At 46.9% G+C, this 57,671-nt stretch carries 51 protein-coding genes and 1 tRNA gene (1 of these 52 running past the window's edge); 30 read left to right on the top strand and 22 right to left on the bottom strand.

Translation table 11 applies throughout. From position 1 onward, the window contains the following. Positions 1 to 1,786, top strand: the 3' portion of a protein-coding gene (locus BGP75_RS27435) for a response regulator (RefSeq protein ID WP_233152936.1). Its footprint begins 3,329 nt before the window's first position; only the last 1,786 of its 5,115 coding nucleotides appear in the window; its start codon lies beyond the left edge, outside the window; its stop codon occupies positions 1,784 to 1,786. A 70-nt stretch (positions 1,787 to 1,856) separates the two neighbouring features. On the opposite strand, the gene BGP75_RS15125 is transcribed toward BGP75_RS27435, so the two are convergent. Beyond that, entirely contained in the window at positions 1,857 to 2,465 is a 609-nt protein-coding gene (locus BGP75_RS15125; protein ID WP_076719672.1) for a glutathione S-transferase family protein, read from the bottom strand. A 542-nt stretch (positions 2,466 to 3,007) separates the two neighbouring features. Further along, the gene (locus tag BGP75_RS15120; protein WP_076719671.1) at positions 3,008 to 5,074 is read right to left on the bottom strand and encodes a bifunctional diguanylate cyclase/phosphodiesterase; all 2,067 of its coding nucleotides are present in this window, start codon (positions 5,072 to 5,074) and stop codon (positions 3,008 to 3,010) included. 519 nt (positions 5,075 to 5,593) lie between these two features. On the opposite strand from BGP75_RS15120, the gene BGP75_RS15115 reads away from it, so the two are divergent. Next, positions 5,594 to 5,670, top strand: a tRNA-Ile gene (locus tag BGP75_RS15115). A gap of 203 nt (positions 5,671 to 5,873) precedes the next feature. Here BGP75_RS15115 and BGP75_RS15110 read toward each other — a convergent pair. Next, entirely contained in the window at positions 5,874 to 6,467 is a 594-nt protein-coding gene (locus tag BGP75_RS15110) for a LysE family translocator (RefSeq protein WP_076719670.1), read from the bottom strand. A 98-nt stretch (positions 6,468 to 6,565) separates the two neighbouring features. On the opposite strand from BGP75_RS15110, the gene BGP75_RS15105 reads away from it, so the two are divergent. After that, positions 6,566 to 7,018: an Lrp/AsnC family transcriptional regulator gene (locus BGP75_RS15105; RefSeq protein WP_369832130.1), complete on the top strand. Its 453-nt coding sequence runs from the start codon at positions 6,566 to 6,568 to the stop codon at positions 7,016 to 7,018. A gap of 68 nt (positions 7,019 to 7,086) precedes the next feature. Here BGP75_RS15105 and BGP75_RS15100 read toward each other — a convergent pair whose 3' ends face one another. Together BGP75_RS15100 and BGP75_RS15095 are read right to left on the bottom strand one after the other, a co-directional pair. After that, entirely contained in the window at positions 7,087 to 7,419 is a 333-nt protein-coding gene (locus BGP75_RS15100) for a hypothetical protein (RefSeq protein ID WP_198939372.1), read from the bottom strand. Positions 7,420 to 7,653: 234 nt separating this feature from the next. Continuing rightward, on the bottom strand, positions 7,654 to 7,992 hold the full coding sequence (locus BGP75_RS15095; RefSeq protein ID WP_198939371.1) for a GNAT family N-acetyltransferase: 339 nt from the start codon (positions 7,990 to 7,992) through the stop codon (positions 7,654 to 7,656). 273 nt (positions 7,993 to 8,265) lie between these two features. Here BGP75_RS15095 and BGP75_RS15090 point away from each other — a divergent pair, with 273 nt between their 5' ends. After that, positions 8,266 to 9,120, top strand: coding sequence for a TerB family tellurite resistance protein (locus BGP75_RS15090; protein WP_076719669.1), 855 nt, complete (start codon positions 8,266 to 8,268; stop codon positions 9,118 to 9,120). Between the two features lie 467 nt (positions 9,121 to 9,587). On the opposite strand, the gene BGP75_RS15080 is transcribed toward BGP75_RS15090, so the two are convergent. The 6 genes from BGP75_RS15080 to BGP75_RS15055 all read right to left on the bottom strand — a co-directional run bounded on the left by BGP75_RS15080 (position 9,588) and on the right by BGP75_RS15055 (position 15,984). After that, positions 9,588 to 9,920, bottom strand: a complete 333-nt coding sequence (locus BGP75_RS15080) for a hypothetical protein (RefSeq protein WP_076719667.1) — start codon at positions 9,918 to 9,920, stop codon at positions 9,588 to 9,590. Between the two features lie 102 nt (positions 9,921 to 10,022). Then, positions 10,023 to 10,400 carry a hypothetical protein gene (locus BGP75_RS15075; RefSeq protein ID WP_076719666.1) on the bottom strand — a complete coding sequence of 126 codons (378 nt, stop codon included), beginning with the start codon at positions 10,398 to 10,400 and terminating at the stop codon, positions 10,023 to 10,025. Further along, on the bottom strand, positions 10,391 to 11,488 hold the full coding sequence (locus BGP75_RS15070; RefSeq protein WP_083704847.1) for a LysM peptidoglycan-binding domain-containing protein: 1,098 nt from the start codon (positions 11,486 to 11,488) through the stop codon (positions 10,391 to 10,393). The genes BGP75_RS15075 and BGP75_RS15070 overlap by 10 nt, the downstream gene beginning before the upstream one ends. A 371-nt stretch (positions 11,489 to 11,859) precedes the next feature. Further along, a complete protein-coding gene (locus BGP75_RS15065; protein WP_076719665.1) occupies positions 11,860 to 13,248 on the bottom strand; it encodes a tryptophanase in 1,389 nt (462 codons plus the stop codon). Positions 13,249 to 13,612: 364 nt separating this feature from the next. Beyond that, a complete protein-coding gene (locus BGP75_RS15060) occupies positions 13,613 to 15,151 on the bottom strand; it encodes a DUF5666 domain-containing protein (protein ID WP_076719664.1) in 1,539 nt (512 codons plus the stop codon). Next, positions 15,151 to 15,984, bottom strand: a complete 834-nt coding sequence (locus BGP75_RS15055) for a DUF6502 family protein (RefSeq protein WP_255395940.1) — start codon at positions 15,982 to 15,984, stop codon at positions 15,151 to 15,153. Before BGP75_RS15055 ends, BGP75_RS15060 begins: the two co-directional genes overlap by 1 nt. Before the next feature lie 301 nt (positions 15,985 to 16,285). On the opposite strand from BGP75_RS15055, the gene BGP75_RS15050 reads away from it, so the two are divergent. After that, positions 16,286 to 17,218 (top strand): hypothetical protein, encoded by a 933-nt coding sequence (locus tag BGP75_RS15050; protein ID WP_076719663.1) that lies wholly within the window; start codon positions 16,286 to 16,288, stop codon positions 17,216 to 17,218. Between the two features lie 81 nt (positions 17,219 to 17,299). Here the strand turns inward: BGP75_RS15050 and BGP75_RS15045 are convergent, their stop codons facing one another. Beyond that, positions 17,300 to 17,551, bottom strand: a complete 252-nt coding sequence (locus tag BGP75_RS15045; protein ID WP_076719662.1) for a hypothetical protein — start codon at positions 17,549 to 17,551, stop codon at positions 17,300 to 17,302. A 360-nt stretch (positions 17,552 to 17,911) separates the two neighbouring features. Here BGP75_RS15045 and BGP75_RS15040 point away from each other — a divergent pair, with 360 nt between their 5' ends. Further along, on the top strand, positions 17,912 to 20,338 hold the full coding sequence (locus tag BGP75_RS15040) for a bifunctional diguanylate cyclase/phosphodiesterase (RefSeq protein ID WP_076719661.1): 2,427 nt from the start codon (positions 17,912 to 17,914) through the stop codon (positions 20,336 to 20,338). 29 nt (positions 20,339 to 20,367) lie between these two features. Here the strand turns inward: BGP75_RS15040 and BGP75_RS15035 are convergent, their stop codons facing one another. Further along, on the bottom strand, positions 20,368 to 20,955 hold the full coding sequence (locus tag BGP75_RS15035; protein WP_076719789.1) for a YiiX/YebB-like N1pC/P60 family cysteine hydrolase: 588 nt from the start codon (positions 20,953 to 20,955) through the stop codon (positions 20,368 to 20,370). 165 nt (positions 20,956 to 21,120) lie between these two features. Further along, entirely contained in the window at positions 21,121 to 21,801 is a 681-nt protein-coding gene (hybE, locus tag BGP75_RS15030; RefSeq protein WP_076719660.1) for a [NiFe]-hydrogenase assembly chaperone HybE, read from the bottom strand. A 302-nt stretch (positions 21,802 to 22,103) separates the two neighbouring features. On the opposite strand from hybE, the gene BGP75_RS15025 reads away from it, so the two are divergent. Continuing rightward, positions 22,104 to 24,092 (top strand): methyl-accepting chemotaxis protein, encoded by a 1,989-nt coding sequence (locus BGP75_RS15025; RefSeq protein WP_076719659.1) that lies wholly within the window; start codon positions 22,104 to 22,106, stop codon positions 24,090 to 24,092. 364 nt (positions 24,093 to 24,456) lie between these two features. Next, complete coding sequence (locus BGP75_RS15020; protein ID WP_076719658.1) at positions 24,457 to 24,837, top strand: YbaN family protein; 381 nt, start codon at positions 24,457 to 24,459, stop codon at positions 24,835 to 24,837. A gap of 24 nt (positions 24,838 to 24,861) precedes the next feature. On the opposite strand, the gene BGP75_RS15015 is transcribed toward BGP75_RS15020, so the two are convergent. After that, entirely contained in the window at positions 24,862 to 26,661 is a 1,800-nt protein-coding gene (locus BGP75_RS15015; protein WP_233152934.1) for an ABC transporter ATP-binding protein/permease, read from the bottom strand. 306 nt (positions 26,662 to 26,967) lie between these two features. On the opposite strand from BGP75_RS15015, the gene BGP75_RS15010 reads away from it, so the two are divergent. The 10 genes from BGP75_RS15010 (at position 26,968) to BGP75_RS14960 (ending at position 37,675) form a co-directional block, all read left to right on the top strand. Next, on the top strand, positions 26,968 to 27,405 hold the full coding sequence (locus BGP75_RS15010; protein WP_076719656.1) for a hypothetical protein: 438 nt from the start codon (positions 26,968 to 26,970) through the stop codon (positions 27,403 to 27,405). 205 nt (positions 27,406 to 27,610) lie between these two features. Then, positions 27,611 to 28,156, top strand: a complete 546-nt coding sequence (locus BGP75_RS15005) for an SCP2 domain-containing protein (protein WP_076719655.1) — start codon at positions 27,611 to 27,613, stop codon at positions 28,154 to 28,156. A gap of 367 nt (positions 28,157 to 28,523) precedes the next feature. Further along, a complete protein-coding gene (locus BGP75_RS15000; RefSeq protein WP_076719654.1) occupies positions 28,524 to 30,431 on the top strand; it encodes an ATP-binding protein in 1,908 nt (635 codons plus the stop codon). Further along, positions 30,432 to 31,802, top strand: a complete 1,371-nt coding sequence (locus tag BGP75_RS14995; protein ID WP_076719653.1) for a sigma-54 dependent transcriptional regulator — start codon at positions 30,432 to 30,434, stop codon at positions 31,800 to 31,802. It begins immediately after the preceding gene. 228 nt (positions 31,803 to 32,030) lie between these two features. Then, positions 32,031 to 33,083 carry a phosphate/phosphite/phosphonate ABC transporter substrate-binding protein gene (gene phnD, locus BGP75_RS14985; RefSeq protein ID WP_076719651.1) on the top strand — a complete coding sequence of 351 codons (1,053 nt, stop codon included), beginning with the start codon at positions 32,031 to 32,033 and terminating at the stop codon, positions 33,081 to 33,083. 192 nt (positions 33,084 to 33,275) lie between these two features. Further along, positions 33,276 to 34,523, top strand: a complete 1,248-nt coding sequence (locus BGP75_RS14980) for a glycerophosphodiester phosphodiesterase family protein (RefSeq protein ID WP_076719650.1) — start codon at positions 33,276 to 33,278, stop codon at positions 34,521 to 34,523. Between the two features lie 111 nt (positions 34,524 to 34,634). Then, complete coding sequence (gene phnC, locus BGP75_RS14975) at positions 34,635 to 35,402, top strand: phosphonate ABC transporter ATP-binding protein (protein WP_076719649.1); 768 nt, start codon at positions 34,635 to 34,637, stop codon at positions 35,400 to 35,402. Continuing rightward, entirely contained in the window at positions 35,390 to 36,205 is an 816-nt protein-coding gene (phnE, locus tag BGP75_RS14970) for a phosphonate ABC transporter, permease protein PhnE (RefSeq protein ID WP_076719648.1), read from the top strand. The genes phnC and phnE (BGP75_RS14970) overlap by 13 nt, the downstream gene beginning before the upstream one ends. A gap of 23 nt (positions 36,206 to 36,228) precedes the next feature. Beyond that, positions 36,229 to 37,026, top strand: a complete 798-nt coding sequence (gene phnE, locus BGP75_RS14965) for a phosphonate ABC transporter, permease protein PhnE (protein WP_076719647.1) — start codon at positions 36,229 to 36,231, stop codon at positions 37,024 to 37,026. A 43-nt stretch (positions 37,027 to 37,069) separates the two neighbouring features. After that, positions 37,070 to 37,675: a histidine phosphatase family protein gene (locus BGP75_RS14960; RefSeq protein WP_076719646.1), complete on the top strand. Its 606-nt coding sequence runs from the start codon at positions 37,070 to 37,072 to the stop codon at positions 37,673 to 37,675. Between the two features lie 118 nt (positions 37,676 to 37,793). Here BGP75_RS14960 and BGP75_RS14955 read toward each other — a convergent pair whose 3' ends face one another. Both BGP75_RS14955 and BGP75_RS14950 read right to left on the bottom strand, forming a co-directional pair. Then, positions 37,794 to 38,699 carry a U32 family peptidase gene (locus BGP75_RS14955; RefSeq protein ID WP_076719645.1) on the bottom strand — a complete coding sequence of 302 codons (906 nt, stop codon included), beginning with the start codon at positions 38,697 to 38,699 and terminating at the stop codon, positions 37,794 to 37,796. Between the two features lie 20 nt (positions 38,700 to 38,719). Further along, a complete protein-coding gene (locus BGP75_RS14950) occupies positions 38,720 to 39,718 on the bottom strand; it encodes a peptidase U32 family protein (RefSeq protein ID WP_076719644.1) in 999 nt (332 codons plus the stop codon). Positions 39,719 to 40,041: 323 nt separating this feature from the next. Here BGP75_RS14950 and mobA point away from each other — a divergent pair, with 323 nt between their 5' ends. Continuing rightward, a complete protein-coding gene (gene mobA / locus BGP75_RS14945) occupies positions 40,042 to 40,692 on the top strand; it encodes a molybdenum cofactor guanylyltransferase MobA (RefSeq protein WP_083704843.1) in 651 nt (216 codons plus the stop codon). Between the two features lie 67 nt (positions 40,693 to 40,759). On the opposite strand, the gene glp is transcribed toward mobA, so the two are convergent. After that, positions 40,760 to 42,040 carry a gephyrin-like molybdotransferase Glp gene (gene glp / locus BGP75_RS14940; protein WP_076719643.1) on the bottom strand — a complete coding sequence of 427 codons (1,281 nt, stop codon included), beginning with the start codon at positions 42,038 to 42,040 and terminating at the stop codon, positions 40,760 to 40,762. Beyond that, complete coding sequence (gene moaB, locus BGP75_RS14935; protein ID WP_076719642.1) at positions 42,037 to 42,585, bottom strand: molybdenum cofactor biosynthesis protein B; 549 nt, start codon at positions 42,583 to 42,585, stop codon at positions 42,037 to 42,039. The genes glp and moaB overlap by 4 nt, the downstream gene beginning before the upstream one ends. Before the next feature lie 109 nt (positions 42,586 to 42,694). Here moaB and BGP75_RS14930 point away from each other — a divergent pair, with 109 nt between their 5' ends. After that, a complete protein-coding gene (locus BGP75_RS14930; protein WP_076719641.1) occupies positions 42,695 to 43,057 on the top strand; it encodes a Rieske 2Fe-2S domain-containing protein in 363 nt (120 codons plus the stop codon). Here BGP75_RS14930 and sfsA read toward each other — a convergent pair. After that, positions 43,023 to 43,727 carry a DNA/RNA nuclease SfsA gene (gene sfsA / locus BGP75_RS14925; RefSeq protein ID WP_076719640.1) on the bottom strand — a complete coding sequence of 235 codons (705 nt, stop codon included), beginning with the start codon at positions 43,725 to 43,727 and terminating at the stop codon, positions 43,023 to 43,025. The genes BGP75_RS14930 and sfsA overlap by 35 nt on opposite strands. Before the next feature lie 305 nt (positions 43,728 to 44,032). Here sfsA and dksA point away from each other — a divergent pair, with 305 nt between their 5' ends. The 10 genes from dksA to BGP75_RS14880 all read left to right on the top strand — a co-directional run bounded on the left by dksA (position 44,033) and on the right by BGP75_RS14880 (position 55,644). Next, positions 44,033 to 44,464 carry an RNA polymerase-binding protein DksA gene (gene dksA, locus BGP75_RS14920; protein ID WP_076719639.1) on the top strand — a complete coding sequence of 144 codons (432 nt, stop codon included), beginning with the start codon at positions 44,033 to 44,035 and terminating at the stop codon, positions 44,462 to 44,464. A gap of 153 nt (positions 44,465 to 44,617) precedes the next feature. Continuing rightward, on the top strand, positions 44,618 to 45,553 hold the full coding sequence (gluQRS, locus tag BGP75_RS14915) for a tRNA glutamyl-Q(34) synthetase GluQRS (RefSeq protein ID WP_083704842.1): 936 nt from the start codon (positions 44,618 to 44,620) through the stop codon (positions 45,551 to 45,553). Positions 45,554 to 45,558: 5 nt separating this feature from the next. After that, complete coding sequence (locus tag BGP75_RS27225; RefSeq protein ID WP_198939370.1) at positions 45,559 to 45,735, top strand: hypothetical protein; 177 nt, start codon at positions 45,559 to 45,561, stop codon at positions 45,733 to 45,735. Continuing rightward, positions 45,725 to 48,634 carry an ATP-binding protein gene (locus BGP75_RS14910; protein ID WP_076719638.1) on the top strand — a complete coding sequence of 970 codons (2,910 nt, stop codon included), beginning with the start codon at positions 45,725 to 45,727 and terminating at the stop codon, positions 48,632 to 48,634. The genes BGP75_RS27225 and BGP75_RS14910 overlap by 11 nt, the downstream gene beginning before the upstream one ends. Before the next feature lie 23 nt (positions 48,635 to 48,657). Beyond that, complete coding sequence (locus BGP75_RS14905; RefSeq protein WP_076719637.1) at positions 48,658 to 50,118, top strand: sigma-54 dependent transcriptional regulator; 1,461 nt, start codon at positions 48,658 to 48,660, stop codon at positions 50,116 to 50,118. Positions 50,119 to 50,642: 524 nt separating this feature from the next. Then, positions 50,643 to 52,127, top strand: coding sequence for a polynucleotide adenylyltransferase PcnB (locus BGP75_RS14900; protein ID WP_076719636.1), 1,485 nt, complete (start codon positions 50,643 to 50,645; stop codon positions 52,125 to 52,127). Further along, positions 52,124 to 52,657: a 2-amino-4-hydroxy-6-hydroxymethyldihydropteridine diphosphokinase gene (folK, locus tag BGP75_RS14895; RefSeq protein WP_076719635.1), complete on the top strand. Its 534-nt coding sequence runs from the start codon at positions 52,124 to 52,126 to the stop codon at positions 52,655 to 52,657. Before BGP75_RS14900 ends, folK begins: the two co-directional genes overlap by 4 nt. An 11-nt stretch (positions 52,658 to 52,668) precedes the next feature. Next, a complete protein-coding gene (panB, locus tag BGP75_RS14890) occupies positions 52,669 to 53,463 on the top strand; it encodes a 3-methyl-2-oxobutanoate hydroxymethyltransferase (protein ID WP_076719634.1) in 795 nt (264 codons plus the stop codon). Next, positions 53,463 to 54,314, top strand: a complete 852-nt coding sequence (gene panC, locus BGP75_RS14885) for a pantoate--beta-alanine ligase (RefSeq protein ID WP_076719633.1) — start codon at positions 53,463 to 53,465, stop codon at positions 54,312 to 54,314. The genes panB and panC overlap by 1 nt, the downstream gene beginning before the upstream one ends. 151 nt (positions 54,315 to 54,465) lie before the next feature. After that, entirely contained in the window at positions 54,466 to 55,644 is a 1,179-nt protein-coding gene (locus BGP75_RS14880) for an acetyl-CoA C-acetyltransferase (RefSeq protein ID WP_076719632.1), read from the top strand. Between the two features lie 129 nt (positions 55,645 to 55,773). Here the strand turns inward: BGP75_RS14880 and BGP75_RS14875 are convergent, their stop codons facing one another. Together BGP75_RS14875 and BGP75_RS14870 are read right to left on the bottom strand one after the other, a co-directional pair. Then, positions 55,774 to 57,135 (bottom strand): hypothetical protein, encoded by a 1,362-nt coding sequence (locus BGP75_RS14875; RefSeq protein ID WP_076719631.1) that lies wholly within the window; start codon positions 57,133 to 57,135, stop codon positions 55,774 to 55,776. 337 nt (positions 57,136 to 57,472) lie between these two features. Further along, positions 57,473 to 57,671, bottom strand: a 199-nt coding sequence (locus tag BGP75_RS14870) for a transposase (RefSeq protein ID WP_198939369.1), incomplete at its 5' end; no start/stop codon positions are given.

The following is a 57,671-nucleotide window of genomic DNA, read 5'->3' as shown; positions in this document are numbered from 1 at the left end:
GTTCCGTATTGCCGGGGAAAGCACCACTCTCAGCACCCAGTTGGATGAAGAACTGACCCAGCTGCGTCGACTTACCCGAACCAGTCGTGATCGCTATCGCGCAATGGAGCGAGTAATGACAGATCTGGAACAGCGACTGCAAGAATACTCTCATCTCAACCCCTCCACGGATATCGATGACAAGGACTTCGATCCGCTTGAAATGGACCGTTTCAACGAACTGCATAGCGGTATCTCCCGTTTGCACGAAGCCGCCGCTGACGTCAGTGAAGTAAGCAGCGGTATGAACGATCATATCCACCAACTGATCGAATTACACAGTGCGCAATCCGGTCTGCAAAAAGAAGCACTGGACAATATCGTGCGTACTCGAATGGTCTCCGTAAGCACAATCAGTGCTCGAGTCCACCGAATTCTGCGTCAAGCTTGCCGCGCGACAGGCAAGAACGCAAAATTGGTGATCGAAGGTGAAGGGGTCATGATCGATAGCCAGGTCCTTGGGGAACTAACAGCCCCACTCATGCATATTATTCGCAATGCCGTTGACCACGGTCTGGAAACACCTCATACACGATTTGAACTGGATAAACCGAAGGTTGGCACAATTAAACTCAGCTTCCAGCGAGACAGTGACCAGCTACTGATATCCTGTCAGGACGATGGCGCCGGTATTGATACTCTTCGCGTTCGCCAGGAAGCAGATAGAAAAGGCCTGGTTGATCCAGATGTTCAATTATCCGAACAGGAAACCCAGCGACTGATTCTACTCCCTGGATTCTCCACCCGTGATGAAACCAGTCATCTTTCCGGGCGCGGTATCGGCATGGATGTAGTTAATCGGCAGGTTACCCAGCTACACGGATCTTTACAGCTCCAGTCCGAACCCGGAAAAGGCACACGTATCGAGCTCTCACTTCCACCCAGTTCACTGATGATTCGTGTTCTACTGGTCCGTGCAGGTCGACAAATAGTAGCCCTATCAACGCGTGGCGTTGAACAAAGCTTACTCTCCATAGATGGTACCTTTAGTGAAACTGAAGACGGTCTTGTTTTTAAAACTGATGAGCAGAACTATCCCGCTATCACGCTGGAATCATTAACCGGAAAAGCACCTCAACCAGCCCAGCAGAAAGACCGTATCCACCCGGTACTGATTGTAAACCTTGGACAAAATCAGCTGGTAGCAGTGATGGTCAGGGAGATTCTGGCTCATCGTGAACTGATATTTAAAGATATGGGTGAGCTTATTCCGACACTACCAGGTATTCCTGGACTGACCATCCTGGCCAACGGTGAAGTTGCTCCGGTTATCGACTTGCCCGCACGAGTGCAATACGAAAGCAGTAATAAGAAGCTCAATACTGAGTTGGTAGCCGTGGAAGAAGAACACAGGCTGGCCAAGGTGATGGTGGTTGATGACTCAATCAGTGCACGAAAATCACTCATCACCCTATTCCGTGACATTGGTTATGAGGTCCACTCGGCCATTGACGGGCTGGACGCAATGAATAAAATTCGTCGTGATCCCCCTGACCTGATTCTGACGGACTATGAAATGCCGAGAATGAATGGTGTGGAGTTGACTACATCTTTAAGGGGACTCGAAGAAACCCGGAATATTCCAATCATTATGATTACCTCCCGCTCGACCTCCAAACACAGGTTGGAAGCTGATAATGCAGGAGTGAATTGTTATATCACCAAACCTTGGACTGAAACTCAGCTGTTAAGCTCGGTAGAAGACCTACTGGAACCAACAAGCGTTGAATTGGCAGAACAACACTGACGACAGCGCAGACAAAGCAAAGCGGTCAATCATAGCCGCTTTGCACTTTAATAAAACTTCAGTTAACAATTCAAGGCTGGGGAAGGGATTTCTGAAACCCTGGCAGCGCACAGATTCGCTTAAACCAGCTTTCAATCTCGGCTAACTGAGGTACTGCATCAGCATAACTCAGCTGAAAGATATTGGATGCTAAAGAAAGGTCTGCAATCGTTGGCTGATCACCCGCTATATAATTTTTCTTCTCCAGCTCTTGATTAAGAACACTTGCAAGCTCTGGAAGTTTTTTCTCTGCCAGCGCAGCCGCTTGCAGATCACCCTTATCCCCCATAAAGACTTTGTTTAAAACAATATCGACCACAACCGGCCCAAGACGGCACTGGTTCCAATCCAGCCACTGTTCGACTAAAGCCCTTCTGGGCAGATCATCCGGGTACCAGTTCACCAGCCGATGCTTGTAACAGAGATAGCGTAGAATCCCATTGGACTCATGAATTTTAACTCCGTCATCAAGCAGTGTGGGAACCTGGTGATTAGGATTAATAGCCAGATATTCTGGCGAAAGGTACTCCCCCTTATCCATGGCAACATGTTTCAACTGGTATTCAAGTTGTGCCTCTTCCAGTAAAGAAACTACCCGTCGAGCGTGCTGAGAGTGGGGGAAATGATAAAGTGTGTACATGATATGTTGTCCTAAAATTCATGAGTATCAGCTGTAACAGGATATAAAGGGGTAACGAAGCCTCCAATGGTTCAAGTATCTTTCATTATTTGCGTACACCCGGGATTTACTTACCTGCCGAGATTTACTTACCTACTAGCTTAAAGAGTAGCAGGGACTCCTGACAACGGTTGTCAGGAGCCTTTACCCAAAGAACCTTCCATGAATTTTGTGTATTAACAAGTGTACAGACAGGGTCTAGCGGCTGGACGAACCACTCAGATAAACAAAGTCTGTCAGATGATCCTCATTGAACTGACCAATTTTTAGAATATAGGCTCTCCCCTTCCCATTTGATGACAAACCGAACATCCCTATGTCAGCTGTTAGTGTAGAAGTAGATATGGTCTATAAACGTAAACATGCCTTGGGCTGCATTCATCAGGCATTTGCAGAGTTTCTCCTGGAAAACAAACAAAGCTGGATGCATAACTAAGAAACCCATGAAAAGTCCGGGATATACCAGCAAGGCCAGAATTGGCCACCAAAAACGACTCCAGACACTATTTCCAAGATAGCAGTTTTTCAAACAGCTCAGCGGGAACCGGTTTGGAAAATAAATACCCTTGCCCATAATCACAGCCAGCAGCAGCTAAAAGCTGTTTCTGCTCATCGGTTTCAACACCTTCAGCAATCACTTTAATACCCAGCTTATGAGCCATAGCAATAATCGCTTCACACAGCACATGGTCATCTGAGTCAACGGCTAGATTATTGACAAAAGATCGGTCTATTTTTATGAAGTTAATATCAAATTTCTTTAAATAAGAAAGGGAAGAATACCCTGTTCCAAAATCATCCAAGGCAACATCTATTCCGGATGCCTGAAAAGCCAATAACTTTTCCATAATTCCGGTATGAGAATCCATCAGCACTCCTTCTGTTATTTCCACAGTTAAGGCCTCTCCGGGTAACCCCAGAGATTTCAAATAGCCGATCCACTGCTCCATTCCTGTACTTCCATCCAAGTATTGAATAGGAGATGTATTGATACTGACCTGAAAATCACCCTGATTCGAATGACGCCACAAAGAGACTTGCTGGACCACCTGACGAAAAACCCAATCTCCAATTTCTGAAATCAATCCACTCTCTTCAGCAACAGGGATAAACACATCTGGTCTGATCATGCCCTTTTGAGGGTGCTGCCAGCGAATAAGCGCTTCAGCTTTGCATATACTACCTGATGCCAACTCCACTATGGGCTGATAGTGCAACAAGAACTGATTTTCAGTGAGTGCTTTGCGCAGATCACGAATCAGCTCAAGACGATCCAGTGCCTGTTGGTGCATAGAACGAGTAAAATACTGGAATCGATTCCTACCTCCGTCTTTGGCAGCATACATTGCCTGATCAGCTCCCTTGAACAGGGCTTCCGAGCTCACTCCGTCATCCGGGTAAAAACTGATACCGATACTGGTTGTAATATAAACCTGCTCAGTACCCAGCTGGAACGGTCGATCCATTTCCGCCAGAATAGTACCGGCAACGCGCTCGACATCTTCCCGATCATCCAACTCCCCCATAACAATGGTGAACTCATCTCCCCCTTTGCGCGCCAGTGTATCTGAGTCCCTTACGCACAAACTGAGCCTTTTTGCGGCCTCAATCAGCAACTCATCCCCTTTAGCATGACCAAGGCTATCATTCACTTCCTTAAACCGATCCAGATCCAGATATAAAACGGCCACTCGCTTCTCAGACCGATGAGCCTTTTTCATCGCCTGCTCAAGACGGTCAAGCAACAGTCGCCGCCCGGGAAGCTCAGTCAGAGAATCAAAATTTGCCTGCTTCCAAATCAGCGATTCATTGTGTTTGCGACGGGATATATCTCTGACAACAGCTACCAGATAAGCCTGATCTCCCTGTTCCAGATAACTGATGTTAGCCTCAACAGGAAATAATGAACCATCCTTACGAATATGTTCACGTTCCAAAAGGATACTACCTGCCTTTTTGAGCCTGGCCACATGCTCTAACCAGCCATCCCCGGATGGTAAACTTGGACTGATATCAATAACGCTCAGTTTCATCAACTCTGAGCGCGTGTAGCCTAACCGTTCATAGGCCAGGCGGTTACATTCTAAAAAGCCGCTGGTATCTGGATTAATTACGTAGATACCATCATTGGAGTTATCCAGTAATGTCTTAAACAGCAATAGTGATTTTTCTGCATGCTTACGCATCGTCAAATCGACTATTTGAGCAATAAACCGCTTAATATTACCCTTGCCATCTTCCTGCGCCACCATGGTAAGTAAACCAGGGATAGCCCTGCCTGATTTATGCAGGTATCGTTTTTCTATAACGATAGGAGTAAAAGGGTCTTGATTTAATTGCTGACGAATCTTGGTGTTGATATCCAGATTATCCGGGTGAGAGATAACCACATGGTCCTGATAGATTTCATCACAGCTGTAGCCAAGCAACCTGTTCATCGCAGGATTGACATATTCCAGACTGCCATCCAATCGTGAGAGCACCATGGCTACAGGAGTTGCGTCAAATACTCGTATTACACCTTCATCCATATCCGTCGGGTGAGAACTTGATATGTTACCTATCATCATACTCAATCCCACAAAGGCAAGGCGCAGTCGACAGGCCCTTACCGAGACTATCAGCGGATAATAGACGGGCCTTAGATTACGCCATTTTGCTAATTTAGTGAAAATAGCCTCTATGAAAGGATATACCAGGATAGAGAAACCAGCACTGATATGTGTCGTTGGATACGCAACAACCTTAACTCAGCAGCCACCTTTGCCAAGCTTCTTGCCGTATGCTTCTGATTACCCCGCTGCTCAAATGGAAATTCTAATGTGGATTTCCAGTAAGAAAATGAATCTATAGAGAAACCATCCAATTGAAGTAGCTTTTGTTTGATATTTCCTTAAAAACCCTCTTGGCTATCCACCCACTTGCCGCTATAATTCCGCCTCCTTGCTTTGAAGAGCGCTGAAATAGGCTTTTATCCTGCACTTGGCCGGTTAAGCAAGGGATATAGTAATCCGTTGACCGACTATATCAGGACTGTTTCTGAGGTTGGTATAAGAGATGGAATACTCATTGAGTAAGTTTTTGCATGTGGGCCTTTAGCTCAGTTGGTTAGAGCCCCCGACTCATAATCGGTCTGTCACTGGTTCAAGTCCAGTAAGGCCCACCACTTCCATATGCAAAAAAAACAATCAGCAACTCAGTTTTTCCTTCTGTCACCATGTTGCCCTTGCATGGTTAAGCATTTTCAGTCGTCCAACCGCCCTAAAAAATTTTCTACCACACAGCCCTTACCAGCACGACCTGTGGCTCCGGCTCATTACACTACTTTTGTGTTCTCGTTAGTGTTCTCGGTTAAAATCCTGCCCGGGATTATGAAACAGCAGGATAGAGCGAAGCGACCAGCAAAGTGGCCATGACTATATTAAAGGCTCTCAAACGTACATGACTGGTTAGCAAACGTCTTAGCTGCTGACCCAGTATTGTCCATACGCTGACGGAGGGTAAATTAATAAGTCCGAATACAATACCGACAATCGCAATCGATTCAAAACTACGGGTGGGCGAATAGACACTGATCGCCGTCAACGCCATTGTCCAGGCCTTTGGATTGACCCATTGAAACGAGGCTGCCTGAATGAAACTCAGCGGAGTCCCGGTACTAACCTGTTTACTCTCGGGTGGCGCAGCGGTTGCAATCTTGAAGGCCAGATAAAGCAAATAGATAACGCTGAACACTTTCAGCAAGTCGTAGCTTAAAGGAAAACGATCAAATATTTGCATAAGACCGATTCCAACTAAAACCAGCATAAATACGAAACCAATTCCGACACCCAGCATATGTGGAATGGTCCGCTGAAAACCAAAATTAGCCCCAGAAGACATCAACATCAGGTTATTAGGGCCGGGGGTGATTGATGACACAAAGGCAAAGGCCATCAAAGCGGTCAGGAGTTCAAAGTTCATTTCAGCGGTTCCAATGAATAAGTCATAACGCAATCATAGAAGGAACTCCGTAAAACTATCTTGCTTACTTTGTGTTGATAACAGTATATTTGCAACTTATGATGAATATGGATCGTATAAACAAAAGAATATTGCACGAGCTTAAAAAAGATGGGCGCATGAGTAATGCTCTGCTCGCGAATCGTGTCGGACTTTCACCTTCTGCCTGCCTGCGACGGGTTCAGGAACTGGAACGAACAGGGGTTATAAAGGGCTATCGAGCAGTACTCGACCAATCCCAAATGGGGGTCGGTTGTGTAGCCTATATTACAGTGGGATTGTCTGATCATTCAAAACCCTCTCAAGAAGCTTTTGAACAAGCAATGACCGCCTCTCCAGAAGTGCGTGAATGCCACAACATCACAGGTGCATCAGAGTACCTGATAAGGGTAGAAACCCGTGATTTGGTCACCTATAAGAAATTTCACAGCGACACCCTGGGTTCAATCCCCCAGGTCAATTCTATCCAGACCTATGTCGTGATGGGCTCTCCCAAAGATGAGCGAGCCTGAAATCCTGCTCAGCTTAAACAACTAGCCAGGGGCTGATTGTATTGCTGATGCCCTCGGATAAGCGAAGCCTAGACGGCGTTTGAAAAATAACTGCTGATCCAGTCATACAACTTCTGAGAGGTCAGCTCAGCAAATGGAATCGCCTGAAATTTTTTGTCGGGATCTTTATCTCTGAAGGCAAACTGAAAGCTGATTATATCAGGAGTATCATCATGTAAGATCAGAATGATTCGCTTACCACTTTTCAGGCAATCGATAGTCATGACATCCGCAGGTATTCCACTTGATCGCATGTTTTGGCTAACTCCAACAATGGGATCAATATGCTTAAAGTCCTGTTGGATACGAACGTGAGCTTCAGTGGCGATATCAGATAGAGTCATCAACAGTTGATTCGTCAAAACGGACCCTCATGAAGTTGTAGAAAAACCAAAACGGTCTCATGCATCATTTTGCGCAGCATAAACCTCACATCAAACTAAAAGCTTTTCTGTTAATCGTGCTTTCGCACCATTTTGTAGTTAATCAATTCTTGCCCTCGCAAACAATTAATCTGCTTGTTGAGTACGACAAACCCCTTCGACTCAAAAAATGGCTTTGCGGTAATACTGACATCGGCGCTCAACTCAGGGATCTCAAGCCTCGAAGCCTCGAAGCCTCGAAGCCTCTGCCATGATAAAAGAAATAAGACAGTTACCCACTCCTTTTCGCTGATGCTCATGATGACAGAAGAAATGGTCAATATAACCGGATTTCTGAAGATCAGCATAGCCTACAATTTTTCCTTCCAGCACAACAACATAAGGATCAATATCCTGAATTTTACCGGACCAGAGCTGTTGATCCAGACCAGCGGGTGCCCAGGCATTAATTTGAGCTTCAGAGTAATGACGGGCATTTATCTGATGAACAGTGTTGTAGAAAATACGCCACAATTCACCCTCCTCTCCTTTATGGTATCGACGAACCTCCATACTCTCCTCTATATCGGGTCCAAGCTTTGAATAATGCGATACATGGAATAATGTAATATAAGCATTCGGTTGTTATGGTTCAATCTGAGCACTACTAACAGATGCTGAGTCTGAGGTTCTAACAATCAGAACTCAAAAGACTATTTTTTCGCCCCATTGGCAGTAACGTAAATTGTGACTGAAAGGTTTTTCAATAACGGCTAAGTTACAATTGAACTTAATAGTCAACTATAACGAACAACCTATTCGGTACAAAAAAACCGGTTTACACAAATGACAGACTCAACGAGCTCCCAATGGTTTGATGGAATAGAGAACATTGTGACTGAGCCTCTTAAGTTTAAGGCAAAGCTCAACATTGGTGAGGATGCTTATACCTCCCTCAGGGTTAAAAACAAGGTCTTCGAAGCCTGGGATGCAGCAGGAGTGGCTGTCACGGCAGCAGCGGTGGCTAAGTCATCAACCGTTGCCAGCGCTTTTTTTGCTCCTACCGGAATGCTAGCCGCTTTAGGCATTGGCACCGCTGTCACACCGATTGGCTGGGTGATTGCTGCCGGAGTGGTCGGCGGTGGAACATGGCTGGGTATCACCCGTTATATAAAGAACTCATCTAAAGATAAAGTCACCGTCATTCCAAATTTCATCAACACCCCCTTGGATGTCTTAGCCCTGGGGCTCTTTGACCTCCTCGCGCCTCTCTCTCTGAAGGTAGCGGATATCGATGGAAAAACCGATAACGCCGAAAGAGAGGTTATATATAAGTATTTTGTAGACCAATGGGGCTATGATCCACACTTTGTCGAAATGGGCCTCGAATATACGCAAAGTAAACTATCGGAGTTCTCAATCAGGGAAGTTGCTCAAACATTGGCCAACTTCAAGAAAACAAACCCTGATTGTAATTACAAATCGATGTCTGAGGAGATAGTTACTTTTCTAACGGATGTCATGGAAGCAGACGGCATAATCGATAAAAGGGAAGAACAGGCAATCGCACGAGTCAGAAAGATCTTTGAAGAAACCGGCAAGACAAACCTGACGGCAACAACCAAGAAAACATTGGCTTCAGTTGCCAGGAATACCAATAGAATTATTAGCGAAGGGATCCTTGGCATCCTGAAAAAATAACTCCAAAACCGTCATTCCCTTGAGAAAGGTACAACGATAGTACACATAAACGGGACAGTTCATGATTGCTTCTAGTTGATATTGCTGGATTCATGCAGTCTAAAAATCAAAGAACACCAGAATAGGCAGTAACACGACTATTATAAGCAACGTTATTGTCGAACCAATGGTAAGGATATTCAGTGCTATGACATACCAGAGTGGCATGTACTTCCATGTTTCCTTTATTTGTCTTTTCTTGCCGAGCGAAGGGAGAATTAGAGACCATCCGAAAATTGCAGTGCGCATTAAAAAACCAGGCCATCCGCGCATCATATAGGTTTCGGTTAGCGTAAAATGCGGTTCTTTAAAATATTTGTCCAGCAAGGAGTTGGGGGTAAAGATGCTCAGCAGGAGCCACGTTAAAGGCATCCACAGGACACCTCCAAGCATAACCCAAAACACAAAAAGAGCTAAGTGCTCCCCTGTTATCGACATAACTTATCGACACCTGTTGTTTCGACGAAATCATATTGGCGCAAATAATTATTGTACATGGCCGCAGTACCTTTACCTGCACTATAACTGGCGATGGCCGCCCCGGTACCCAATACTAGCGCAACCCCCCAACCTACGGGGTTAGAGAACAAAAGAACACCTAGTGCATAACCTGTCACTCCCCCGACAATGGTTCCCCCCACTGTTTCAGCAAAGATTTCATTTTTCTTGTGTCGGGTGTTCGCATTGGCGATCTGGTAGCAACCCACACCAACCCCTGCGACGGCAAGCACTGTTCCACCACGACTGGCAACTTTCGCCATCCCACTCAGTCGTTCCAGGTGAGCATCTATGACTCCCGTGGCTGGCAGTGCTTTGGAGCGGGTAATACGGATAGCTTCAGCGGTTTTAGAACCCCGTGCAGTTTAAAAATCAAAGAGCAAAACAATAGGCATAAACGTGGCTATTATAAATAGAGTCATCATGGTGCCACACATAAATATTTTTAATGCGATAGCATACCAGCGAGGCATGTATTTCCATGTTTCTTTTATTTGTCTTTTCTTGCCAAACGATGGTAAAAGAAGAGACCATGAAAAAATGCCTGTCCTCAGTAAAAACCCTGGCCAACCCCTCATAATGTAGGTTTCTGTCAAAGTAAAGTGAGGCTCTTTAAAGTATTTTTCCAGCAGTGACTTCGGAGTGAAAATACTTAGCAGGAGCCATGTTATAGGCCCCCATAAAATCCATGCAAACATAGTAGCAAATAAAACGATAGCTAAGTGATGCGATGTTATCGACATAGCTTATCAACGCCTGTTGTTTTAACGAAATCATATTCGCTAAATTCACTTTTATACACGGCTGCTGTAGCTTTACCGGCTCCGTAACTGGTGATGGCCGCGGCCGTACCCAGCATCAAAGCGATCCCCCAGCCGACGGGATTGGAAAACAATAGCAGAGTAAGTGCTGCTCCAGCAACGCCGCCTACTACTGTACTTCCTACAGTCTCAGCAAAAATTTCATTTTTCTTGTGTCGGGTGTTCGCATTGGCGATCTGGTAGCAACCCACACCAACCCCTGCGACGGCAAGCACTGTTCCACCACGACTGGCAACTTTCGCCATCCCACTCAGTCGTTCCAGGTGGGCATCAATAACTCCCGTGGCTGGCAGTGCTTTGGAGCGGGTAATACGGATAGCTTCACGAGCGGTTTTTCCTTTGAATAATAGTTTTTCAAAAGGACCTAGCTTACGGGCGTAAGTTTTTAAGGCTTTTTGACGTTGGTAGTCATATTGATTCTCTGTCAGCACACCGCGTTTATAGTCATGATAGATGTGCTTAACCTCCGCAATAAAGGCATTGTGTGCCTGACTGACCAACCCTCCGAAAGAATTAAACCCGGCGGTTGCGGCGACACTGGTTACGCCATAGTTTTCATCCAGCCATGCCAGCGCCCAGAACGCTTCCTGTTCCTTGGTCGCCGTTGGCATCAAACGCTTCATTCGTGTGACGTACTCGCCGTAGGTGGTTTGCCCTGAGTGCATGAGCCAGTCCCTCAAACCACTGTCTGCAATCATAGACGGATCAAACTTTTCAGAGGTTGGTTTACCCGCAGGTGCAGGCGCGGGACACATAGCCATTGCATTATCCGGAGTAAGCGGCATCAGCCAAAGCAGTTGATTCGGATGAATGAGGTTCGGATCGGTCAGAGTGTCGTTAAAATGTAGCAATGAGGCCTGAACGTCTTGATAACGCGGGTCCTGATAGTGAATTTCGTAGTGATCAGCAATAATACGGCTGAGGGTATCCCCCGGTTTAACCCGGTAAAGCATCGGTGCTTGGTCAGTTGGAAGGATGGCTTGTTCAAAAGACTGGACTTGGCTGTTCACTCTATTTCCTTGTGGTTAGTTGCTTCCGTATTCCATTGACCGTTAAGGTCAAGTGGATGTTTGGCCGTGATTCTAGCAAAACAAGCCAGATAATCGACTATTTATTAAAATTTTTTGGCTCAGTGGGGAGAACCTAATCCTTTCGGGAAGCTACGACGTCAAGTCTTGCAGCCGAGATCCAAGGCTTCATGAAGTAATCGAGCCGACTGCCGGACCGTAACCGGCAGACATATTCATACAACCGAGGCCAATAGCAAAAACCTTAAAAGGACCCAAACTACAGCTATGCAGCAGATACCCTCTTAAGGTTAAACAAGTGTTATGGCATGGAAGGCTGTCGCTTGTAGCCAAGAAAGTGATCGGCAGGTTCCCTAAACGACTGGTTTTAATCGAGCAGTAAAATGGCGTAGCACTTCAGGTTCATAAGTAAAGGTCAGCCCTTTAATCTGCGATGCCCGATTGTTAACGGCAATAAGGCAATCAGCAACATAATCCATATGATCATTGGTATAAACCCGTCTTGGAATAGTGAGCCGCAGTAATTCCAGTGAAGTTTCTTTCTGTTTGCCTGTTGCGGGATCACGACCCAGTAGCAGAGAACCGATTTCAACCCCCCTTACACCCCCTTCGATATAGAGTTCGTTAGCCAGGGCATGAGCAGGAAATTGTTCACTGGGGATATGAGACAGCATTTTGCCTGCATCGACAAACACTGCATGCCCGCCAGTGGGATATTGAATTGGAATACCGGCATTACGCAGCCGCTCTCCTAAATATTCCACCTGACCAATACGGTATTTGAGAAAATCCTCATCCGCACATTCCCATAACCCGATACTCAAAGCCTCCATATCGCGACCGTTCAGTCCACCATAGGTGACAAAACCTTCCATAGGAACACACAGAACCTGAGTTTGGCGATAAAGTTCTCGGTCATTCTTAAAGCAACAGAGCCCCCCCATATTAACCATCGGGTCTTTCTTCGCTGACATGGTAAATACATCGGCATAATCAAACATCTCTCGAATGACATCACCTATTGGTATATCGCGGTAGCCGGACTCGCGCTGCTTTATAAACCAGGCGTTCTCGGCAAACCGTGCCGCATCGATAATCACCGTTATACCATTGGCTCTGGCAAGCTCAGATGCAGCGCGAATATTTGCCAAAGATACAGGCTGACCACCCGCGGAATTGCAGGTAATCGTGATGATGATGCCAACCACATTCTTTGCGCCATAAGTTTCTATGGTTGTGGCTAACTTCTCTAAGTCAAAATTGCCTTTGAAGTCATACCAGGTTCCAGTATCAACCGCCTCTGGAGTCAGGACATTGATAGCTTTAGCTCCGCTTATCTCAACGTGAGCCGCCGTTGTATCGAAGTGGTAATTTGAAATAAATACAGGGTTATCCGCACTTTTACGTTTTACCAATGTGGGGAAAAGAATTTGCTCCGCCCCTCGTCCCTGATGAACAGGAATAACATACTGATAACGAAATAATGTGCGTACTGACTCCTCTAAACGGATAAAACTACGACTACCTGCATAGGCTTCATCCCCTATCATTAATCCCGCCCACTGGTTAGCACTCATTGCACCTGTACCAGAGTCAGTAAGCAGATCGATATAGACATCCTCACTCTTAAGAGAAAAGGGATTATACCCGGCCTCTTCCAGTGACTTTTTTCTATCAGCCTCAGTCGTCATTTTAATAGGCTCAACCATTTTGATTCGAAATGGTTCTGGAATGCGCTTCATACTTTTCTCCAATCTAGCTGCTCTCCATTTTTGCTGCTCTCCAACTCAGCTCGGTCCAGTAACGATGGTTCTAATACGTTAATTAAAGTTTAGTTAGCCATATTGCCTAAGAACCATCTCTACGGAACTAAGTCCTGGCTGGAGCCTGAAGACTTTACCAATCAAACCTATATTGCCCACCATACGAGCCCTGGAAAAGGGTTAGTTTACGAACAACCAGTTAGTCGTCACAACGCACTCCCAGCCCATGTTATGTGTATGGGAGTCATGGATGTCATTATAGTGCAGATACCTTGGCCAATTGGTCCGAGTGGGAATAAGCTTCCAAGGGGTAAGCAGGATTACAACCTTAGCACCTTAACTCTCAACGTCCCCTGCCTCCTTCACGGCCACCGGCCCCGCGACCACCGTGATCATGACCACTTTCCCGATCATTAGAACCACCATGACTGCTATCTTGATTACTACTGTTATTACTACTGTTGTGGCCCGATCCATTGCTATGACCACTACCATGACCAGCACCGCTACTATGACCAGTTCCATTACTGTGACCGGAACCGCTACTATCATTCCTGTTGTTGCCCTCTTCTTCATTGTTATCGGAAGAAGGCCCCGAAAACCCGGGACCAATGGATGGCGACCCAGAATCTTCGGGCATTACAGAGTTGGCGGGAGATCTCGGTGCTTCTGGTCCTGCTGGGCTGCCGGGCAAACGACTAGAAGGCTGCGGTTGGAAGCCAGTATCCTGAATATTACGAAGCTGATTCATTCGATTTTGCAGGTTCGTCTTTTCCTTTGTTGTCGGAGTTCGTGTAGCTCCAGCCAGTCGTCCAGGTAACACATCAGATGCAATAACTGACCTAACAGTATTGACGGTACCGGCCAATACCCCCAAATCCACAACAACTCTCTGATTGGAATTGACAGTTTCCCTTATCAGGTTATCAGGCCTCACTTCACCAAAAGCAGCGATTTGACCTTTAGAATCAGAAAATATCTCCACAGACAGTTGTTCAACCGCTTCCCCAAACGGATTAATATTCAGTCGATTAACTGATAGGGTTTCAAATTGTAAGGCCTTGGAAAAATGGCCAATGACTTCAACGTTCATTCCCACAGGTGTCCCTTCAGGTACCGACAACCCACCAAGGCGAAGTCCTCCCTGTTGATCACGTACAACAGCTCCGCGCACTTTGGTCACTGCATCGGGTGATACTGATTCAATCAACGACGCCTGTATTTTGTTATCTGAACGACGCAGGCCATAGACAGCAACCATATTTCCAAAACGCAGATTGGAGACAGTTATGGCTGTATCGAGCAAGATCTCTTGATCGGCAACTGTCATTCGACCATTTTCAATAGAAATAGCTTGTACAGGCCCAACAACTTCAGGCCTTAAAGACAGGCGACGCGCCGTTAGTTTTCCGCTCACCCAATACGCCAATACTTCAACAACATGACCTATCTCAATTTGATCAACAGCTCGAATACCAGAAGGCGTGTTTATCTTGAGATCAGCTGTCAGCTCTACCTCCAAGCCGTTAACCCAAATACTACCGAACCCTGTGACGGTGCCAACGACCCCGGTACCACCTAACCCACGATCATCATTAAAGTCGGTGATGATTCCCGTCCCTCCAAGGCCGCGCTCTTCATCTTCCCCCCTGGCAATTAACCCAGTCCCGCCGATTCCAACATCATCATCCTGTATTCCGGTATTGGATATTTTGGCTTCACTTCCAAGGTTTGCAGACTGTTGAACAGAGACGGGATCTTCGGATGTAAGGGATGCACAAGCCGAAAGGACGACAAAGGCTATCAGCGTGCTGATTGAGCCCACTCGAGACGGCCGCAAGCGGCCAGGAATCTGTTTTATTTTTACAAGACATGCTGTCATCAGCTTGATCCTTGCTTGCCGCATGAGTCTTCATCATCTTTGGCTATTTTTTCTACAGGCGTATTGTAAAAATAAGCACCGAAGGTCATACGTTGCGTTGCCCGAGGCTGCTGTTCATCCTTCTTTGCAAGCTCAACAGCCATTCGATTAAGAGTCACGAGGGCATCATTTCCCAAGAGCTCTGCTTGACTGCGCAGTTCCTCAATAGAACCCTGGCTCAGACGATCATAAAAAACGGCTCGTTCAAGAAAGCGAGGACTGTCTCCTTGCAGGTTATGACCGGCGCAAGCGATATGATCCCGTAGATTGCGGCCGAAATAATGGGCAATTTGCCGCAAATCATCCGTAGCAACAAAAGCTTGCTGGTCCAGTTTGAGATGATTGTTATCCGTTTCCCTAACTACCCCCGTACGCAACAGCTCGTCCAGTAAAGCTCTGGGACGAACATCCTTGCTGATCGATTGAACCAGCTCCTCAAATCCTGGCCCTTCTGCCGGATCACGCTGCGCTGCGGGAAGGCGGGGAAGTAAACGCGGTTTATTGTTCTCATCTGTATATTCGGGATCACCCAGCCATAAACTGACGACATGAGAAGCTAAACTGACAGGCTGCGGTGGCTCAAGTGTTTCAGGATTTTCACGAAAACGTCTAACGTCTTTACGATGGACGCCTGTTAAAAGACTGATACGGCTATCAGTATTGTGCTTTCCATCTAACTGAAACTCCTGCTCGGCAACTTCGACATACAGACTTTTAAGCATACGAATAAAGACTGGATAAGAAATTTCAAAATGAATCATGGTACGCACCAGGGGGCGCATCAATTTTTTCACAGCAAACAGAACCAGACTCTGTGTTCCCTTCACAGATCCTGGTAGCTGATTTTGATTTGTTTCTGATTTCGCCACTCGTTACCTCTCACTAACAACCATCCTTCTGTTTGACTATTTTTTGTCATCAGAAAGCATCCAACAAACGTTTTTGCGTGGGAATTTATCCCATATTAGCAGAATATTTCTTTCTTACTGAGTAATTTTTATTGACGTGGGAATATTTCCCATTTATAAATATGTGGGACATATTCCCACGCATGAAAAATATTTGATAACTACTTTAGATATCGGAGATAAAAAAATGCCTCAACATTTCGGAAACAACGGACCTGCCCCAGGACGAAACAGAACAGAGACTGAAGCGCCGGAAAGACAAGCACCGGTTGGAGGAGACAGAATAGATAGAGATGCAGAAAGTCCGGTTGAGTTGACTGAAGAGCAACTCACTCACCTGGAAGAACTAAATACCCGGCTGGAAGCAGTTATCTCTGCCGGTGGTATTGAATTGGATGAGCAACAGTTAGAACGGTTGGACGCTGTAAACACTCTGCTTGATGAGGTCATTGCAGCACAGGGAACATCATTAACACCCCGAGCTGAGGGCGCTCTCTCTTCAATGGTTCAAGTATTGGAGAATATCTCAAGTCTTGAAGCTGATGCTGAAACCGATCGGGCGCTGAACGGATTAACCCACCTTGATGACAAGCTTGATCACCTGCTGGAAGCCTTGGCAGATTCAGCAACAGATGAGTTGTTAACCTTGTTAAACACAGCTGCCTCTACACTTGAAGCGGTCATTGCCGACGATGTTTACGATATTGAATCGGAGCAACAACAGGTTCAATCTGCCCTCGATGCGCTGGAGAGCGCTCTAAATGATGACTTTTCCAAACTCAACGAAGATGCACTTGCAGATTTAGAAGCACGAAATTCAGCGATTGAGGAAGCACTGGATAGTGGCAGCTTCACTCTCAGCGATGATCAACTTCTATCCTTTAGCGATGCAAGCTCTCTATTGGAGAGCGAGATGGATACTGGCACGATTGAAGACGTAGAACTGCACTTTGAGACTCTCGATGCTGTAAAGGATATTTTCCATGAGTTTGGTCTCGGTCGGCCCCAAGGCCCCCACCATGGACCAGAAGGTGAAGAAGGGCACCACTCTCCAGGAGGTGAAGAAGGCGTGGAACTACAGGGAAATATCACTCCGGTTGATGATATGCTAATTATCTAACCCATCTAATGAACCTGGCTGCAGACCAGTCCGGATTATTTCAGCAGAAGCCTCCAATTCTTCACGAACCTGGAGGCTTATTCAGTGACAGCCTACTTTACCCCCAATCATTTTGTAGGCAGGCGTTCCTCTCACCAGCGTGTCCCGTGCAAAAACAGCATCACATTCAGGGCATTGACAGGGAGTGGTTGTAAAATCTTCAACAATACGCTCCTTAAAGCACTTTACCAGAGCCCCTTTCCCACCCTTTCGGTACTTGAATAATTTTGTTTTACATTGAGAACAATAGACTTCAACCGTTCTAGTCGGTCCTTTTTTATTGGGTTTAGCCATAAATATCCATAAAAAGTAGAAATCAGAACAGCGCTAAATGCACATCAACACCTGGAAAAGAGCATTTGTTCAGCCTGTAACAATTGTCGATCATCACCGTCTACTATTACTGACAGAGCTTTATTAGCGCTTCTTCTCAGTTTACTGACTCACTCTGTTTATCGTGATGCTGATTGATCCAAAGGATAAGGGCTGATTCGTAACCAATAGCAGATAAATATCTATATTAAAATGAGTAAATTAACATTACCTGGCTATTCAGACTAAATCATGGACCATTCAAGGAACGATCTAAACGTGCTTCAGCCAATATCCGAACAACAGGGTAACAGGAGCTCATCTGGCTACTGGCGCGAAACAATGAAGTGTAAACTCTGTTGGCGAGTAACTATCGCTGTTTTCCTGACGATTTTGGCGGTTGAAATTCTTATCCTGTTCTTTTCTGCCCGCAAATTTGAACAAGACAAACTTGATGAACTTGCCGCCAACGGGCAGGCCACAATCACAGCATTAGTTGAGCTCAGCCCAGTGGAGCCCTCTGCTAAGGACCTCCAGATAGCAGGCCAACGACTCAGCCGGTTAGAATTTCTTCGAGGAGCGTCGATCTATCGAAATAACGGAGACTTAATTGCCCAGTTTGGAGAGCCGACTGCGCTGGAGTGGAAAGGGGGCCTTCCCCTGCTACCTCAGCATTATGTCGAGAAAAACCGATTTGAAATATTCTGGCAAAGCCCATCCATCACTTCACCGTTTTCCGCCGTACTACGTCTGGATAGTTCAGCAATACCAGGCAAAGTACAAAGCTTCATTTTCCGCGTAACGGGATTGGTATTACTTATCACCCTTTGTACAACCCTTGCTGCCATGCTGGTTCTATCTCGTTCAGTGCTAAATCCACTGCTAAGACTTCGACAGCAACTTCTGCGTGAGAAAGGACGGCTGCTGGAGCCAGAGGCTCACCTGATAGCCACAACTCGTAGCGATGAACTGGGAGACGTAACCGAAGCGATTAATGATCTGTTACGTCGGCTGGCAACCGGAGTCAACGAGTTGAAAGACAGGGAAAACGCACTGCAACGAGCCCATGAAAATCTGGAAGAAAAAGTTCAGGATCGTACCCGTAAACTAACCCGCTTAGCGCAGGACCTAAGACGAGAGATGAGTCGCCGTCAACAGGCTCAATTAGAGTTTGAGCAGGCGTCACAGTTTTCTGAAGATAATCCCAATCCGGTGTTGCGAGTGTCCAAAGAAGGCGAGTTACTCTACGCCAATCAAGCCAGCGACCTGATATTAAAGCACTGGCAAATTAATATCGGTGATCAGCTGCCTTCTCCATGGCGAGCCATGACAGGGGACGTGTTTGACTCCGGAAAATCCAGCCAGTTTGAACTGTCCCTGGACCATCAAACTTATGAACTGACATTCTACCCCGCCAACGGCAAAGCCTATGTTCATTTGTTCGGACTGGATATATCCCGAGGTAAAGATGCCGAACAACGGCTACGGCATCTGGCATACCATGATGCCTTAACAGGATTACCGAATCGTTCACTGTTCCTAGATCGCCTGAATCAAGATCTGACCCGGAATCGTACCGGCCGCACAACCGCAGTCCTTCTGGTCGATCTGGATCACTTCAAGGATATTAATGATGCGTTAGGGCATCTGACGGGCAACATGCTCTTACAGCAGGTAGCAGAGCGCCTGCAAGGCTGTCTGACGACAACTGATACATTGGCACGGATAGGGGGTGACGAATTCGGAATCATCCAGGCCAATCCTTTAGATGCAAACGATGCTGCTACTTTCGCCCAAAAACTATTGGAAACCCTGAGCCGCCCTCTGCATATAGATGGGCATGATCATCATATCAACGCAAGTATCGGCATATCCGTCTTTCCAGGAGATGCTGACCAGGCAGAGCAACTGCTGCTAAATGCCGAAATGGCAATGTACAGAGCTAAGAAACAAAGAGGGGACTACCGGTTTTTTGTTGGCGAAATGCAAGATAATGTTCAGCGCTATAAAACACTGGAACGAGATATACGTCTCGCGATAGACAATGATCAGTTTGAACTTTACTACCAACCAAAACTAAACCTGAAACAGAATCAAGTACTGGGTCTTGAGGCACTGGTACGCTGGAATCATCCGGTGCATGGTTTTCTATCACCTGCAGAGTTTATCCCTGTAGCCGAACAGAGCAAGCTAATCATTCCGATGGGAGAACAATTACTACAAAAGGCCTGCCGGCAAATAGCTTTATGGAGCAAACAAGGTCTTCCACCCAGGAAAGTTGCGGTTAATCTATCTGCGGTTCAATTCAGCCATTCGGACCTTCCTTCACTTATTAAAAAAGTGCTCTGGGAGTCAGCAATAGCACCTGAATGCCTGGAACTCGAAATAACAGAAAGTGTTGCGATGGAAGGCGCGGACAACGCCGTTAGAACGTTTAATGAGCTGGCGGCTATTGGAGTTTCATTAGCAATAGATGATTTTGGTACCGGCTATTCAAGCCTCGCCTATCTTCGCGACTTTCCCGTACATCGGGTGAAAATTGATAAAGCCTTCGTTGATGATTTGGGAACTGACCTGAACCAGGGTGCCATTGCTCAGGCTGTGACGATGATGAGTCACAGCTTTGGCATGGAAGTTACCGCAGAAGGTGTTGAATCGACAGCACAGTTGAACTACCTGAAGAAACTCGGCTGCGATGAAATCCAAGGGTATTATTTTAGTAAACCTTTGCCTGCTGAACAGGTTACGGCCTTTCTGAAAGAGCACTGACATCCAGGGGCAGAACGGAAGAAATCTCTCTAAACATTTGCAAATACCGTTTCCAGTTGTGAATCCACTAGCTGACTGGCAGGCGTTACGGTACGACGCTTCCAAGGGATCAGGCCAAAATACCAGATTCTCCAAAAACCGACACTGGCCTGTGGATTTTGTTCAAGCAGCTGCTCCAGCGTCTCCAGCTTTCCAAGCCTGACCCCTAACGCATCGCTAAAAACCTGATACACGAACTTGGAGCAGAATTGACGGGGCGAATCATAGTCGAAGCCCAGATGGTACCACTTTCCCATTCGCTTGTTAGCAGCGAGCCTTAACTGGTCAATATCGCTATCTAGCAGCCCGGATTTAAGCCTTCTGATCACAACTTCATTGTTGCAAGTACGACTTAGAAAATCTCTTAAGGGGGTTTTCTTCACTACAGGAACTTTACTTTCCAATACATACCAGTCCCCTTCTTCCTGAATGGCAAAACCGACATGAGAACACCAGCTACCGGTCCCTTTGGCAACCTGCTTATAAAGGAAAGCATTGATTGAGATAAACAGAATATCCCCTTCACGAATCTGCTGGCGGACATCATTTTCCAAAGTGCTTAAAAGGTGCTGGCCCATGGTCGCATGCTCCATAACAATGCTGCTCTTCAATCTAGAAGCTTAATATCACAGCTTCGCTGCTGTTAACTGCCAACAAGTATCTCTGAGCACTTCCTGTCATTAAACTTTTACAAAAAAAGTATTATTTAATAATACCTAAGGAATATTATAAAAATATCCGATCTATTTGCGCCCGAATAAAGCCCCTGTAAATAACCCTCGTCGTCTCATATCAACAGACTCTTCATTACGCCCCTTAGAATGATCACCCGGTAAACTGTCTGGTGAACGAGAGCCCACCGCAGCGGGACCTGTCTTATCCGCACTGACTTGCCTGCTCTTCTGCCCTATTTTCCCAGCAATATCTTTTGTACTTACATCAATCTCATTAGCATCAGGCGTTTTATCCACTATGCCTTGACTGGCCTCTTTTTGCTGATTCTTTTTTTCAACCTTTTGACTGGCAGCAGCCTTCTCTGACGAGGGCTCTTTAAAGAGCTGCTCCATCGCTCGCTCAGCCATCTGAATTGCTGTGGCCTGATCAGGAAACTCATCCATCGGACTGAAAAGAGGACAGCTTCCATAGGCTCCGAAGCCCGGATCCCAACCATGTACAAACTCAAACTCTCCTGCCGGAAGCCTTTCTGTGTGGGAATCCCCTGTCTGATGGTCGCGCCACCCTTCTAACTCTAATGGCAGCAGTATAAGCCCCATAAACCAAGGCGTGATAATCACTCCAAGCACCTGTCCCTGGTAATCTTGAAACTGAACGGCGGCAACTTCGAGAGCTGGATTAATTGATCCCTCCGCCTTTGCTGCCAGGGATTGCTTATAGCTTTTTTCAAGTAACGAAATACGACGCATTTAGTACTCCTCAGACCCAGAAATATCTGATTTACTGCAATTCCAACATATCATGAGGTCCATGGGTTAAGTCCAGTCTTCGTTTGTCGTAGGCTCCCTGATCAATAGACCACAGAGCGGTGGCCCTGTCATTACCTCTTTAATGGCGCCAGTTTGGAAAACCTTTGGTGCCAACTCCTCGTTTTATATGGATTTTATTGAAACCCAATAAGAAACTCCCTATTTTTAGCCCTAATAATAAAACCAATATGCTCTGTTCTTCCTACGGACGATCATTGCCTTTCTGTTCCAGGGGATCCCTAATGCCGCTGAAAGTCACCCATCGAATCGCTATAGGGTTTGCCCTCCTTGTTTTCTTTATTATGGTCGTCGGAGGCGGCGGGCTTTGGGGAACAGACAATATTAATCGTAAACTTCATGATATTGCCGATCGTTCACTTCCCACGGCTGTTGGCAGTTTCAATCAGTTGATAGCGTTACAAAAAGCAAATATAGACCTGCTCAGCGCCTTGGCGAATGACGATGCAAACCCTGCACTCCGTCTAAAACGTCAGGAATCTTTTCAACAGCAAATCGAAATATTCGCAGCACAGCAACAGGCTCTGGCACCATTACTTGTAGGAGATGATGAATTACAACTCTTACTGAAAGAGACAGGAGAAACACAAAGTGAGTTTGCTATTGCCGCAGCAAAAGTCATGGATCTGCATAACGAGCAATTAAAGATAGACGCTCGCAGCCGCCAAAAAGAAAGTCGCTTTCAACGTCAGATTGACTCGCTAACGACCTGGGGCCAACAGTATATTTCCAAAAACAGTGGCGCGGAGTCGCTGGCGCAAGCCCGTAACTTTATGCGCAGTGCAAACACTCACAAAAATCAGTTAATTAATTTTAAACAGAATAATGATTTCTCTGCGCTGGAAGTCGCTCTGAAGGAAAGTGAGGATGACCTGCGCGGCAGCCTGGATGAGTTAGTCAAAGCCGATGCCAAGGCAAATAGGATCAAGGTGCTGGTTCGAGACTTACTGGAGCAGCTCTACAGTGACAGTGGCATGGTGCAATTATACCGAGAACTACACCAGCTTAATATTCTGCAGGGACAGCAACTCTCTATCGTCGATCAACGGCTAAATCAGGCACAACATGCAGCTGAGCAGTTCAGCTCCCTGACACTGGAGCGATCCAATCAGTTACGCTCTCAAGCAGACAATACCAGCGACCTAAGCCAGAACACGATTATTATCCTATTAGTTGGCGCAACAGGAATCGCTGTTCTGATCAGCGCCCTGACCGTACGTACCATATCTTCACCGCTAAAACAGATGATGAGAAAGCTCTCCGCCCTGGCAGAAGGTGATATGCGAATAAATTTCGACCATTCCCGTCGTGATGAGTTTGGTCAGCTTGGTGAAGCACTGAACGAGGTTGTCAGCCGGCTCAGAGATACGTTGACTCGCATCGCAGCAGCATCGCAGCAGTTAACCGACGTCGCCGAACAAAATGCCGTTATCAGCAACCAGACTACCGATGCAATGTCCGAGCAGAGTCAACAGCTGGAAATGACATCATCGGCGGCATCTGAGATGGAATCCACGGTAGCAGAAGTTTCCAATCATGCTCGCGCGACTCTTCAGGCAGTACAGCAATGTGAGCAGCTAAGCTCTGATGCAGACAACTACGTTCAGCAGACCTTAACCAGCATCGAAAAACAATCGCGAGATATCGGCCAAGCCGTTGAGCAAAGCGATCAACTATCGCTCTACAGCCAGCAGATCGGCAGTATCCTGGACACGATTGGTGCAATTGCCGATCAAACTAACCTGCTTGCCCTCAATGCGGCGATAGAAGCAGCACGAGCGGGAGATCACGGACGGGGATTTGCCGTCGTGGCTGACGAAGTTCGGAGCCTTGCCAGCCGAACACAAAACTCCACTCATGAGATTCACGAAATGGTCGAGAACATGCAGCACAGTATCCAACAGGTAGTCACTGTGATGCACCAGAGTGTAGAGCAATCCAAACTTTGTGTGACTCAGGCAGGAACCTCTCAATCTGCTATTTTGGAAATGAATCAAGCCATTGCCAATATCCGTGATATGAGTACTCAAATTGCAGAAGCGGCAACTCAACAGGATGTGGCAGTGGAAGAGGTCAGCCGTACTCTGGTCAGAATTAACGAAGCGGCAACTAACACCACTCATGGCGCACAACATGTGACTGCCACCAGCACAGACCTGCTAAAAGTCGCCCAGGAACAAAAACAACTGATTGAGCAGTTTAAAACCGTTTAGGAATCGAATGCTCACTCTGGAGCTGCTTTTTTGGACACGGCTATCAGTAAATCATTAGACATTCGTCAATGTCAGCCGGCACGGGCGACATATCACAGCTAAGCTGTAAGTTCAGACTCAGAACGGTGGAACCTGTGAACCCTCGCCCTCTAATTACTCTGAAAGCCAGAGGCCGAATGGACTTGTTCATAAGTTCCCTATTAGACTTACAGAACTATTCCAAAATGACAGTTTCCAGCAAGCAGGCAGACTAAATACGCTGGTTTTTTATCTGAATAGCTTGTTGATCATAAAAAGAAGTCGCTATCATTCTCTTATGGAGTAGGAGGTAAGCCCGTCACTGAAACTTCGAGGATATCTACCAATGCGCCGATCGTTTTACCTTTGTCTGGGCTTTATCTGTCTGCTGCTAGGACTGATCGGTGTGATTCTTCCGCTGCTCCCCACCACTCCCTTTATCATTCTCGCGGCCTTTTGTTTTTCCCGCAGCTCCAAGAAGTTTCACGAGATGCTACTGAACCACCGCTTGTTCGGTTCAATGATCAGAGAATGGGAAGCCTACGGAGTTATTCCGCTCAAGGTAAAATGCCTGTCCAGCAGTATGATGATTATCATGATCAGCTACCCTGTCCTATTCAAAGAACTGGCATGGTGGATTGACGCTATCATGATTGTCACAGCTCTGATCGGCCTGGTCTATGTTTGGAGTAAACCGTCCCGGGTTTTATCAAAAAGTCCATCCTGAGGGACTGTTCTTTACCTCCCATCTTTAATCATCACTTTGTTGTAAATTCCACATACGCGCATAGCTACCATCCTGAGCCAGTAGTTGCTGATGATTGCCCTGCTCTGCAATTTTTCCATCCTGCAAAACAATTATATGATCAGCATCGACTACCGTTGACAGTCGATGAGCTATAACCAGGCTGGTATGATCCTCCGCCAGTTCGTTCAATGCTCCGACAATCGCCTGCTCAGACTCGCTGTCCAACGCAGATGTTGCCTCATCAAACAGTAATATCGGTGGATTTTTCAACATCACTCTGGCAATGGAGATACGCTGTTTCTCACCCCCTGACACTTTTAACCCGCGCTCCCCGACTTCCGTCTGATCCCCTTCGGGAAGTCCCTCGATAAAGCGCTTCAAGCGAGCCATTTCGATAACTTTATTAATTTCCTCAGGCTCTGCGTCAGGCCTTCCATAGATAACGTTGTGCCTGATAGTGTCATTAAACAACACCGTATCCTGAGGTACGACCCCGATCACCTTTCGCACGCTTAGCTGAGTGACCGAGCAAATCGGTTGATCATCAATTAAAATATCGCCACTGTCTGGGTCATAAAAACGGAATAACAATCGAGCTAACGTCGATTTTCCCGCCCCGCTGGCACCGACAATTGCCAGTTTCTGTCCCGGCTCCACGGTAAAACTCAGATTCTGGATGATTGGTCGCTCTGGTTGATAAGAAAAACATACATTGCGAAATTCAATTTTCCCCTGACTGACCTGTAACTCACCCGCTCCTGGTTTATCTTTAATTGTCGGCTCTCTTTTCAACAAAGAGAACATGTTCTCAATGTCGGTCAGGGCACGACGTACTTCCCGATAAACCATTCCAAGAAAATTGAGCGGCATAAACAGCTGCAAAACATAGGCATTTATCATGACCAGTGAACCAATCGTCATGACACCACTGGCTACGTCTTCAGCAGCCAGCCACATCATCAGCATCATCCCCGTGGCAATGATCAACGCCTGGCCACTGTTCAATGCCATCAATGTCATTCTGTTCTTTAAACGAGCAGACTCCCAACCAGCAAGATTCTGATCATATTGCAGCGCTTCATAAGCTTCATTGTTAAAGTATTTGACTGTTTCGTAGTTGAGCAAACTATCCACAGCCCTGGTGTTGGTTTTTGAATCCAACTGATTCACTTCACGCACAAAGCGATTGCGCCACTCGGTTATGGTTACTGTGAAATAAATATAAACACCAACCGAAAGTATCGTAATCAAGGCATACCAGGCACCAAAGTTAAACAACAGAATCGCAGCTACCAGAGACATTTCGATCAAAGTTGGAACAATATTGAATACCAGCATCCGCATTAAAAAACCAAATCCATTACCTCCTCGCTCTACATCGCGTGAAATTCCCCCGGTTTGTCGTGATAAATGAAATTCCAGGTCCAGTGCATGTAGATGCTCAAAAACTCGTAAGACAATCCGCCGCATAGCCCTTTCAGTAATACGACTGAATACAGCATCACGAGCTTCGCTAAAAAAGACCGACCCAAAGCGTAATAAGCCATAGAAAACAATAAACAACAGCGGAACAACTATGATCTGATGCTGAGCGCGGTCAAGTCCGTCAACCACAACTTTCAGCACCCAGGGCATAGTGACAACGGCCACCTTTGCCAGTACCAGTAAAGTAAAAGCCGCAAACATTCTCCCCTTAAATTCCAACAGATAAGGTAGGAGCATCAACAGGACTTCACGAGTCTGTTTTTTATCTACCATATTCTCAGGTAGAGGACGACGAGATTTACCACGCGAACTTCTCAATGGCCTACTCCACTATTCATAAGCGACATACAGGGATCTTTAAATAGCTAAATGCAGTCTTGAACTCTCTAAAAATACAGTATTGAACTAACTAAGCAGCCCTGCAGAAGGTTAATCATACCCGTTAATCAGATACCTTTAATATCAACAAGCATCAGACACTCACAAAGAAAATCTGACGGTAGTCATAGTACCCATGGAAAACTTGCCTATTTCCCTTGTTAGACTTCACCTTGAGCCCAATCTAAGGCAAAATCCGTTCGCTTTATTTAACATTCCCATCGACTTAATGCGGGAGCACCCCAAATGGACGCCGTTGAAACTAACAGCGCCGAGCTGAAACAGGCCATGCGCACCTATGGCGAAAAGAGCGCAGCGCTGGAAACACAAACCGCAATTTTCAGCAAATCCTTTTATCAGGGCATTGCCGCCCTGGCCTTCGCCCTTATCATAAGCCTCACTGGAATGCTGTCATTGCTCGTTCTGGGTCTTTCAGCATTTGCTACCTGGCGTATTGTGAAATGTTTTTCCATAGACCAACAGTGCGAGTGGTTAGAAAGTGAAGCAGAACAGGCTCAGGATGAACTCAATTCGGCGCTAAAGAAACCAAAGGCCAGAGCTCAGGTTCCATTTATTTTCCGAGAGCTGGACGGAGAATCCTTTCAAGGACACCTCGCTACCTACTTACCGGGACCGGTAGAGGTTAGACGCCGCCCTATCAAGTGGAGACTGCAGGGATCCTGAGTATAAATGAAGCTGTCGGACTTAAAAGATATCTGTCTGAAAAACTCTGACAGCTCCTTCTCTGCCAACTGACGGCTGAATATTTTATTATTATTTAGCCTAAATCAAGAACAGCAACTGAAGAGCAGTTTCCAGAAGTAGTACTTTTAAACTACAATCCCCGTGCGGTTATTCTGTCACAGTTACTCACGAAAGGTTTCGGTCTATGCTGTTCAAACAACTTCCAGCACTTCCCTCTCTGTCTTCATTACCGTTACCCTCATCGCTCCCCACACCGCCAACAGCAAAAGAGCTGGTCAAAAAGATGCCTCTCTTTTTAGCAAAAAAGGCTGCCTGGGTGCCCTTTGGTATTCAGAAAAGCGTGCTGTTGAAAGCCATGGAGCAAGCTTTTCAGGAGCCTCTTGAAGACGGGGATTTTGAATTCCTGGAAGGAAAATGGATGAAAGTGGAGATCACCGATATCGGTATGACCTGGTACTTCAGCTACAGTGAAGAAGGCAAATTGATTGTCAGTAATCAGGAGAACGAAAACGCCAGTATCCGCGGTAATCTAAAAGAGTTCATGTTGCTGGCCTCCCGTAGCGAAGATCCTGACACTCTCTTTTTTCAACGACGTCTGATGATTGAAGGTGATACAGAAATAGGCCTGGAAGTTAAAAATTTGATGGACGCTGTTGACCACGATAGCTTTCCCCCTCTTTTGAAGCTGATAATGACCAAGGGTTCAGGGCTGGCTAACAAGCTCTTCTGACTCTTAACAATGACCTCAAGACAGCCGTTATAGCGCAGACGGCTCAAAGTCAGCCGACCTCTGTGCCCCCTGAAAAAGCCGAGATAATTCTCGGCTTTTTGCACTGATTTTGCGGATTTACGCTTTTCCTCCCATCAACGAATCAAATGCTATTGCCATGGGACATTTCTGTCCTCAGTAGGTAGACTTTACCTCCAGTTCCGGCCGATCAAAGTTGGCACTATTCTTTCATTGTTTTCCTGCAACGACATATTAAATCACGGCCTTGTTGGATGAGATTACAAATAGGGTTAAAGACATCGTTGGCAGGTCTAATTATCAGTACGCAAGCAATCAACGCACTGCTGACCCAAATGGAAAAATAATAATGACTAATGGCGGATTTCCCTGGTTAAGCCGGATAGGTATTGGCGGCAGACTATTTCTGGCACTGGTATTAATCTCTTCCATCACCATTGTTGCCAGCGGTCTTGCAACCAACACATACCTACTGCTTAGTGAACGCTTACTACTTCTTAAGCATCAATACATACCAGGGCTTGACGCTGCAGCCAGGCTGAATGACAAGAGTCGACTGATTGTCGCAACCGCACCACTTCTGGTCACCAGCGATTCTAACTTTTCACGACAGAAGGCGATGGACGCTTTAAGTGAATCCATCAACGAGATGGATCAGTTGATGCGAAATTTACCAGACTACAATCGTTATTTTCGTGAGTTGATCGCTCAGATACATAACAGCCTGACATTATTAAATCAAAGTGTTGAGCGTCGGGAACAGATCCGACGGGAACTCGCTCAACAGTCCCGAATGACATTTCCACTGTTTCAACAACTGATCACTGAACTGGAAAAACATTCAAACTCAGTGACCTCGGATGCATTGATAGCAGTCATCAGTCGACTCTATTATTTTTCAGGAATGGTTGAAAAAGTGCGCAACGACAGCTCTTTTAACGATCTGGATTATACATTTCTTCGACTTGAGGCGCTGGGGGCACAGATTCAGCAGCAACTACCCTTGTTACCGATTGACAACTTGTCACCGGCACTGATCGACCAAATTCAATTATTACTGGAGATTGGTTCGCGTCGCGGTGGACTTTTCCTATTGAAAAACGAAGAGCTGGATCTGCTCTATCAACAAAGTTTTTTTCTGGAAAACAGCCAGGATCATATTCAGCAATTAGCCGCTCAGATTAATCACTATACCAATCAAACCAATAACAGCATCAGCTCCTCGCTGGAGAGTGCAATAACGTCGATCAATGTGAGTATCCGAAGTATTTTATTGCTTTCGCTGGTTAGCTTAGTGGTTGCCGGTGCTATCTCCTGGTTCTATGTTCGCCGTAATGTATTGCAGCGAATTGTCGAGTTACAGCAAAATATGCGTGCTATCGCCTCTGCTCAACTGGATACTCAAATTCGAATAGTAGGTGATGATGAAGTTTCCAGTATGGCTAGAGACCTGAAGCACTTTCAGAACACTGCCATCCAGGTAGAACGAACGAACCAGCGACTGGCAGCGGAAATTGAGGAACGCATCGCTGCTGAAGCACAACTGAAATCAGCACAGAGTGAACTCGTTCAAGCAGGCAAGCTTGCTGCTTTGGGCCAGTTAAGCGTTGGTATCACCCACGAGATCAATCAGCCGTTAACGGCGATCGCCAGTCATCTCCACACCGCCGGCCGCCGACTGGATAAACAGCAGCCAGATCAGGTCCGTGAGAACCTGGCCAAAATTAGAAAGTTACTGGATAAGATTGCCGGTATTACCCGGCATCTGAAAACCTTTGCCCGAGAGGCCGAAACAGAATTAAGCCCGGTTGATCTGGATACAGTCATTAACGATGCCCTGGAACTGATGTCCAATCGAATCAGGGAACAGCATTGCCAACTCAACTACTACCCAGGGCCTGTCGGACTTAAGGTCAAAGCTGAACCCATTCGCTTAGAACAGGTACTGGTTAACCTGCTCAGCAATGCCATTGATGCTCTGGATAACTGCGAGTTACGTCAATTGGACCTCAGGGTCAGCAGCACCAATGAAGATATTCAACTGGAAATAAAGGACAGTGGAATCGGCATTCCAACTGATTTATTACCGATGATATTTGATCCATTCTTTACCCAAAAGGAGGTCGGTAGAGGTTTGGGGCTGGGCCTGTCGATCAGCTACAACATTGTCCAAGACTTTGGAGGCCACATCCAAGTGCAGTCAACACAGGGCCACGGAAGTCAATTCACCCTGGTATTAAAAAAGGCGGAACATTGAATGCTTAGCGATATTCAGCTCATAGTTATCGATGATGACCAAGCAATCATTGAAGCTCTTTCTGAGATGCTGGAACTGGAGGGATTTAGCGTACAAGCTTTCCTTAAGCCTGAAAAAATACTGGGAACACTCCATAAAAACAGTCCGGTCGTAGTCCTTAGTGATGTCAAAATGCCGAAAACGGATGGTCTCAGTGTACTGGCTCAAATCCAGCAGTTAGATAGCGGGATACCGGTGCTACTGATGAGCGGGCACGGCGATATCCCCATGGCAATCGAAGCGATGAAAGAAGGGGCCTATGATTTTTTAGAGAAGCCACTGCAACCCGAACACCTCCTGGCTCAGCTACAACGGGCAATCGACAAACGACGCTTAGTGCTGGAAAACCGTAGTCTGAAATACAACCTGGAACAACAGACGGGTCTGGAAGCTTTTATTATCGGTGAATCAGCAGCAATCAAGAGTATCCGTCAGCATGTATTGTCTTTAGCTCAGGCTAATGTCGATACCATCATTTACGGAGATACCGGCAGCGGCAAAGATGTTGTCGCCCGTGCACTTCACCAGTTCAGTCAGCGCCATAACAATCGCTTTATCGCCATCAATTGCGGCGGTATCAGCGAAAGTCTTATTGAGAGTGAATTATTCGGTCATGAAGCAGGCTCTTTCACCGGTGCCAACAAACGTCATATCGGCAAGATAGAAGCCGCGAATGGCGGCACCCTGTTTCTGGATGAAATTGAAACCATGCCATTACCCGTACAGATCAAGCTACTCCGGGTACTCCAGGATCGGACGGTTGAGCGTGTAGGCAGTACAACCCCTATTCCTGTGGAACTGACGGTTATTGCTGCCAGTAAAGACGACCTGGCACAACTGGGAGAAGAAGGGCATTTTCGCAAAGATTTATTTTACCGACTAAATGTCGCCAGCTTGACCATCCCACCACTAAAAGACCGACCCGAAGATATCTTGCCGCTATTCCATCACTATCTGCAAAAAGCCAGTGAACAGTTTTCTCGTCCCTTGCCGGAGCTTAGTCCTCCCCAGGTCAGTCATCTATTGCAGCATGATTGGCCGGGTAATGTACGAGAACTGAAAAACGCTGCTGACCGTTTTGTGCTTGGAATCAGTGAAACAACGCTGGACTTCAACGAACACCAGCATGAGCAAAACGTAAAAGGGGACTGCACAACAGGTTATGAAGAGCGTATGGATCTGTTCGAACGGCAGATCCTGGAAGAAGGCTTACGTGCAGCACAGGGACAATTGAACGAAGCAGCAGAGCAGCTGAATCTATCCCGTAAAACCCTTTACCGTAAAATGAAAAAACATCATTTGGACAAGCAGCAATTCAGAACCTCTGAATAATATGGACAGATATGTCCCATTGCAGCTAAAGCCGTGGGACTTTGCTGTCCTTTCAACAAAAGAACAACATGAAAAAATCCCGCAACACAATGATAAAAAAGAACTTTTGATTGTTGGTATTACTTTTGCTGTAACTCCAGGGAGTCCAACCCAAGACAGTATGGATTCTGAATCGTCGCCAGTCCATGGTCGACCAAAACAATAAGACGAGTTACAAGGATAAGAATAATGCCAAATAAACTCCTTACCAGCCTTCTGCTCTCCGGTTCTTTGCTACTGGGGGCATCTGCTGCTCAAGCAGATAATTGCAACCACCGGGGCGTACTTGACGATAAGTTCTGTGATGAAAACAAGGACCTGGTAGCCGACTCACCAAAAGACTCCTCCAAATGGAGAGATCCCAGCACTCTGGTCTTCACGTACACCCCCGTAGAAGATCCGGCCGTTTATAAAGACGCCTTCTACGAGTTTCAGAAGCATTTAAGCGACATCACCGGCAAAAAAGTCATCTACTACACAGTACACTCAAATGCTGCCGAGGTTGAAGCGATTCGATCGGGTCGATTACACATTGCCGGATTTTCCACTGGCCCTACAGGCTACGCAGTCAACCTGGGTGGTTATGTTCCTATTGCGGTCAAAGGGACCGCAGACGCTTTTCAGGGTTATAACCTGATTACCATTACCCGTAAGGATAGTTCCATCAAGACCATGGAAGACCTGAAAGGCAAAATGGTGGCCCACACCTCAGCTTCCTCCAATTCCGGTAACCTGGCACCACGGGCACTGTTTCCTGATCTGGGTATAACACCTGACAAGGATTACACCGTTAAGTACTCCGGTAAACACGATCAGTCCATCATGGGAGTTTTGGCCGGCGACTACGACGCAGCCCCCGTCGCATCTGATGTGTTTGATCGGATGGTGACCGGTGGCCGTATCAAACGTGATGATTTTCGTATCATCTATACAAGTCCGCGTTTCCCGACTTCTGCCTTCGGTTACGCCCATGACCTTCACCCGGATCTGGTCAACAAAATTAAGCAGGCGTTTTCTTCATTCCGCTTCCCGGAAAAAATGAAGGAAACCTTCAACGGTGCTGACCGTTTCTATCCAATTACCTATAAAAATGACTGGGCAGTTATTCGAGACATTGCTCACGCGACAGGTACCGCTTACACCAAAAAAGGCCTGAAAAAGCTAGCCGAGAAAGATGCTGCCAAAGCGGCTAAGAAGCGTGCTAAAAAACTCGCTGCTGAGGCTGCCAAGACAAACGGATAATCATTTCTGTCAATTAATGGGAACCCGTCACGCCTTCCACCAGTTAAACCCTGGTCTTGTCGGTTTCCAGCGCAACAAATCCTTAACAACTGATCAGTATTGTCTTTGCCGTGGCATCTTGAGCCTATCGGTCATGGCCGCACCATTCTGCGGCCCCAATATTGATCATTTATTGAGTACAGGTTAAATCCTATGATTAGATTTACTCGGACAGTACACACGCTAGCCAGCCTTAGTCTGCTGGCAGGCCTGAGCCAGGGAGTTCTGGCAGGAACCTCAAGTCATGATGAAAAGGTTGCCGCTCAGCTCGGCCCTCGCCCCTTTTTTCTCATAGACTCCATGGAAGCCAGCCCCCTGAAAGATAAACTGTCACAATGCAAGAGCAACAGCTTTTATCGTAGCGATCTCTCAATCGGGCATCGCGGTGCCCCTTTGCAATTCCCTGAGCACACCAGAGAATCCTATATTGCCGCCGCTCAAATGGGTGCAGGAGTCCTGGAGTGTGACGTAACCTTTACCAAAGACAAAGAATTGGTATGCCGCCACTCCCAAAAAGATCTGCATACTACGACCAACATTCTGACCATCCCGGAGTTGGCAGAAAAATGTACTGTTCCGCCGGATTTCAATAGCGAAACACCCTTTAAAAATGTCGAATGCCGGACCAGCGACATTACCTTAAAAGAATTCCTCTCTCTGAAAGGGAAAATGGACGCTGGCAACCCTGATGCCAAAACATTAGAAGAATACATGGCAGCAACGCCTAACTACCGTACTGATCTGTACTCCACTGACGGAACCTTACTCAGCCATAAGCAAAGTATCGCCCTGTTTAAAGAGCTTGGAGTCAAGATGACACCGGAACTCAAGAGAGCGGCGGTTGAAATGCCCTACCAAGGGAACTACAGCCAGCAAGACTATGCTCAGCAAATGATCGATGAATATAAAGAGCTGGGAGTCGACGCCCGTAATGTTTATCCACAATCTTTTAATATAAAGGATGTGCAATACTGGATAGCTAACGAACCTCGCTTTGGTGATCAAGCCGTTTATCTGGATGGTCGTTACGACAACGAGCAATTTGACCATAAAAATCCTTCAACCTGGTCTCCGACGATGGCGGAGCTTAAGTCACAGGGTATCGAAATCATCGCTCCACCCATGTGGATGCTGGTCACGATAGAGAACGGTAAAATTTCACCCTCCACCTATGCTAAAGAAGCACAAAAAGCAGGACTCGATATCATCACCTGGACTCTTGAGCGTTCCGGCCCCTTGGCTAATGGCGGAGGCTGGTACTACCAGACCACAACAGAAAGCATCGATAACGACGGTGATACCTTCGAGTTACTGGACGTTTTAGTTAAAGATGTTGGCGTCATCGGCGTGTTCTCAGACTGGCCGGCGACGGTCACCTATTACGCAGGCTGCACCAGCTGATCCATCCGGCTCCAGCATGGCTCTGGAGCCACACTAACCACGGAATAATACCCGGATAGCAGCGGCCACTTTGGCTGCTGCAGGGTTATCTATTGTTTGCAGGAAATAATTATGTCTTCAACTCAATCCTTCCTTGAGATCAAAGGGCTCAAGAAAGAGTACGTTGTCGGAAACCCGATTCTGAAAGGTATCGACGTCACGATTAACGAACCAGGCATTATTGCCATCATCGGCCCATCAGGCACCGGGAAAAGCACTCTATTGCGCTGCATTAATCGATTGATCGACCCGACTGAAGGGGAGATTATTTTTGACCAGTCAGATCTCTGCAAAGCGAAGGGACAGCAATTACGGAAACTTCGTCGACAGGTTGGAATGGTCTTTCAGGAGTACAATCTGGTTGAGCGCCTGAGCGTTATAGAAAACGTACTGACAGGCCGTCTCGGCTATATGTCGGCCTGGCAAGCCTGGCGGCGAAAATTCAGCCAGCAGGACATAAATACCGCTTTTGAACTGCTGGAAGCAGTGGGGCTGACTGAACACGCCGCTAAACGAGCCGATAGTCTATCCGGCGGTCAACGCCAGCGGGTCGGCATTGCTCGAGCAGTAATGCAGGATCCTCATATTCTATTGGCGGATGAACCAACCTCCTCGCTGGACCCTAAAACAGCGGTCGAGATTATGGAGCTGTTGGAACGCTTTGCTCTGGAAAAGAATATTCCGGCACTGGTTAATATCCATGATGTCACTCTGGCCCGCCGCTTTGCAAAACGTATGATCGGTATGTCAGAAGGCAAGGTAGTCTACGACGGCGGTCCTGAGGGCATCACTGATGACCACCTGAAACAGATCTACGGAGGAGAATCATGGCTGGTTTAAATTCCATCGATATCAAACCATCGATAACTCAAGACCGTGAAAACCCCTTTAAGCGCAACTGGTTGATCACATCCGCCTGGCTGCTGTTGGCGGCTTACCTGATCTACTCAGTCAATGCAATGGGCCTGAGCTGGGAGCGAATCAGCAGTGGGCTGGGCTACGCTGATAAGCTTCTTGACAAAATGTTCCCCCCTAACTTTAACCGCTGGGAGTTGCTGCTCAACGACTTAGCTGAAAGTTTGGAAATTGCCATTATAGCCAGTGTCGCAGGCATCTTTTTGTCACTGTTTTTCGGCCTGTTTGCGGCCCGTAACCTGATGCCAAACTGGGTCAGTATACCCATGCGCGGCTTTATCGCCATTTGCCGGACTTTTCATCCGGTAATCATTGCTATTTTGTTTGTAAAAAGTGTCGGATTTGGTGCACTGGCTGGAATTCTGACGCTGATAGTCGCCTCGATAGGATTTATCGCTAAGCTATTTGCTGAAGCCATCGAAGAAATATCCCTCAAACAGGTAGAGGCCATTCGCGCAACAGGAGCAGGTTTTGTCAGTGTCATTTTATTTTCAGTGATGCCTCAGGTTTTCTCCCGCTTCCTCGGTTTTTCCACCTATCAGCTGGATTCCAATCTGCGCAATTCCACAATGGTGGGGATCGTCGGTGCGGGAGGCCTGGGAGGCACGCTTTTCTCAGCCTTCCAGCGTTTCGATTACGACTTTGTTGCCGCAATCCTGATCACCATCATAGCGCTGATTATGTTAGGCGAGTTCCTCTCCAATATAGTCCGACGGATCTTCAGATAATCAGCTCAGCGGGGAAATTTCAGATGAATACCATTAACCACCACTGGCAGCGTTTTACCCTGAACCAGAAGCTGTCCCGTTACGCCGTTTATTTATTGTTGATCCTGTCGTTAGTGCAGTCTGTTCGAACCGTCGAGGTGATCCCGGAGTTCTTCTTTGATGCACCAGAACAGATGGCGGATTTGTTTGCCCGTATGTGGCCAATTGATTTCGCTTACTACCCAATATCTGTTCATGATGCGATGGTTGAAACCCTGAATATCGCCACCTTGGGAACACTGATAACACTTATCTTTGCCATTCCTTTAGCCCTGATGAACGCCAGTAATATCGTGGCCTCTCCCTGGAGTCACTGGATTGCTCGATTCTTTCTGGTGTCTTCACGTTCAGTGAACTCTTTGGTCTGGGCGCTGCTGTTTGTAGCCATTTTTGGCCCGGGGATTATTGCGGGGGTTTTGGCTATCGCCTTTCGCTCAGTTGGCTTTGTGGGCAAATTGTTAGGAGAAGCCATTGAAGAGATCAACATGGGGCCAATCGAGGCACTACAGGCGACGGGAGCTTCCTGGATGTCCATTTTACTGAAAGGCTATTGGCCGCAGATACTACCTGCATTTTTCAGTATCGTACTGTTCCGCTGGGATATCAATGTACGTGAATCTGCTGTCTTGGGTTTAGTCGGTGCTGGCGGGATAGGAGTCGTGTTGAACGATGCTATGAACCTGTTCGAATGGCAGCGAGTGTCTATGGCTTTAGTCGCTATTTTCGTGATCGTTATTGTTGCCGAGATAGTTGTCGTCAACATTCGTAAGCGATTGATCTAAAAACCTATACACTAAAACTCTTAAACTTTAAGGGGTCAAAAGAATGGCGGTATTCACAAACAGTTACTATCTTATGCGACATGGCCAGAGTGAAGCCAACGTCGCTGGAAAGATTGTCAGTGATCCCGCCATTGGGTGCCAGCACTTTGGTCTCACCGAACAGGGTCGGCAACAGGTTGTGAATGCTATCAAGAATTACAACGCAGATCCCATCAGCATCATTATCAGCTCTGACTTCCTGAGAACCCGCCAGACAGCTCAATTGGCTGCGGAGATTCTATCCTTGCCTTTCCCGCTATTGGAGGTTGCTTTACGGGAACGCTTCTTTGGCAATTGGGATGGTCAATCAGACAAAAACTATGAACTCATCTGGCAACAGGATAGGCAGGGAGCACCCCAATCAGTTAATGGAGTTGAACCCACTGAGCAAGTTCTTGGGCGGGGACTCAAACTTCTCCACAAACTGGAAAACTCTTATTGCGGAGAAACTCTACTACTGGTCTCCCATGGAGACATGCTGCAAATTCTACAGACCGCCTTTGCCGGTAAAAAAGCCAATCAGCATCGCTCACTTTGCCATCACCAAACCGCTGAAATCAAGCCCTTGGTACTCAGGGGAGAATGCTTTCCTGAAAACTGGTCATTCTAGAAAACAGCCAAAAGCATAGACTTCATTTGAACAGCGCCTGCCTTATTGGACAGGCGCTTCAGCTAATGCTTATCCACAGAACCACCTGAACCCAGGAAAGCGTTCCGGATACCTGCAACTACTCCGCGTAAGTATTAACCAGGCCAGCATCTTTATACCAATAGCCATTAACGGCATCTGCTGGGATAGCCAGAATCTGCTTAGATTCACCGTCGATGACACTTCTGAATTGCTCGATTACTTCTGCCATGCCCTCTTGTTGCGGACTCAAACGTACGATATCCACACCGATACGCTTCATTTCTTCAACCTCAGGTAACAGGTTATAGACTTGGCCCGACATCGTCTGAATACCGTTGATCGTAAATACGGATTGGTCTTCCTGACTGGTCATCGGTAAACCTTGAGGATAATCCAGGCAGACAAACTGACAGTTATCTTTAGGCAGGTTTTTCGCCCGGGCGGTGAAACAACGGGCAGAATAAGCCAGGGGCAGGTAACCATAACTAAAGACCTCAGTTTCAATCTGGTCAGCAAACCCAAGCTTCTGGGCATCCGTCAGAATATCGGCCAGCGTTTCGCCAGAAAGTTCCACCGGCATAACCCAGCGCTGAAGACCCTGCTTGTATAAGCTTTGCAACGTATAGGCATTGTAAATATTGATCGCAGAGCCACTGACAAAAGGCAGCTTGCGTTCAGCCATTGCCTGAACTGCCCCCATATCGTTGGCTTCAACCAGCAACTCACCATTGTCACAGAGACGGCGTAATGTCTTCAGCTCTGATTCAGCTTCAATCAAAGCCAATGTAGATAACACGACCTGCTTACCACCAGCAGCCAGCTCCTTCGCTAAATCAATCCATTCCTGGGTCTTTAATTCCCGTCGCTTGGAGCACACAGCTTCACCCAGATAGATAATATCCAGAGGTTGCTCCAACATCTGTTGATAAAAATCACAGGTATCTTGCCGTGGCCAGAAAAATAAATTACTGCCGAGTGACAACTGCGTTTTATTGGTCTTCATAAATCGATCTCCATCACGCACTATTGCCAAGGGCGAGAATATGCTCCCAGAGTTGTCTGGGAACCTTCTGATACATTATCCAGCGCTGCCATCCATTCATATTTGGCGGCATATCTCTGGGGATCAGCCGTAAAAGAATCCAGAGCTTCACGCCAGACTTTAACGACCTGTTCAACATAGGCGGGACTGCGTTGACGACCTTCAATTTTCACAGCTCGGACGCCGACTTCCTTCAGCTGTGGCAGCAACTCCAATGTATTAAGACTTGTTGGCTCTTCCAGGGCGTGGAAAGTATTACCTTCTACTTGGAACCGCCCCTTGCACAAGGTCGGATACCCTGCTTTCTCACCAGGTTTAAAGCGATCAATCAAAATATTATTCAGCCGGGTTTCCATGCCCCCATCAGCATGCTCCTCCCAGCGTACCGCGTGAGCAGGGGAACAGGCACCACAGGTATTGGGAGACTGGTCAGTCATGTAAGAGGAAAGGTGACAGCGCCCTTCTGCCATAATACAGAGACTTCCAAAAGCGAACACTTCAAGCTCTACCGGGCTTTGAGTGGCCAGCTGACGGACCTGCGCCATGGAAAGTACTCGTGGTAAGACAGCCCGGCGAATGCCAAAGTTCTGCTGATAAAACTTTAAGCTTTCATAATTGGTTGCTGAACCCTGTACCGAAAGATGCAACCCCAGCTCAGGATGCCGATCGGCAGCATAACCCAACACCCCCATGTCTGCTCCGATCAGGGCATCAACGCCAAGATCCGCAGCAAGATCAACCGCACGTTGCCAACGCGCCCAACCTTTCGGCTGAGGATAAGTATTAATGGCCACAAAAACCTTCACACCGCGATCCCGGGCATAGTCCAGCGCGCGATAGGCTTTCTTGTCGTTAAAATTCAATCCTGCAAAATGGCGGGCATTGGTATCATCTTTAAAACCGATATAAACCGCATCGGCACCATTATCTACAGCGACCTTTAAAGAGGGATAATTCCCCGCCGGACACACCAGCTCCATGAGCTTTACCTGCTGAATAAATTATCAGTTATGAGAGGTGGAAGGATGTACCCGAACCCCACGAAAAATCGCCACTCTAGCAATAGAAACCGGGCGGGCAAATGATACGAATCAAGTTAGAACCCAGGTCATAAAGGTAGACTTTCTTTTCCAGTGATTGACATCTATCAACGTCGTACTACGATGACAACGATAAGATGTACAAGGCCCTTAGGGCAGATGAATAAAAATCAATGAGTGATGTCTGTTAAGATAACAACCAATCTGCCACAGCCCCTCGTAAACTGCGTAATACAAGCGACCATAGATAACCAGACCGCCTGATGGAACGAATTCAGTTCCTGTCGGACGAAATGCTACTAGCCCAATTGCAGATCCCGAATATGAGCTGTACACAAAAACTGCCGTTAAGTATTCTGATACTCGCTGGAGGACGCGGAAGCCGAATGGGTGGACGGGACAAAGGATTAGTCGAGCTTAACTGCCTGCCGTTTATTGAACATGCGCTAAACGTTTCCCGTCCCTTCAGCGATGATATTATCATCAGCTGCAATCGCAATCAGGATCTCTATCAGCATTACAATGAGAACATCGTACAGGATGAGCAACGGGACTTTCCTGGCCCCTTAGCAGGTATTCTTGCGGGGATGGAAAAAGCAAGGCATGACGCCTTGTTGGTCTTGCCCTGTGATACTCCAATGATCCCGCTGGATCTTCCTCAGCGCTTATACGAGTCTTACCTGAACAACCCCCTGGGTGTCAGTCTGGTACACGATGGCGAACGTCGACAGCCTTTGCATGCAATCATGCCAACGGCCCTTAAAGAAAGTCTGCGTGAGTTCCTGGCCGCTGACCATCATGGAGTATTCCGCTGGTACAAGCAGCACCCGATTGCGGAAATAGAGTACAAAGGACAGGCCCAGGCCTTTACCAACATTAATCGCCTGGAAGAACTCCAGGCGATTAATCACTAGAAGAACATGACGACTCGACAGATTTAGAGTTGAGTTTCATAACCCTGACGTTGGGTGCCGGAAATCCTCAATTCATCACTTCCGAAAATGGTACAAAGTCAACTTCATCCCCTTCAGTCACCGCGGTATTCGCAGGAATAATGGCATAACCATTCGCCCAAACAGCTGATGAAAGTACACCAGAACTCTGATTAGAAAACGGTTCAATACAGGGTTTACCGTCCTTAGAGGTCAACCGGGCTCTCATAAACTCCTTTCGGCCCTGAGCCTTGCGGGTGAGCATCACTGGTGCCCGGTAACTGATCGGCATCAACTCTGTAGCCCCTTGCATTTTCAGCAAAAAGGGACGAGCAAGGATGTTAAAAGAAACCAGCACTGCGGCGGGATTACCCGGAAGTCCGAGGAAAGGCTTACCCTGCACTTCACCATAGGCAAAAGGCTTGCCTGGTTTGATAGCAATGCGCCAGAGATTCAGACTCCCCAACTTCTCGACTGAAGCCTTAACATGATCCTCCTCACCGACAGAAACACCACCACTGCTAATCACCACATCGGCTTCTTTAGCCGCACGGCTCAGCGCTTCGTCGGTAGCCTCAGGGGTATCAGCAACGATCCCCAGGTCAACCATTTCCATTCCCAGGCCGTTAATCATGCCTGTCAGGGTGTAGCGGTTGGAATTATAAATCTGACCGGGAGCCAGAGTTAAGCCGGGCTCAATCAACTCATCACCGGTTGATAAAATAGCGACTTTCAGTGGTCGATAAACAGACAGTTCGCCAATCCCAACACTGGCTAATACGCCTAAATGCTGGGGTTGCAAACGTGTTCCGGCAGGCATAATAACTTCACCCTGGCGGATATCCTGACCCAACAACCGTATATTCTGTCCCTTTTCCTGTATCGAAGGCAATTGAACCGCTGATTCACCATTGATGGTAAGTGGATTACCCTCAGAGGTGGTCGTTTCACAATCTTCCTGCTTAACAACGACGTTGGCCCCCTCAGGAATTTTTGCACCGGTAAATATACGAGCAGCTGTTCCTGGTTTTAACGGCTCAGGGTCTGCGCCTGCCGGTACCCGTTGACTAATAACCAGTTGACTAACTGCATCGGAGCCCAAAGAATCAATATGCAAAGCATAACCATCCATTGCACTGTTATCATTTGGAGGAACATCTACCGCCGAGTGCTGATCTTCGGCAAGAATTCGGCCCAATGCCTGAGCAAGCGTTACTTGAATAACAGGCTGTCCAGACTCCTCCGCACTGGTAGCCGCATCCAGCAACTGATCCAACGCCTGTTCGTAAGCCATCATCCCGGGTGAGTCACATCCACAACCGCCACTCATGACCGTGTCTCACAAGCAGTATCAACAGGGGCTAAGGCGACCATCTCAACAAAATTGCAAGGTCTGTGACGGGCATCCAGCTGACTTTTGATAATTTCATCCCAGGCAGTTTTGCAGGCATTTGGGGATCCAGGCATACAGAAAATAACGGTTCGATTGGCTATGCCGGCCAGCGCACGTGACTGAACAGTGGAAGAGCCGATTTGCTGGTAAGAGACATGTCTGAACAGCTCGCCGAAACCTTCCACTTGTTTGTCAAACAGCGGAATCATAGCCTCAGGTGTGTTGTCACGAGAGGTGAAACCGGTTCCACCGGTTAACAGAATGGCCTGAACATTATCATCAGCAATCCATTGAGAAACCTTAGCTCGCAATTTATAGACATCGTCGATAACAATGGCACGATCTGCCAGTTTATGCCCCTCTGCTTCAAGACGATCGATTAAGGCTTGACCAGAGGTATCAGTCTCCAGGGTTCGGGTATCTGACACCGTCAGGACGGATATATTCAGAGGTACAAATTCAACATTCTTATGATGGGCCATCGTTACTCCAGAAAATGCTACGAACTCAATAACGGATTGCTTTGATTGTGTCAGCCCTCGATGTTGGAGACAATACTGTAATTTGATTTAAGCCAACTGGGGACTATTCGTGCAACTGCTTTGTCAACTTGATGATATCAAAGAGGGACACTCCCGTGGCTTTAATATCGGTGATATCGCGATTATTGCCATTATAAAAGAGCAGCAACTCTATCTCTATCGCAATCGCTGCCCTCATCGCGGTATCAATCTGGAATGGCTACCCGATCAGTTTCTGGATGCTGATCGTCAGTTAATCCAATGCGCCACCCACGGTGCCCTGTTTCTAATCCATAGTGGTCAGTGTGTACAGGGCCCCTGCCTGGGCCAAAGCCTGGAAGCCATACCTTTTACGGTCAGTGAAGGTGCAGTATTTATCGATCTCAAAAGCGATCAGCCTACAGACACACCTCGATTGGATAGCGAAGACTGATCGATTCGCTATCAATCTCTGCCCTGTAAGCATAGATTTCAACACCAGCAGTGACCGCTTCTCTCAGTGTTTCTCCATAAGCAGGGTCCAGATCATCTGCGGGACTGACCCGCTCGATACCGGTGTGAGCGACACAATAAAGCAATACCGCACGGTCACCGGCAGCAGCGACTTTCATCAACTCCCGCAGATGCTTTCTACCTCGCTCAGTCACAGCGTCAGGAAATACGCCAAGACCATCCTCGCGTAAGAGAGTTACATTCTTGACCTCCACATAACAGCGTCCCTGCGGCCCTTCCAGTAACAAATCGATGCGGCTACCTTCTTCCCCATACTTCACCTCAGTCCTCAGGGATTCATACCCTTGTAGCTCAGAAATTATCGCGTTATTGATCGCCTCTTTTGTCAAAGCATTAGCCCGCCCTGTATTCACACAAGCCAGGAACTGCTCCTCAACCTCGACCAGCTCCCAACTGTGCGGGTACTTCCGTTTCGGATTGCCAGAATCCCAGAACCAAACCCGACTGCCCTGATCACTGCAGTTTTTCATTGATCCAGTATTCGGACAATGAATCGTAATCACCTTATCCTCTGAGTGTTCAACATCTGCCATAAAGCGCTTATAGCGCCGAACAAGTTTCCCCTCCTGAAGAGGGTGTTCAAATTTCATTTAATTCTCCATGTAATCTACGACTGATTGAACCCTTCTTTGCATGTAAATCTAATACTAATGTACAAGTCGTAAAAATTGGTCTAGAAATACAGTGTTGTGTAAAAAGTTTATATAAATAAAAGCGCTTACGAATTAATTGAATTTGATGCTGGCACAATGAAATCAGATCTGGTAGTTTCTTGCGCCTAATTTCCTCACGGGTTCTGAGGAAAGGGTAAACCAAATTGTCCGACACTTGGTCTGGATAATTTTGCAAAGATGCAGCAACCGCCGCATGGGCTAAGAAAAAGCGAGGCAGTACTATGCCGGATACAAAAGAGTCTCTCCTGAAGCATTACGTTCCTTATGAAATGAAGGACGGTGAAGAGTATATGAATGAAGCGCAGAAGCAGCACTTCAGAAACATACTCCATTCCTGGAAGCGTGAGCTAATGGAAGAAGTTGATAGCACCATCAGCCATATGCAAGAAGATGCAGCAAATTTCGCCGATCCAAGTGATCGAGCAAGCCAGGAAGAAGAGTTCAGCCTGGAGCTGCGAACGCGAGACAGGGAGCGTAAGCTCACCAAAAAAATTGGTGAAACATTAGAGTTAATAGAAAACGATGAATATGGCTTTTGTGAGTCTTGTGGGATAGAAATCGGCATTCGCCGCTTGGAAGCTCGTCCCACTGCAACACTTTGTATTGATTGTAAAACACTGGCTGAAATCAAAGAAAAACAACTGGGCAGTTAACGCAAGCTCTGTACCGACTCACTATGCCATGCAGCAGATCGGTACAGAAACTGTTTTCTTTGGAGCATCAAGTGACTGGAGGTTGGGCGAGCGCCCAGAATATCTGCCACTTGAACTAACGAACGCGGGTATTGATGCACCTAGTGCAGTGCCATGGTCATTTCCTACAAGCCAGCCAATACAGAAGCGCATCAAACATGGCCGGTAAGAACAGCCTATAAGGGTCGTTTTGCCCCATCCCCGACGGGCCCCCTTCATTTCGGTTCATTACTTGCTGCTCTTGCCAGTTTTTTGGATGCCCGCAAAAATCAGGGAATCTGGTTGGTACGCATGGAAGATCTGGACCCTCCCCGGGAAATCCCCGGTGCTGCAGACCAGATTTTAAGAACACTTGAACAGTTCGGTCTGCTCTGGGATCAGCAAGTTATTTATCAAAGTGATCGCTACCAAACCTACCAGGCCATAATTGACCAGTTACTAAAAGCGGGACATGCCTACTACTGTAGCTGCTCCCGGCAGATGATTGCTCAACGCGGCGGAGTTTATGACGGATACTGTCGAAGCCGGCAGTCTCATCTACACGGAATAACAGCCATTCGCCTTAAAACTGATAACTGCGCAATTACCTTCAAGGATCAAATTCAAGGCCCGCAACGGCAACAATTAAGTCCCTATTGTGGCGATTTTGTAATTCGACGAAAAGATAAACTCTATGCCTACCAACTCGCCGTCGTCTGTGATGATGCAGCCCAGGGCATCAGCCATATTGTACGAGGCAGTGACTTACTGGATTCAACACCCAGGCAACTATATTTGCAACAACTACTCGGTTATCAGCAACCCTGTTATGCTCATATCCCGATAATGGTCAACAGCCAGGGGCAAAAACTAAGCAAACAGACTTTCGCCACTGCGTTGGACCCCCTGCATCCAGAAAAAAAGCTTTATCAAGCCTTGAAGGTATTAGGCCAGCAGCCACCGACAGCATTACAGGGAGCACCGATAGACAACATATTAGACTGGGCAATAGAAAACTGGTCCTTAGGAGCAGTACCAAGCAGATTAACCGTTGAACAGCAAGAGATCTGAATTATATGTACATCTATCGATTGGTATCGACCATCGTCATTGGTACTTACTTGCTTTCTCCGATCATTGTTGACAGCTGGGCCGATGCCGATAAGAGTTGGTATCGGCCGTTCGTTTTCTGGTTTTTATTGATAGCCACCACTGCCTGGCTGGAATACCGCAGAGGTCAGAATGAACTTTAGTCTGGGTCAGTTATTTCTGGTTGGCTTCACCTATCTGCTGTTCCTGTTTGGTACCGCCTACGTTACCGACCGTGGCTGGCTTCCCAGCAAGCTGGTCCGTCATCCGATTACTTATGTATTGTCACTGGGAGTCTATGCCAGTGCCTGGACATTTTACGGTGCAATTGGATTGGCACATGATTACGGTTATGGATTTCTTATCTCTTATTTTGGTGCATCAGCTGCATTTATTCTGGCCCCCATTCTTCTTATACCCTTGTTAAGAATCACGCGAACCTATCAGCTCAGCTCAATCGCAGATTTGTTTGCTTTCCGGTTCCGCAGCCAACATGCGGGAACCTTTGTCACTCTGCTCATGGTCTTAGCATCTTTGCCACTGCTTTCCATACAAATTCAAACAGTTACAGACACCATCCATATCCTCAACAATGAAGTATCTGCTGACCGGATTGCCTTTGTCTTCTGTGGCCTGATTGCCGCCTTCGCCGTATTGTTCGGTGCCCGACATCCCTCTATTCGTCAAAAGCACGAGGGTCTCGTTGTTGCCATGGCAGTAGCATCGCTGATCAAGCTTATTGCCCTCAGCGCTTTAGGCCTTTATTGTCTGTTGGTTGTTTTTGGGGGGAATGACGGCCTGGAAAGCTGGCTGGCAGAAAACCAGAGTACCCTGAACTTTCACTACTCGCCCATGGAAGATGACGCCTGGCGAACCTTATTGCTGGCCTTTTTTACCTCAGCCATAGTCATGCCGCATATGTTTCATATGTTGTTTACAGAAAACCTGAACCCTAAAGCACTATCAAAAGCCAGCTGGGGAGTGCCACTCTTTCTGCTGGTTCTCGCTATTGCCATTCCTCCTATTCTCTGGGGTGGAATAAAGCTTCAGCTCGACAGTAATCCCGAATACTTTGGTCTCATTCTGGGTATCCAGCAGGGATCACCCACTCTAACAGTCATCGCCTTTATCGGCGGTCTATCTGCTGCGAGTGGAGTGCTGATAATCAGTGCCATTGCGCTTTCCGGTATGGTCATTAATCATATATTTCTACCTTTCTACCAGAATCATGGTAATAACCATCTCTACCAGCGTTTGATCTGGGCTCGTCGGGCAGTGATCTTTGTAATAACGCTACTAAGCTTCCTGTTTTATATGCTCATCGCCAGAGGAAACGAAGTATCACAGTTGGGGCTAGTTGCCTTCGTCGCTTTTATGCAGTTCCTGCCGGGACTTCTGGCAACTCTGTTTTGGCCTGGCGGAAATCGTCTGGGCTTTGTCATCGGTCTGACTACCGGAATCGGGATATGGCTGGTAACCATGCTGGTCCCCCTGCTGGGAGACAGTAACCACACCCTCGGGTTTGATCTCGGAGCAACCCCCTGGCATCTGTCCGCCGTCTATTCCCTGGCGGCCAATGTAGGCATCTTTCTACTTATATCCATGTCATTCAAACCCAGTAAGGAAGAACTACACGCCGCTAACTCCTGCGCCCTTAACGCATTACACCGCCCCCAGGGTGAGCAGTTAGCAGTCACCAACGTTCAGGAGCTGGTCGATCGACTGTCCCCGCGCATTGGAATAATCGCCGCATGGCGTGAAGTCAGACAAGCGCTGGATGACCTGCAACTTCATGAAAATGAAATTCGTCCAAAGGCCTTAGGCCAGCTCAGAGATCGTTTGGAAATCAACTTGTCAGCATTACTAGGGCCCGTTGAAGCAATAACCCTTCTAGCACCAGACAAAGGGTCAGAGGATGCTGATTCATTTCGAAACAAAAATATCCACCTGCTGGAAAATAATCTTGAGCGCTATCATAACAGGCTATCAGGACTTGCAGCTGAATTGGACGAACTTCGCCGCCACCACCGTCAAACCTTACAAAAGCTCCCGATTGGTGTCTGTTCCGTTGGACGGAACAAAGAAATTCTACTCTGGAACACGGAGATAGAGCGTTTTACGGGTATCGAAAATGCTCAGGCTATAGGCCAGGAGCTATCCTATCTACCTCCCCCCTGGGGAGAACTGTTACTAAGCTTTGCCCAGCAAGATCACCCTCATCTTCATAACGAAAAAGTTATGTTAGGTGGCTCACCCCACTGGTTCTCATTACATAAAGCGGCCATTGATGATCCCACCCAGGAGGGGTTCTGTAGTCAGGCAATTTTGCTGGAGGATCAAACAGAAACTCAACTGCTTGCAGACGAATTGGTTCATAGTGAGAGACTGGCTTCCATTGGCCGCCTTGCTGCCGGTGTTGCCCATGAAATCGGAAACCCCATCACCGGCATCGCATGCCTTGCTCAAAATCTGCATTATGAAACCAAGAATCCCGAAGTTTTAGAGGCCGGTGAACAAATTCTGGAACAAACAAGGCGAGTAGATCGTATTGTAAAATCTCTGATGAACTTTGCCCATGCAGGTAACCACAGTACTCTCAAAGAACACAGGTTATTCTCGATCAACGACAGCATAAATGACGCAATCAGCCTGGTACGTTTACATGAGCGCGGAAAACAACTCAACTATCTTAATTTGTGTAAATCAGAGCATCAAACGTTGGGAGACCCGCAACGGTTGCTTCAGGTATTTGTTAATCTGCTCAACAACGCAGCAGATGCCTCTGAGCCCGGAATGACAATTCGCATTGATTCCCGACAAGAAAGTCATAGCCTTATTGTCACCGTTGAAGATCAGGGCACTGGCATACCCGCAGAAATTCAGAAACAGTTATTTGAACCTTTTTTCACCACAAAAGAGCCTGGCAAGGGCACTGGCCTGGGGCTGGCACTCGTATATAGCATTGTCGAAGAGCACTATGGCAGTGTGCAGATTGAAAGCCCAGCCGATAAAGCACAAAATAGAGGCGTTAGGGTAGTACTCAAGCTCCCCAACCCCCAATGACCGAATCGGTTGGATAATATTTCATGACCCAGATCCTGATCGTTGAAGACGAAACTATAATCCGCACGGCTCTACGACGCCTACTTGAACGTAATAACTACCAAGTCAGTGATGCAGAGTCTGTTGATCAGGCCTTGGAAAACTACAAGCTTGAAGATTTCAACTTAATTATTACCGATTTGCGCTTGCCTGGACGCTTTGGTACAGATCTCATCAATCTGGCAACAAATACCCCGGTATTGATCATGACCAGCTACGCCAGTATGAAATCTGCCGTCGATGCCATGAAACAGGGAGCCGTGGATTATATTGCCAAACCCTTTAATCATGACGAGATGCTAAACACCGTCAATAACATTATTGTTCAACAGGCAAACCTCGCATCTCAACAGCAACAAGAAAAAGTAACAGCAAGCGCCCCACCAGAAGCAAACCAGCAACCTGGCGCCATAGGTGGTACGAAAATGCTGGGGGAAAGCCGCCCCATGCAGGATCTTTACCGCCGTATTCAAAAAGTTGCGCGAACAGATGCTACGGTACTGATCCAAGGTGAATCAGGAACAGGTAAAGAACTTGCAGCAAGGTCGATTCATGAGCTGAGCCCGCGGAGCCAGTCCCCGATGATCTCTGTAAACTGTGCAGCAATTCCAGAATCACTGATAGAGTCTGAATTATTTGGTCATGAAAAAGGAGCATTTACAGGTGCAGTAAACACCCACAACGGTTTGATTGAAGCAGCAGACACCGGAACACTGTTTTTGGATGAGATAGGCGAACTGCCCCTAGAGGCTCAGGCACGTTTACTTCGTGTGCTACAGGAAGGAGAAATTCGTAAAGTCGGATCGGTTAAACCGATGACCGTCGATATTCGTCTGATTGCAGCAACTCACAGGGATCTTAAAGCCCTGACTCGTAGCGGACAGTTTCGGGAGGACCTGTTTTACCGGCTTTATATTATGGAAATCAGGATGCCACCCTTACGAGAGCGTGGTAAGGATATTCTTAGTCTGGCAGAAAGTTTTCTGAAACGAAACTGTAATCGAATGCATCGACCAGTAATGCATTTCAGCAATCAGGCACGTCAAATTATGCTGCAATACTCTTGGCCCGGCAACGTCCGAGAGCTTGAAAATGCTGTGGAACGGGCCGTCATTCTCTGTGAAGACAACGAAATAAGCCCCGATTTACTGAGCCTGGAAACAGAAACCAGCGACCTTGCCCGCTTAGAAGCCAATGTCAGTCGTCACTCTGGATTTAGCCACAACCCAGGCTCTCTGCCTAGAGCCAGTGATCATCAGCATAATTCAAGATCTCAAGAGACACGCTCACCGGATCTTTCACTAGAAGATTATTTCCAGCGTTTTGTACTCGAAAACCAGGATAAAATGACCGAAACAGAACTAGCAAAACGCCTGGGTATCAGCCGAAAAACACTTTGGGAGCGCCGCCAACGATTAGGAATTCCACGAAAGGCTCGAAGCTGATCCCACACGAATGTTACCTTTTTACACATAAAGTGTTACCCAAACGGGGTAACGAAGTAACAAGAGCCAATAATAATTAGATAAGCACCAACCCAGAAAACAACAATCTAATTAGTTATCAGCAGGTTAGAAACACTGGCACAAACTCTGCTATATAGTTACCAATAACAACAAAAATGCGCTGACAGCTGTGATTCAATAAAAATAATAAGGGTCACAGCTTGATTGCAACGCCTCTCAATAAAAATAAAAATTGGGGCACCCGCTGGTCATTTTGGTTAACTGAACATTCCTGATACGTATTGCTTGGCAACAAAAATAAAAATTACCAATCACAGCGTGACAGTGCAGATTCAGAAACTGGGTGACCAGCTCCTCCTTTCTCTCTCATTCCAATAAGCAATATCTATCCAAGTCTTTGAAGACATCAGCTCTTCGCACTGCAACATTGGTTATTTTCTGATCCCAGTGGTATCATTCCGCCTTTTTGGCGAAACCTCAACCCTTACTGAATCGAAACAACCATGGGCTCAAACTCTACACTTGGCATTATCATTGCGCTCTTGCCTATCGCGATAATTGTTCTGGTTTTTTACTGGAACTTACGGGGCCATCCTGAGACAAGCGATCTGCCGGACAATACAGATGACACAGACTCCAATGATAACGGCCCTCAGATGCAGATAATTTCTCGAGATAGACATCCTGTTTCTCGTAAAGACTTGAGCGACAACGCTCTTAAAGTACTTTATCGTCTTAAGGATGCGGGCTACGAAGCATATCTGGTAGGGGGTTGCGTTAGAGATGTAATGCTTGGAAAACACCCTAAGGACTTTGATGTATCCACAGAGGCGACTCCAGAACAAGTCCACGAACTCTTCCGCAATTCCAGACTGATTGGTCGGCGCTTTAAACTTGTTCACGTCCGTTTTGGACGAGAGATTATTGAGGTTGCCACTTTCCGAGCCTCCCATAATTCTCAAAGTAATACTAAGCCAAACTCAAAAGGCAAAGACCGCGAACAACAGGGCAAGCAAGCTGAGTCAGGCATGATCTTGAGGGACAATGTCTATGGAAATGTCCACGAGGATGCCATACGACGTGACTTTACGGTAAATGCTCTCTATTACTCAATTGAAGACTTCTGCATCCACGATCACGCAAATGGCGTCGCGGATCTGCAAAATCGAACACTGAGAATGATAGGAGATCCTGAATCCCGTTATCGTGAGGACCCGGTAAGAATGATTCGAGCCGTTCGCTTCGCTGCCAAACTTGAATTCACCATAGAACCCAAGACTGAAGCCCCCATACGTCAGCTGGCACCAATGCTTGCAGACATCCCTGCAGCTCGATTATTTGATGAAGTACTAAAGCTATTTCTTTCTGGACAGGCTGTAACTACCTATCGCCTGTTAAGGGAATTCAACCTTTTTTCTCCTCTTTTCCCGGCAACCGCACGGATACTGGACAAGCAGGCCAAACACCCTGATGACAACTGTTTTGCCGAAGCTCTTATCGTGCAAGCCCTGATCAGTACTGACCAACGCATAAAACGTGGACAAAGTGTTACTCCCGCTTTTCTTTTTGCAGCCCTGCTCTGGCACCCACTACAGGAGCGCATAGAGAAATGCCGCCAGAAGGGCCTCCCTCCTATTCCTGCTTTACATCAAGCTGCCCAGGAAATCATTCAGGAACAAGGAAGAGCGACATCGATTCCAAGGCGCTTTAGCACACCAATGCGTGAAATCTGGGATATGCAGTATCGTCTACCACGCCGTTTCGGTCGTCGTGCTGAACAAATAGCCGAGCATCCTCGATTTCGTGCGGCCTACGACTTCTTACTGATGCGCGAAGGTAGTGGTGAGGACCTTGATGGCCTTGGCGACTGGTGGACCCGCTACCAGAGCGCAGATCAAGAACAAAAGCTGGAACTAGTAAGAACGCTTGACAAGCCAAGGTCCAAGCGTCGCCGTAACCGCCGTTCAGCACCGGTGACGAAATCATGATTAGTACGGAACAATTAGCCTACATAGGAATAGGCAGTAACCTGAATAATCCTGTGGAGCAGGCCAAACAAGCATTAGCCGAATTATCGACTATAAATCAGAGCGAGCTGCTGGCTCACTCCAGCCTGTATCGCAGCGATCCTGTGGGCCCTCAGGATCAGCCAGATTTTATTAACGCAGTAGCATTACTGCGTACCCGGCTGAGTCCAGAGCTGCTCCTTGATGAACTCCAATCCCTTGAAAAAGCTCATCAACGTGTCAGAAAACAACACTGGGGGCCTCGTACGCTTGACCTAGACATATTGCTGTATGGTAATCAAACCATTGCAACACCACGTTTAACCGTGCCACACCAGTTTATTGGCGAGCGCAGCTTTGTGCTATACCCTTTAGCTGAAGTAAATCCTGAAATAATCCTTCCAGACGGCTCAAAGCTGACGGATCTCTTAGTCAACTGCCCTATGGGAACTCTTGAACGGCTACCACAGCCCGATAAGGGCTTTCTAACCCAAGCCTGCAAACCTGAGTAGATGCATAGATTATGAAGAATATTACCCTGCATACCCTTGCTGAGATGAAGTCAGCAGGAGAGAAATTCAGCTGCCTAACAACATACGATGCTTGTTTTGCTCAACTGGTCAGCAAAGCGGCAATTGAAGTCATTCTCGTTGGTGATTCACTGGGAATGGTTCTTCAGGGCAACGACAGCACACTACCTGTTACTCTTGAAGAAATGGCATATCACGTCGCTTGCGTAAAAAAGGGAAACCAAGGGGCGCTGATTATGGCTGATCTGCCTTTTATGAGCTACGCAACTGTCGAACAAGCAATGGATAGCTCCGCAGCACTTATGCAAGCAGGCGCCCAAATGGTAAAACTTGAGGGTTCAGCCTGGTTATCAGACACTATTTCAGCTCTTAGCGAACGAGGAATACCCGTCTGTGCACACCTGGGCCTGACACCTCAAGCGGTCAACAAGCTAGGAGGATATAAAGTACAAGGACGTGGTGAAGATAACGCCAGCTCCATGATAGAAGATGCAAAAAAACTGGAGGCAGCTGGTGCCAGCATTCTGCTCCTTGAGTGCGTTCCAAGTAAACTGGCAAAATCTATTACTGAATCAGTGGAGGTTCCTGTTATAGGAATTGGAGCGGGGGCAGATACTGATGCACAGGTACTTGTTCTTCACGACATGCTGGGAATTAGTCCAGGAAAAAACCCTCGATTCGTAAAGAATTTTATGGAAGGTGCTGATTCTATTCAGGCAGCGATAGAAAACTACGCAAACCAGGTGAAAAGTGGTGAATTTCCTGGTCCAGAGCATGGCTTCGAATAATGGAAACTATATACGAAATAGCCGCACTTCGGGATGAATTGAAAAACATTCGCATGGCCGGAAAGAAGATCGGCTTTGTTCCTACTATGGGCAATCTTCATGAAGGCCATATAAGCCTGGTACACGAAGCTCTTAAGCAAGCAGACATCGTTGTTTCCAGTATCTTCGTTAACCCATTGCAGTTCGGGGCTAACGAGGACCTGGATAACTATCCAAAAACATTAGAAAACGATCAACAACTGCTGGAAGACAATGGCTGTCACATACTATTTACCCCATCAGTCAAAGAAATGTATCCAAACGGTCAAGGCATTGAAACAATTGTTGAGGTACCAGCTCTTTCCAACACTCACTGTGGAGCAAGCAGGCCTGGACATTTCCGTGGAGTTGCAACGGTTGTAACCAAACTTTTTGGCATCGTACAGCCCGACTTTGCCGTTTTTGGTATGAAAGATTTTCAGCAACTTGCAGTCATACGGAGAATGACCGCCGACCTTTCACTCCCCGTTGAAATCATTGGTGTTCCTACGGCTAGAAACAGCAAAGGACTTGCCTTAAGCTCCAGAAACGGGTATCTGGATAACGAACAACTAGACATTGCAACCCAGCTATTTGCCACCCTGAACTGGCTAAAAGAGCAGATAGAGGGAGGCGACAGTGATTATTCAGCACTTGAAGAAGCAGCAAACAAACGGCTTGAAGATAATGGATTTAGCCGGGACTATGTACATATTTGCAGTCAAAGCGAATTACTACCAGCTAATGAAAATGACCAGGATCTGGTTATTTTAGCTGCAGCGCAACTAGGCCCTGCCCGCCTCATAGATAACTTAGCGTTTAGTCTAAGTTAACGCTACAAGCCACATAACCGCACTTTAAACTAGCAGATGAAATTGATACAACCATTGGCTGTATAAATTTCATCCGTCTAGACTGTTGCAGCGCGACACAGTTTTATCTATGCTTGATCGCTCTTCTGCAGTTTAAACAACGAGGCATGTTATGCGTGATGTCGTAATTGTTGCAGCGGGCCGTACGGCCGTCGGTGCATTTAATGGATCTATATCTTCAATACCCGCCAGTGACCTTGGCGCCATCGTCATCAAAGGTCTGTTGGAAAAATCAGGCGTTGCTCCAGAGCAAGTTGACGAAGTTATTCTAGGACAAGTACTAGCTGCAGGATGTGGCCAGAACCCTGCACGTCAAGCCGCCATCAATGCGGGCCTGCCTCACAGCACACCAGCACTAACAATCAACAAAGTTTGTGGCTCCGGACTTAAAACCGTTGCCATGGCCGCCCAAGCCATAGCCCTTGGCGATGCAGATATTGTTATTGCCGGCGGCCAGGAAAGCATGAGTCTTTCTGGCCACTATCTGCCCAAATCACGAAACGGACAAAAAATGGGTAACTGGAACATGGTTGATACCATGATTACAGACGGCCTTTGGGACGCTTTCAACGATTATCACATGGGAATTACCACTGAGAATATCGTTGAAAAATATGGTTTCAGCCGTGAAGATCAAGACGCATTTGCTGCAGCCTCACAAAACAAAGCAGAAGCAGCCCAAAATGCAAACCTGTTTGCTGAGGAGATTATTCCCGTTGTTATTCCTCAACGTAAAGGTGATCCAGTAGTATTTGATCGCGACGAACAGCCTCGCGCCGGTGTTACTGCAGAGTCCCTGGCAAAACTTCGTCCGGCTTTCAAAAAAGACGGCACTGTGACTGCAGCAAACTCTTCCACAATTAACGACGGTGCAGCCGCTGTGATCGTATGTAGCGCTGAGAAAGCAAAAGAGCTTGGCCTGGAGCCTCTAGCGACAATCAAAGCCTATGCTAATGCAGGTGTAGACCCTAGCATTATGGGTACGGGCCCAATCAAAGCTACTCAGAACTGCCTGAACCGAGCTGGCTGGACTGTTGATGATCTGGACTTAATAGAAGCCAACGAAGCCTTTGCCGCTCAAGCCATGTCTGTTAACAAAGATCTTGAATGGGACACAAACAAGGTTAACGTGAACGGTGGAGCTATCGCACTAGGTCATCCAATCGGCGCTTCCGGTTGCCGAATTCTGGTTTCATTGCTGCATGAAATGGGACGCCGCGATGCTAAAAAAGGCTTAGCCACTCTTTGCATCGGTGGCGGCATGGGCATTGCTTTGGCTGTCGAACGTTAGGAGCAGGAAGAGCTATTCCCGGCTGATAAACATCCAGCCAAACAGAAAAGGGAGCACTGTGCTCCCTTTTTCTTTTATAATCCTTTATTTATAAGGATAAGGCATTTTTATAAAATGATAATGCCATTTTCAGCGAAGAACCTTTACACGCAGAATATGATCGAAAACAACGGGCATTTCGATAAGGCCACTACCGACTCGCCGACGTAACTCCAAGCGACTTGCGAGTACTTTAACGATCTCCCCTTCAATTCGATGGCCGTTATGAGTGTCTATCTGCACTTGAGATCCCAAGTAGTTCTTAAGATCATTAATAGAAGTTGTCTCATAAGTCATTTTCGGCTGTTCAGGAAGACTCACAGAGGCCTGAGTATCCAACCCTGAAGCAATGCCCGCCTCTGAGTCAGAAGAGGCTGATGACGCGCTCTGTCCAGAACTGGTTTCATTTCTATTCTCACCGACTACAATGTCATCCTGCTGTGATTGCCCATTCTGAAAACCTGATGCAGGCTGATCCCAGGTTAACTCCACTGGAGTTATTGGTTTTCCATTCACTTCAAGATGCACATTAAGAGACTTCAGATGCTCGTCTGGAGATTTCATCATAACCTCCTGCATCCCAATAGGCTCCGGGGTAGAGACCACTATTCGAGCTTCACCTCCGGCGGTTAGAAACTGTCGATAGCCTTCAACCAAAGAGTCAGAAAACACAAAACCTAACTGTCGATATTGCTCCGCAGTCAGCTCGACATGTCGATCAATAAAGCTTGGAACAGTTTCACCATTAATCTCAGCACAATACGCTATTTTCTTTTGGATAAATGAATCGTCTCTGTAGCTTATATCGATACCCCCTAACCTGGGTATAAGTTGAGTTAATTGCGCCCTTTCCAGCGAGGAAATTCCTAGATCTATATCACTACTGATTTCCATACTGGCACTGTCCTCAGTAGCCACCTCCGTTCTAACAGTCAGGTATTCACTTTCAGGACTAAACAGGTAAGACATTTTTATATCTGAGGTTAATGAGCTGTATCCTAGCTTTTGTAAAAGCTCAATTCCCTGCAGCTCGGATTTTTCGCAACCCGGAAAGGACTCGTTAAGTCCTACTGATTGCTCGACCAGCTGGTTTGCTATTTCAGCTCCTAAATTTATGACTATCCCATTAACCTCAAAACCCAACTCATGAGGAAGATCACCTTCATCAAATGGAGTCCCCAGTTTAATAAAATAAAGCCAATTATCACTTAACACGCGAATACTACCGATTTTTACAAAATCGTTGCTTCCCAGCGGATAGATTCGAACATTATTTATACCAGCATGGCCTGCAAAGCTGGTTTCAATTGAATCGTACTGAATATCGACAAATGGCGCTGCCTGCACAACCACCTGATCAACAAATCGTTTCACTTGATACCAGAAGTATCCCTTAACAGCAGCAAAGACCAAAAGAGGTATAAGCAATGGAAACAGTAAACTTTTTTTCATATTAAATAAGCCGCTAGTTTAACCAAGTGGAATACGAATAATCGAAGCAGAGCGAATATATATACATTGACTGTAGAACAAACCCCGTACGGGATCAAAAACTATGTAATATCTAAGCGATATTAGAATTCAGACCCTTCTTATATCTGAATAAAAATAAGAAACAACAGCATAAAATTCCAGATATAAAAAAGCCCCGTCCGCAAGGACGAGGCTTTCTCGGTTAGGCGCTTGGCGATGGAAGTCCTACAGGCGTACAGGCTGTAGTCGCAAAATCGGGCCAGAGCATGCTCTGGACATTTCCGTTTTTGCCCTGCTCTCACGCAACTTATCGCCACTAACAAAAAACCCCAATACAACGTACCGGGGATTTCTTTGGTAGCGGTTTTCGCCCTGGTTTCTTACGCTGATGAGTGGGCACCTGGATCTCACCTTCTGCCGCTTCGATCTCGGCGATGCCATCCTCATCGGGCCACTCTTGCTCTGCTTCGTTAAAAAGTCCCAACTGATCAGGGTCATGCTTCTCGCTGGAAGAG

It is taken from the genome of Motiliproteus sp. MSK22-1 (assembly GCF_001968815.1).
Classification (GTDB): Bacteria; Pseudomonadota; Gammaproteobacteria; order Pseudomonadales; family Balneatricaceae; genus Motiliproteus.
The sequence above is the reverse complement of the archived record's forward strand: the minus strand, read 5'-3'. Positions and strand labels throughout refer to the sequence as shown.

What these genes read in the sequence shown, in the direction of transcription:
- BGP75_RS15125 (WP_076719672.1), bottom strand. Translation starts at nt 2,465, where the DNA reads ATGTACACACTTTATCATTTCCCCCACTCTCAGCACGCTCGACGGGTA.
- BGP75_RS15120 (WP_076719671.1), bottom strand. Translation starts at nt 5,074, where the DNA reads ATGATGATAGGTAACATATCAAGTTCTCACCCGACGGATATGGATGAA.
- BGP75_RS15110 (WP_076719670.1), bottom strand. Translation starts at nt 6,467, where the DNA reads ATGAACTTTGAACTCCTGACCGCTTTGATGGCCTTTGCCTTTGTGTCA.
- BGP75_RS15105 (WP_369832130.1), top strand. Translation starts at nt 6,566, where the DNA reads ATGATGAATATGGATCGTATAAACAAAAGAATATTGCACGAGCTTAAA.
- BGP75_RS15095 (WP_198939371.1), bottom strand. Translation starts at nt 7,992, where the DNA reads ATGGAGGTTCGTCGATACCATAAAGGAGAGGAGGGTGAATTGTGGCGT.
- BGP75_RS15090 (WP_076719669.1), top strand. Translation starts at nt 8,266, where the DNA reads ATGACAGACTCAACGAGCTCCCAATGGTTTGATGGAATAGAGAACATT.
- BGP75_RS15080 (WP_076719667.1), bottom strand. Translation starts at nt 9,920, where the DNA reads ATGGCGAAAGTTGCCAGTCGTGGTGGAACAGTGCTTGCCGTCGCAGGG.
- BGP75_RS15075 (WP_076719666.1), bottom strand. Translation starts at nt 10,400, where the DNA reads ATGTCGATAACATCGCATCACTTAGCTATCGTTTTATTTGCTACTATG.
- BGP75_RS15065 (WP_076719665.1), bottom strand. Translation starts at nt 13,248, where the DNA reads ATGAAGCGCATTCCAGAACCATTTCGAATCAAAATGGTTGAGCCTATT.
- BGP75_RS15060 (WP_076719664.1), bottom strand. Translation starts at nt 15,151, where the DNA reads ATGACAGCATGTCTTGTAAAAATAAAACAGATTCCTGGCCGCTTGCGG.
- BGP75_RS15050 (WP_076719663.1), top strand. Translation starts at nt 16,286, where the DNA reads ATGCCTCAACATTTCGGAAACAACGGACCTGCCCCAGGACGAAACAGA.
- BGP75_RS15045 (WP_076719662.1), bottom strand. Translation starts at nt 17,551, where the DNA reads ATGGCTAAACCCAATAAAAAAGGACCGACTAGAACGGTTGAAGTCTAT.
- BGP75_RS15040 (WP_076719661.1), top strand. Translation starts at nt 17,912, where the DNA reads ATGAAGTGTAAACTCTGTTGGCGAGTAACTATCGCTGTTTTCCTGACG.
- BGP75_RS15035 (WP_076719789.1), bottom strand. Translation starts at nt 20,955, where the DNA reads ATGGGCCAGCACCTTTTAAGCACTTTGGAAAATGATGTCCGCCAGCAG.
- hybE (WP_076719660.1), bottom strand. Translation starts at nt 21,801, where the DNA reads ATGCGTCGTATTTCGTTACTTGAAAAAAGCTATAAGCAATCCCTGGCA.
- BGP75_RS15025 (WP_076719659.1), top strand. Translation starts at nt 22,104, where the DNA reads ATGCCGCTGAAAGTCACCCATCGAATCGCTATAGGGTTTGCCCTCCTT.
- BGP75_RS15020 (WP_076719658.1), top strand. Translation starts at nt 24,457, where the DNA reads ATGCGCCGATCGTTTTACCTTTGTCTGGGCTTTATCTGTCTGCTGCTA.
- BGP75_RS15010 (WP_076719656.1), top strand. Translation starts at nt 26,968, where the DNA reads ATGGACGCCGTTGAAACTAACAGCGCCGAGCTGAAACAGGCCATGCGC.
- BGP75_RS15005 (WP_076719655.1), top strand. Translation starts at nt 27,611, where the DNA reads ATGCTGTTCAAACAACTTCCAGCACTTCCCTCTCTGTCTTCATTACCG.
- BGP75_RS15000 (WP_076719654.1), top strand. Translation starts at nt 28,524, where the DNA reads ATGACTAATGGCGGATTTCCCTGGTTAAGCCGGATAGGTATTGGCGGC.
- BGP75_RS14995 (WP_076719653.1), top strand. Translation starts at nt 30,432, where the DNA reads ATGCTTAGCGATATTCAGCTCATAGTTATCGATGATGACCAAGCAATC.
- phnD (WP_076719651.1), top strand. Translation starts at nt 32,031, where the DNA reads ATGCCAAATAAACTCCTTACCAGCCTTCTGCTCTCCGGTTCTTTGCTA.
- BGP75_RS14980 (WP_076719650.1), top strand. Translation starts at nt 33,276, where the DNA reads ATGATTAGATTTACTCGGACAGTACACACGCTAGCCAGCCTTAGTCTG.
- phnC (WP_076719649.1), top strand. Translation starts at nt 34,635, where the DNA reads ATGTCTTCAACTCAATCCTTCCTTGAGATCAAAGGGCTCAAGAAAGAG.
- phnE (WP_076719648.1), top strand. Translation starts at nt 35,390, where the DNA reads ATGGCTGGTTTAAATTCCATCGATATCAAACCATCGATAACTCAAGAC.
- phnE (WP_076719647.1), top strand. Translation starts at nt 36,229, where the DNA reads ATGAATACCATTAACCACCACTGGCAGCGTTTTACCCTGAACCAGAAG.
- BGP75_RS14960 (WP_076719646.1), top strand. Translation starts at nt 37,070, where the DNA reads ATGGCGGTATTCACAAACAGTTACTATCTTATGCGACATGGCCAGAGT.
- BGP75_RS14955 (WP_076719645.1), bottom strand. Translation starts at nt 38,699, where the DNA reads ATGAAGACCAATAAAACGCAGTTGTCACTCGGCAGTAATTTATTTTTC.
- BGP75_RS14950 (WP_076719644.1), bottom strand. Translation starts at nt 39,718, where the DNA reads ATGGAGCTGGTGTGTCCGGCGGGGAATTATCCCTCTTTAAAGGTCGCT.
- mobA (WP_083704843.1), top strand. Translation starts at nt 40,042, where the DNA reads ATGGAACGAATTCAGTTCCTGTCGGACGAAATGCTACTAGCCCAATTG.
- glp (WP_076719643.1), bottom strand. Translation starts at nt 42,040, where the DNA reads ATGAGTGGCGGTTGTGGATGTGACTCACCCGGGATGATGGCTTACGAA.
- moaB (WP_076719642.1), bottom strand. Translation starts at nt 42,585, where the DNA reads ATGGCCCATCATAAGAATGTTGAATTTGTACCTCTGAATATATCCGTC.
- sfsA (WP_076719640.1), bottom strand. Translation starts at nt 43,727, where the DNA reads ATGAAATTTGAACACCCTCTTCAGGAGGGGAAACTTGTTCGGCGCTAT.
- dksA (WP_076719639.1), top strand. Translation starts at nt 44,033, where the DNA reads ATGCCGGATACAAAAGAGTCTCTCCTGAAGCATTACGTTCCTTATGAA.
- gluQRS (WP_083704842.1), top strand. Translation starts at nt 44,618, where the DNA reads ATGGTCATTTCCTACAAGCCAGCCAATACAGAAGCGCATCAAACATGG.
- BGP75_RS27225 (WP_198939370.1), top strand. Translation starts at nt 45,559, where the DNA reads ATGTACATCTATCGATTGGTATCGACCATCGTCATTGGTACTTACTTG.
- BGP75_RS14910 (WP_076719638.1), top strand. Translation starts at nt 45,725, where the DNA reads ATGAACTTTAGTCTGGGTCAGTTATTTCTGGTTGGCTTCACCTATCTG.
- BGP75_RS14905 (WP_076719637.1), top strand. Translation starts at nt 48,658, where the DNA reads ATGACCCAGATCCTGATCGTTGAAGACGAAACTATAATCCGCACGGCT.
- BGP75_RS14900 (WP_076719636.1), top strand. Translation starts at nt 50,643, where the DNA reads ATGGGCTCAAACTCTACACTTGGCATTATCATTGCGCTCTTGCCTATC.
- folK (WP_076719635.1), top strand. Translation starts at nt 52,124, where the DNA reads ATGATTAGTACGGAACAATTAGCCTACATAGGAATAGGCAGTAACCTG.
- panB (WP_076719634.1), top strand. Translation starts at nt 52,669, where the DNA reads ATGAAGAATATTACCCTGCATACCCTTGCTGAGATGAAGTCAGCAGGA.
- panC (WP_076719633.1), top strand. Translation starts at nt 53,463, where the DNA reads ATGGAAACTATATACGAAATAGCCGCACTTCGGGATGAATTGAAAAAC.
- BGP75_RS14880 (WP_076719632.1), top strand. Translation starts at nt 54,466, where the DNA reads ATGCGTGATGTCGTAATTGTTGCAGCGGGCCGTACGGCCGTCGGTGCA.
- BGP75_RS14875 (WP_076719631.1), bottom strand. Translation starts at nt 57,135, where the DNA reads ATGAAAAAAAGTTTACTGTTTCCATTGCTTATACCTCTTTTGGTCTTT.